We start from the raw sequence: 56,450 nt of genomic DNA on the forward strand, positions 1-56,450 counted from the left end.
TCTGCAGGAAGCCGACCGGGCCCAGGTGCGCCAGCAGGGTGTGCGACAACTGGGTCACCGCGAAGACGAACACCAGGTCGAAGAAGAGTTCGGTCATCGAGACCTTGCCGCTGTCCCGCTGGCCCCGGGAACGCAGCCACGATGGGTGCTCCATGGATGTTCCTTTCTTCGATGCCTGTTTCACGGGCACCGGCTGCCCGCCAGCCTCTTGCGGGGAATCAGCGGGGGCGCGTGCGCAGCCACCAGCCCACGGCCAACGCGACCGGTACGGCATAGATGAGCAACTGGATGGGCAACTCCTCGGAGAGCGAATAGCCATGCGAAAGGCCGGTGCGCAGATTCCACGCCACCACGCCCAGCCAGACGATCGCGAAACCGCCTGTCAGCCAGCCTCGCCTGGCCGCGGGCGCGAACTGCAGGGTCGCCGCCGCCAGTACCAGACCCACTGCGATGAGGATCAAGGTGCGCATCCGGTTTTCTCCACGTCGGGACTGCCGTCATTGCCACTGTCGCCCTGCCTCGAACCGTTTCGGGACAGGCGGTATCGAACATAACCGAAGGGTCCCGCGCGCGCCACGGGTCCCGGACAGCGGCCAGGTTCGATGACCTTCCCGGACCGCCGCGGTACCGGCTCAGTCGACGCCGCAGAACCTGGCGTAGTCGATGTAGCCCGGGAACGGCACGCCGGGCGCGCAGACCGGGCAGTGCGGGTCGGCGCGCAGGCGGGTCTCGCGAAAGCGCATGCCCAATGCGTCGAAATGCAGCAGTCGCCCCGTCAACGGCTCGCCGGTGCCCAGCAGCAGCTTGATCACTTCGGTCGCCTGGAGCAGGCCGACCACGCCCGGCAGGACGCCCAGGACGCCGGCTTCGGCGCAGTTCGGGGCGAACTCCGGCGGCGGCGGCTCGGGAAACAGGCAGCGGTAGCACGGCGCCTGACCACGATGGCGGCCCGCGTCGAACACGCTCACCTGTCCTTCGAACCGCTGCACCGCGCCATACACCAGCGGCTTGCCGAGCTTTACACAGGCATCGTTGAGCAGATAGCGCACGGGGAAGTTGTCGGCGCCGTCGAGCACGACGTCCACGCCTTCCAGCAGCCGCTCAACGTTCGCGGACGTCACCCGCTCCCGCGCGGCTTCGATGCGGGTGCCCGGATTGAGCGCGTTCAGCGTGGCCTGCGCCGAAGCGACCTTGGCCTCGCCGATGCGCGCCTCGGTATGCAGGATCTGCCGTTGCAGGTTGCTGCGATCGACGATGTCGTCATCCGCGATGCGCAGATGGCCAATACCGGCGGCCGCCAGGTAGAAACCCGCGGGCGACCCCAGACCGCCCGCGCCGATCATCAGCACGCGCGCCGCGCGCAACCGCCGCTGCCCTTCCACACCGACTTCCGGCAGCAGCAGGTGGCGTGAATAGCGGTCATAGAAGTCGGCCGCGTCGGCGTCCAGTTGCGGCTTCACCACCGGCAGGCCATCGGCGATCCACCGGCTGGTGCCGCCGGCCACCGACAGCAGGCGCGCGTAACCGGCGGCGTGCAGGGTCCTGGCCGCATCCATCGAACGGCCACCACGCTGGCAGATCAACACTACGGCACGCTGCGGATCGGGAAGATGGCGGGACGGGTCGGCTACCAGATCGGCCTTGGCCACGCCCAGTGCGCCTTCGGCCTGTCCCCCTGCCCGTTCGTGTTCCTCGCGCACGTCGATGAAGACGGCGCCCTGGGCCAGGTGCTCGCGCACCTGCGCCGGACTGATTTCACGGATGTCCATGCGCGGATTATCGCGCAGTTCGCCGCACCTGGCCTGGCCGCTGCCCGTCGGCGTCCATCAGTAAGGCAGGATTTCGACGACCTCGTCGACGGCGTATGCGCGTTCGCCTTCCGGCAGCACTATCAGGGCATCACTCTCGGCGGCACCGCGAAGGCGGTGCGAGGCATCGGCCGCGTTCGGCGTCACCCGCAGGACTCCGTCCATGCCCGGTTGCAGGCGTCCGCGCAGGAACTCATGACGGGCATGGGTCTTGCGCCAGGGAGCGGCCAGGCGCGCATGCCAGCGTTGCCGCGACTCCGTGCGGCCCTGCAGACCGTCCAGCAAGGGTAGGCCCAGCGCCAGAAAGGTCGCCAGCACGGATACCGGGTTGCCCGGCAAGGACAGGAACAAGGCACGCTCCCGTTCGCCGAACAGGACCGGCATGCCGGGCTTCATCCGCACCTTCCAGAAATGGACCGTGCCGTTGGAGATGAGGTGGTCCGGCAGGAAATCCCTCTCGCCCGCGGAAACCCCGCCACAGGTAAGGACGAGGTCGAATGCCGCCGCGGCGTCTTCCAGCTGAATGCGGATGCGCTCGGGATCATCCGGCAGTGTCGGCCAGGCGGTCGGTTCCAGGCCCTGCTGGCGCAGCAGGCCCATCAGCAGGTCCCGATTGCTGTTGTAGATGCGACCCGGCGGCAGCGGCAGGCCGGGTTCGACCAGTTCGTCGCCGGTGGTGAACACCGCGACGGTTGGACGAGGCGCCACCGTGATCTCGGCGATGCCCAGCGCCGCCAGCAGGCTCACGCGCGCGGGTGAGAGTACCTGTCCTGCTCCGAGCACGCGTTCCCCCGCCACCACATCCTCGCCGGCGCGACGGATGTCCGAACCTCGTTCCGGCAAACCGGCCAGTTCAATCCAGCCCGCAGCGTCCTCGCGCACGTCCTCCTTGATGACCACCGTATCCGCGTCTGCGGGCAAGGCCGCACCGGTGGTGAGGCGCACGCAGCAACCTGGTTCCAGCGCCACGATGGTGTCTGCACCGGCATATTGCACACCGGCAATGCGCAGGCGCGGCGGCTGGCCGGCATTCGCCAGATCGGCGTGGCGCAGCGCGAAGCCATCCATCCGACTGTTGTCGAAGGGCGGCAACGCCATCGGCGCGACGATGTCTTCCGACAACACCCGTCCTTCCGCGCGTCGCAGCGCGATGCGTTCCGCAGCGCGCACACGTCCCGCCGCCACCCTGCGGACGATCGCCAGCGCCTCATCGATCGCGATCCGGCCGGGAATCTCCGCGTGCATTCCGGAGCCGCCTACTTGTTGCGCTTCACGTGCCGGATCAACCGGCGCTTGCGGGCGACCTGGCGATCGCTGAGTTCGTTCTTCTTGCCCTCGTAAGGGTTGGCGCCCTCCTTGAACACGAAACGCACCGGCGTGCCGACCAGCTTGAAGCGCTTGCGGAAGAAATTCTCCAGGTAGCGCTTGTAGGATTCCGGCAGGACCCGCAGGCGGGTGCCGTGGACCACGAAGGTCGGCGGATTGCTGCCGCCCGGATGCACGTAGCGCAGCTTGGACACGTGGCCACGGATGCTCGGCGGCGGATTCGCCTCGTACGCCACTTCCAGCGCCTTGTTGATCTCGCTGGTGGCGAACTCGCGGGTCGCCGAGGCGTGCGCGCGATGGATGGCGCGGAACAGTTCCCGCAGGCCCGAGCCGTGCTTGGCCGAAATGCGCACCGCCTCGGCCCATTCGACGAAGCTGAGCTTGCGTGACAGCAGGGCTTCGGCCTGCTCGCGCTGGTAGGTGGTCAGGCCATCCCATTTGTTGATCGCGACCACCAATGCGCGGCCGGCGTCGAGAATCGCGCCCAGCACGCTGGCGTCCTGGTCGGTGACGCCTTCGCTGGCATCCAGCAGCAGCACCGCGACCTGGCACTGTTCGATGGCCTGCAGCGTCTTGACGACGCTGAACTTCTCCACCGCTTCGTCCACACGCGATTTGCGACGCAGGCCGGCGGTATCCACCAATCGGTACTGGCGCCCATCGCGTTCCAGATCCACGGCGATGGAATCGCGGGTGGTACCGGGGACATCGGAGGCGATCATCCGCTCCTCGCCCAGCAAGCGGTTGACCAGGGTCGACTTGCCCACGTTGGGGCGTCCGACGAACGCCACCCGCATCCGGTTGGGATCGTTGTCCAGCGTTTCGGCTTCGCCTTCCTCCGGCAAACGCTCCAGCACCTGCTCGAGCAGATCGTCGATGCCCTGCCGGTGCGCGGCGGAAATCGTCATCACGTCATCGAAGCCGTAGCGGGCGAACTCGGCCAGCGCGCCGGCTTCGTCGACGCCATCGATCTTGTTGATCACCAGCAGGGTCGGCCGTGCCGCCTTGCGCAACCAGCGCAGGATGTCGTCATCCAGCGCCGACGGGCCCTCGCGGCCATCGACGATGAACAGCACCAGGTCCGCTTCTTCGGCCGCGGCGCGCGCCTGGCGGGCGGTCGCGCCCGCCAGGCCTTCTTCCTCCCCCGCGATGCCGCCGGTGTCGACCACCACGAAGGACTGTTCGGCGTCCGGCCGGCACACACCGTAGTGGCGGTCACGTGTCACGCCCGGCTGGTCATGGACCAGGGCGTCACGGCTGCGGGTCAGCGCATTGAACAGCGTCGATTTGCCGACATTGGGACGGCCCACCAGGGCGACGAGCGGAAGCATGGATTGAACCGGAAAAGGATGGGAAGCGGTAATCGAGCCGGGGACGCCGGCCGGGCCGGTCGCGGGTCATCCCGCGCCGGAAACACGCCGGCGCCTGTCAGGCAGGTCCCGCATGATGCCGAGCCGGCCCGGAAAAGGGAACTCGGAAACGGAAAGCGGCCCGGTGCGCACTGGCCCCGGACCGCCCCTGTACAGCGTCTCTGGGCTTACTTGAGACCGAACGCGGTCAGTTCGCCTTCGACGTTCTGGATGATGAGGATGCCGTCCACCACGACCGGCTTGGCCCGGATGGCCTCTCCGCCGGCGCGCGCGCGCGCGGCTTCCTCGCCGTTGTCGACCTTCAGCCAGTGCACATAGCCGTCGAAATCGCCCACCACCGCGTAGTCGCCATGGATGGACGGGGCGGTCAGCGAGCGGCGGAGCATCTTCGGGTTGGACCAACTGGCGTTGCCGCTGTAGCGATCCAGGCCCCAGACCGTACCGCCCTGGTCCGCGACCACCACATAGCTGCTGGTCACGCCCAAGCCACCCGGGCCGCCGTTGTCGCGCTGCCACAGCGGCCGCCCACTGGGACCTTCGATGGCAACGGTTTCCTTCTTGTAGCTGGTCGCGAACAGAGTCGTGCCGTCCAGCACCGGCGGACCGTCGACGTCGGCCATGCGATCCAGCTCGCTGCGGCCATCGGCGCTGCCCACGGTCTGGGCCCATACCTGGCGTCCATCGCGCAGCGACAGGGCCGACACGGTGCCATCGTCGTTGCCGACGAACGCCATGCCCGGTCCCAGAGTCACCGGCGCATTGCCACGCACGGTCAGGCTCGGGAGTTCACTGGTCCAGAACCAGCGCCGTTCGCCGCTGGTCGCGTCGAACGCGCTCACCCGGCCATCGTTCGTCCGCACCAGTACGTAACCCTGGCCGACGGCGGGCGCCGTGATGACCTCGTTCGGCACCTTGACACGCCACTTTTCGGTGCCGTTGCTGGCATCCAGCGCGATCACGCGACCATCCAGCGTACCGATCACGACCAGACCATCACCAGCGCCGGGACCACCGGAAAAGCGCCATTCGATCTTGCGCTTGGCGGCTTTCTTGGCGAGCTTGGCAGCCTCCTTGCGGGCGCGCTTGGCGGCCTTGGTTTCTTCCTCGCCAGCCGCCGGCTCCTCGGCCACCTGATCAGGCTGGGCCGCGTCGCCGGCACGGGTCTTCTCGGGCTTGAAATGCCAGACTTCCTTGCCGGTCTGCAGATCGAAAGCGCGCACGCCGCCCTCGACCGCCGCCGCGTAGACGCGGCCATCGGCCACGACCGGTCCCTGCTGCAGGCCCAGGCGTCCTTCACCCTTGCCGGCGTTGGCGCTCCACAGCTTGGCCACTTGCAGCGACGGGGTGAAGTCGATCAGTTCCGCCGGCTCGGTCGGCTTCTCATCTTTCTTGTTGCCGCCGAACCAGCCCTTGATGGTGCTGCAGCCCGACAGGACCAGCGCCAACACGGCTACGGCCAGCAGCCGCTTGCTCATTGCATTCCCTGCCATCACGCAGACTCCCCGCTCTTCGGCGGAGTACCGCCCGCATCGGTCAGTTTCAGTTCCACCAGGCGCCGCTGCGGCGACGCCACGTCCAGGCCTGTCAGCGCCTTGGTATAGGCATCACGCGCCTCGGCCAGCTTGCCGCCGGCGACCAGCGCGTCGCCGCGGATTTCCAGACTGGTCGAATCCTTGGCGTCGGCCACCAGTTTCAGTGCGTCGTCGTGCTTGCCGGCGTCGATCAGCAGACGCGCCAGGCGTTGCTGGACGATGGCATGCAGGCCGGAGTCCGCCTGGATCGCGCGCAGGGTGGTGATAGCCGCATCCCGCTGTCCGGCTTCCACCTGGGCCTTGGCCAGTTGCAGCGCCGCCAGATCCGCATAGACGCCACCCTTGCCACCCAGCGAGGCGACCGCGGCCTCGGCCTTCTTGAGGTCGTTGGCGGCAATGCCGTCCACCGCCTTCTCGTAGCTCAGATTGGCCTGCTCGTCCTGCTGCTGGCGATTCTTCTGCCACCATTGCCAGCCAAAAATCACCGCCAGGCCCAATGCGACGCCGCCAATCAGGCCAGCACCATTGTTCCTGAGCCAACTGCGGACGCGTTCGCCCTGTTCGTGCTCGTCGAGCAGATCATCAATCGCCATGCGTACTCTTGCCCCGTCCGACCGGGGTCTTGATCTTGGTTGGACAAACCCGCGGGCGGGTCAGTCGGCGACCGGCACGAGGGAACCGTCAGAGGATACCGTAAAGCGCGCAACATTCGCGCGCCGGTAAGGCGTCAGGTCAACCGTACTACCGGCATGCTGAACCTCGACCGCCGCCGCATTGCCCAGAACTATCCGCCCCACCTGGCCTGCCTGGTAGCTACGCTGGTCACCCGCCTTGAGCAGTGCCTGTTCGACGCTGCTGCCGTCCGGGGCAACGATCTGGACCCAGCTGTCCCCCTTGAACACCAGGCTGAGTGCCGCTTCCGGCGCCCGGCTGATGGGTGGAGTCAGCGAGGCCACATACGGTGCCGCCGGTGCGCGCTCGGTCGATGCCGGTGCGATGCCGGGTGTACCGGTACTGGCGGGCTTGCTGGGCATGACGTCCAGGGAGGCCGTGGTCTGGTTGCCGTTGCCCGCCAGATGCGGACGGGTAGCCATCCAGATCGGCGTGGCGATGACCGCCGTGATCACCACGTACACGGCCCGGCGCTTGGCGCTTTCGAAGATCCGCTGCGCGCGGGGAGTGTAGCTGTGGCTGATCAGCTCGGCCGGCCGCACCGTTTCCAGATCGGCCTGCGCCAGGAACGAATCGATGTCCACCTTCAACAGCCGCGCATAGCTGCGCAACTGCCCCCGGACGAACACGGGAGCTCCCAGCTGCGACCACTGTTCCCCTTCCAGGGCCTGCAGCACCTTGAGCGGCATCTTGAGCCGGCTTCCCACGTCCTGCAGGCTGAGACCCGCCTTCTCACGCGCGTCCCGCAGGAACGCGCCGCAGCCCTGCAGGTGCTGCGTATCAATCGAGTTGGAACCCGTCATTGTTCTGCCTTTCCCCCAGTTTGAGCGTCTGAAGCGTCGGGGAACTCCGCCCGAAGTTGCTGAACATATCGACCGGCAGCGGTCCTGTCGCCGAGTCTTTCTTCGATTTGTGATGCAAGTTTTAGCACGTCGGCGGTGGCGGATGCAGCCGCCAGCCGGCGTTCGACGAACGCGCGGGCCTCGAAATAGCGCCCGGCGCGGTACTCGTTTTCGGCCATGGCGCCCAGCGCATAGGCATTGCCCGGATCGAGCGTCAGCGCCTGGCGCAGGTCGCGCTCGGCCCGCTCATGCTGGCCTGCCTGGGCGGCACAGCCTCCCGCGTTGGCCAGGGCCGCCGCCGGGGTCTCGTAGTCGGAATCCTGCAATGCACGGTCGAACCAGACCAGCGCCTCGGCCGGGAATCCGTTCGCGCACAGCCATACGCCGTAGTTGTTCTGTTCGGCTCCATGCCCGGGCACCAGTTCGGTTGCCCGCCGGTAGTGCTCACCCGCCTGTTTGGCCTGGCCATGGCGGTCCGCCAGTACAGCGAGCAGCGTCTGGACGTCGGCGGATTGGGGCGCCGCCTTCTGGGCGACCCGCACGGCGCGTTCAGCGCCATCCAGATCGTCCGATTGCAGACGCTGCGTCGCCAGCGCCAGGGCACGCTCGGCTTCCATCCGCTGCCTGACCTCGGGGCTGTCCTTGACCTGGTAGGACGGCGCGATTTCCTCGCCGTCCTTGCGCTCCATCTTCGGTTTTATGAAAGTCAGGCGGCTGCAGCCGGCCGAGACCAGCACCAGCGCCATCAGCAGCAGCCAGAGCTTATGCCGCTGCATCGCCGATGCCCTGTTCCTGCAGGTGGCGGCGGAACTCGGCCTGGCGGCGGGTCCGATCCAGGACCTGCCCCTTGAGCTGTCCGCAGGCCGCGTCGATATCGTCGCCGCGGGTCCGCCGGACCATGGTGAGCACGTGCGCGTCCAGCAACAGTTTCTGGAAAGCGCGGATGTCTTCCTCGCCCGAGCGCTCGTAGCGCGTGCCCGGGAACGGGTTGAACGGAATCAGATTGACCTTGCCCGCGTCCTTGAGCTGGGTCGCGTTGCTGAACTTGCGCATCAGCTGGGCGAGTTGGCGCGCATGTTCGGGCTGGTCGTTGACGCCCTTCATCAGCGTGTATTCGAAGGTCACCGAGTCGCGCTTCTTGTTGGCGCGCAGGTAGCGCGCGCAGGAGGCCATCAACTCCGCGATCGGATACTTCCGGTTGAGCGGCACCAACTGTTCGCGCAACGCATCATTCGGCGCATGCAGCGATACCGCGAGCGATACATCGGTCTCGGTCGAGAGCCGATCGATCATCGGCACCAGGCCGGAAGTGGAAAGCGTCACACGCTTGCTGGCCAGGCCGTAGCCCAGATCATCACGCATGATGTTCATCGCGCGCACGACGTTGTCGAAGTTGAGCAGTGGCTCACCCATGCCCATCATCACCACATTGGTGAGACGACGGTTCTGGGCGGGCACGTTGCCCAGATGGCGCGCGGTTATCCAGACCTGGCCGATGATCTCGGCGGTGGTCAGGTTGCGGTTGAAGCCCTGGGTCGCGGTCGAGCAGAACGTGCAGTTGAGACCGCAGCCCACCTGCGAGGACACGCACAGCGTGCCGCGGTTCTTGTCCGGGATGTAGACGGTTTCGACGGCATTCTTGCCGTCCACGCCCATGCCCAGCAGCCATTTGTGGGTACCGTCGGCGGAAGGCTTGTCGAACACCACGCCCGGGACGATCACCTCGGCCTGTTCCTGCAGCTTGGCGCGCAGACCCTTGCCGAGATCCGTCATCTGCTCGAAGTCGGTGACGTAGCGATGATGAATCCACTTCATCACCTGATGGGCACGGAACTTCTGCTCGCCGAGTTGCTCGACGAAGAAATGCTCCATGCCATCCCGATCGAGGTCCAGCAGATTCTGTTTCGCAGGCACGGCCGCGCCGATCGCCACCGGCTGCGCATCCGCGGCCAGCTTCAGTTCGATCGGCGCTAGCTCGTGACTGCTCATCGCCCTGATCAGCGCGAAAACACTTCGGTGGCGGCGAAGAAGTACGCGATCTCGATGTTCGCGTTCTCGACCGAATCCGAACCGTGCGCCGCGTTGGCGTCGATGGAATCGGCGAAGTCGGCGCGGATCGTGCCCGGCGCGGCTTCCTTCGGATTGGTGGCACCGAGGATCTCACGATGCTTGAGCACCGCGTTCTCGCCTTCCAGCACCTGGATGGCGACCGGGCCGGAAATCATGAATTCAACCAGCGCGTTGAAGAACGGACGCTCGCGATGCACGGCGTAGAAACCTTCGGCCTCGCGACGCGACAGGTGCTTCATCTTCGCGGCGATGATCTTGAGACCGGCCTTTTCGAAACGGGCATAGATTTCGCCGACGACGTTCTTGGCAACGGCATCGGGCTTGACGATCGACAGGGTGCGCTCCAGCGCCATGGGGATTTCTCCGTTGGGCGGGCCACTTTCGGCCCAAGGTTAACATGAAAAAACCCGCGTCGAAACACGGGCTTAGCCTGAATTGCGGAGCGAGATTCTAACGTATTGGCCGCAATTGCGCACCTGTCCAGCGGCCGGATTGCTGCAGGGCAGCATGACAACCATACGTGGGCGGATGGACAATCAAACAAGCGTTTGATTCAGCGGATTCCAAGGCCATGGGCAATACCCCCCACTTCTCCACCAAGGAACGCATCCTCGGCGCCGCCGAGGAACTGTTCGCCCAATACGGCTTCGCCGGGACCTCCCTGCGGCAGGTGACCAGCCGGGCCGACGTCAACATCGCCGCCGTCAACTATCACTTCGGATCCAAGGAAAACCTGGTCAACGAAGTCTTCCGGCGCCGCATGGACGAGATGAGCGGCCAACGGCTGGGCCAGCTCCGGACCGCGCTGGAGCAGCATCCCGGAGAGCTGGAGCCCATCCTGGCGGCCTTCGTCCAGCCCGCTCTGGCCCTGGCCCAGGACCGCCACGGTGGTGGCGCGTTCGTCCGGGTCATCGCCCGCGCCTACGCCGAGAAGAATGACGGGCTCCGCAAGTTCCTGTCGGATCACTATGGCCACGTGCTGCGCGAGTTCGGCAAGGCCATCGCTGGATGCGTGCCCGGCCTGAGCAAGGAAGAGCTGTACTGGCGGCTGGACTTCCTGTCCGGCGCGCTGACCTACGCGATGGCGGACTTCGGCCTGATCAAGCGCCCCCATGGTGTCACCGAGGCGGTGCATCGTGAACGCGCCGCCCGTGAACTCATCCGTTTCGCCGAGGCCGGCCTGCGCGCCGACCACGTCAAATAACCCCCTGACATCCAAGGATTCCCGAAATGTCCAATCCATTGCTTGTACGCAAGGCGGCCGTGCTGGGCGCCGGCGTGATGGGCGCGCAGATTGCCGCGCACCTGACCAACGCCGGCGTCGATACGGTGCTGTTCGACCTGCCCGCCAAGGAAGGCCATCCCGACGGCATCGCGCTGAAGGCCATCGCCAACCTGGGCAAGCTGAGCCCGGCCCCGCTCGCCAGCAGGGCGCTGGCGGAAGCCATCACCCCGGCGAACTATGAAACCGGGCTGGAGCAGTTGAGGGGCTGCGACCTGATCATCGAGGCCATCGCCGAGCGCATGGACTGGAAGCAGGACCTTTACAGGAAGATCGCTCCGTTCGTCGCCGACCACGCCGTGCTGGCCAGCAATACCTCCGGCCTGGGCATCAACACGCTGGCCGACGTGTTGCCGGAACAGCTCCGCCATCGCTTCTGCGGCGTGCACTTCTTCAATCCGCCGCGCTACATGCACCTGGCCGAGCTCATTCCAGCCAGAACAACCGACGCGGCGGTCCTGGAAGGCCTGGAGACTTTCCTCACCACCACCCTGGGCAAGGGTGTGGTCTATGCGAAGGACACCCCGAACTTCATCGGCAATCGCATCGGCGTGTTCTCGATCCTGGCGACCGCCCACCACACCACCGCCTTCGGCCTGGGTTTCGACGAGGTCGACGCCCTCACCGGCCCGCTGATCGGTCGCCCGAAATCCGCGACCTACCGTACATCCGACGTGGTCGGTCTGGATACGATGGCGCACGTCATCAAGACGATGGGCGATACCCTGCCCGCGGATCCCTGGCACGCCTATTTCCGCTCGCCGAAATGGCTGGATGCCCTGATCCAGAAGGGCGCACTGGGGCAGAAAACCGGCGCCGGCATCTTCCGCAAGGTCGGCAAGGACATCGTGGTGCTGGATCTGCAGAAGCAGGACTATCGCCCCGCCGACCGCGCGGCTGATCCGGAAGTGGTCGAAATCCTCAAGTTGAAGAACCCCGCGGAGAAATTCGCCAAACTGCGTGAAAGCCAGCATCCGCAGGCGCAGTTCCTGTGGGCGGTGTTCCGCGATCTGTTCCACTACAGCGCGTTCCATCTCGCCGACATCGCCGAGACCGCGCGCGACGTGGATCTTGCCATCCGTTGGGGTTATGGCTGGTCGCTTGGTCCGTTCGAAACGTGGCAGGCCGCCGGTTGGAAACAGGTGGCCCAGTGGATCGCCGACGACATCGTCGCCGGCAAGAGCATGAGCAACGCGCCATTGCCGGATTGGGTGTTCGATGGCCGCGAGGGCGTGCATGCCGCCGACGGCAGCTACAGCCCGGCGCGCAATGCCAAGCTGCCCCGCTCCGCGCTGCCGGTCTATCGTCGCCAGCGTTTCCCGGATCCCCTGTTGGGCGAATCGTTCCCGCAGGGCGAGACGGTGTTCGAGAACGATGGCGTTCGCCTGTGGACGGATGGCGACGGTGTGGGCGTGGTCAGCTTCAGGACCAAGATGAACACCGTGTCCGACGCCGTGCTGGCGGGTGTGCAGCAGGCGGTCGCGATCGCGGAGCAGAAGTTCAAGGGTCTGGTGATCTGGCAACCGAAGGAGCCGTTCTCGGCCGGCGCGGATCTGGCCGGCGCCCTGGGCGCGCTTCAGGCCGGCAAGATCGCCGAGTTCGAGGCCATGGTCGCCAACTTCCAGGCCACCAGCCAACGCATCAAGTACTCGCTGGTACCGGTCGTGGCCGCGGTGCGCGGCCTGGCGCTGGGCGGTGGCTGCGAGTTCCAGATGCACAGCGCCCGCACCGTGGCCTCGTTGGAAAGTTACATCGGCCTGGTCGAAGCCGGCGTGGGCCTGCTGCCTGCCGGTGGTGGCCTGAAGGAAATCGCGGTGCGTGCATCGCAGGCGGCCGGCCCGGGCGGCGACGTGTTCGCCGAACTCAAGCGGACCTTCGAGACGGTGGCCATGGCCAAGGTCTCGGCTTCGGCGGTCGAGGCCAAGGAACTGGGCCTCATGCGGGCGAACGACCTCGTCGTGTTCAACGCCTATGAGCAGCTGCATATCGCCAAGCAGCAGGTACTGGCGCTGGCCGAGAGTGGTTATCGCCCGCCCCTGCCGGCCCGCCGCATCCAGGTGGCCGGCGACGTCGGCATCGCGACCTTCAAGATGCTGCTGGTCAACATGCTGGAGGGCCGCTTCATCAGCGAGTACGACTACGAAATCGCCACCCGCATCGCCACCGTGCTGTGCGGCGGCGAAGTGGATCGCGGCGCCCAGGTCGACGAAGAATGGCTGCTGGCGCTGGAGCGCAAGCATTTCGTCGAACTGGCCCAGCAGGAAAAGACCCAGGCCCGCATCGCGCACATGCTGAAGACCGGCAAGCCGTTGAGGAACTGAGAATCGTGATCCGGGATTGGGGAATCGTGAAAGCGGGTCCCCTTCCCCACCCAATTCCATCATCGCCGGGAAGGCCGGGCACGGGGACATTCGCGAATCCCCAGCCCCGAACCCACACTCCCGGCACTCGGAGAAAGCCATGAAGCAAATCCAGGATGCCTACATCGTCGCCGCCACCCGCACGCCGGTCGGCAAGGCCCCCAAGGGCGTATTCCGTAACACCCGCCCCGACGACATGCTTGCGCACGTGCTCAAATCGGTCATCGCGCAGGCGCCGGGCGTGGATGTCAATCGCATCGACGACGCCATCATTGGTTGCGCGATGCCGGAAGGCGAGCAAGGCATGAACGTGGCCCGCATCGGCGTGCTGCTGGCCGGTCTGCCCAACACCATCGCCGCGCAGACCATCAATCGATTCTGCTCCTCCGGCCTGCAGGCGGTCGCGATGGCCGCCGACCAGATCCGACTCGGCAATGCCGATCTGATGCTCGCCGGCGGCACCGAATCGATGTCGATGGTGCCGATGATGGGCAACAAGGTGGCGCTGTCGCCGTCGGTGTTCAAGGACGACCACGTCGCCATCGCCTACGGCATGGGCATCACAGCGGAGAAGGTCGCCGAGGAATGGAAGGTCTCGCGCGATGAGCAGGATGCATTTGCCCTCGCCTCCCATCAGAAGGCGCTGGCGGCCATTGCCGCCGGTGAGTTCAAGAGCGAGATCTCGCCCTATGAGGTCCTGTCGCACCTGCCTGACCTGGCGGGTAACACCATCCGCCTGAAGAAGCTGCTGGTCGAGAACGACGAAGGTCCGCGTCCCGATACTTCGCTGGAGGGTCTTGGCAAGCTGCGTCCGGTGTTCCGCAATGGCCAGTTCGGCGGCAGCGTGACCGCGGGCAATTCCTCGCAGATGAGCGACGGCGCGGGCGCGGTACTGCTGGCGTCCGAACAGGCGATCAAGGACTACGGGCTGACGCCGTTGGCGCGTTTCGTCAGCTTCTCGGTCGCCGGTGTGCGCCCTGAAGTGATGGGCATCGGCCCCATCGCGGCCATTCCCAAGGCGCTGAAGCAGGCCGGCCTGAGCAAGGATCAGCTGGACTGGATCGAACTCAACGAAGCGTTCGCCGCACAGGCACTGGCGGTGATCCGCGACAGCGAGCTGGATCCCTCCAAGGTCAATCCGTTGGGCGGCGCAATCGCCCTGGGCCATCCGCTGGGCGCGACCGGCGCCGTCCGCACTGCCACCATCGTCCATGGCCTGCGTCGCCGCCAGCAGAAGTACGGCATGGTGACCATGTGCATCGGCACGGGCATGGGTGCTGCCGGCATCTTCGAATCGCTCTGACCGCAAAGCACCCACGACGGATGAAACGAAGAATGGCGCCACCTGGCGCCATTCTTTTATCCGCGTTTCCCGAGTTCTTCAGGCCAGGCGGGTCCCGTTGGGAACCGCGCGCTCCAGCGTCGTGATCACCACGCCCTCTTCGGTGGGGAAACCGGTAAGCAGGAACTCGGAGATGAAGGGGCCGACCTGCTTGGGTGGAAAGTTTATGACGCCCACTACCTGGCGGCCGACGAGACCATCCTCCGCGTAGAGCGCCCGGATCTGAGCACTGGTCTTGCGCACGCCGTGGGCGCCGAAGTCGACCCAGAGCTTCCAGGCCGGCTTGCGCGCCTCGGGAAACGGTTCAACGCGTACAACCGTTCCGGCACAGAGGCACACTTTCTCGAACTCGGCCCAGGTCAGCGTGGCGTCCACTCGTGCCCCTACTCCAGATCGGTCACGCCCAGTTCGCTCAATGCATCCTGCATCATGCTGCGGGCCGCATCGCTGAGCTTTTCGTGATCGAGCGCGTACCGGATGGTCGCTTCGATCAGGCCGATGTGGGTCCCGCAATCGAAACGGGTGCCCTGGAATCGATAGGCATGCACCGGTTTCTCCGCCAGCAGGGTCGCGATGGCATCCGTCAGCTGGATTTCCCCACCCGCGCCCGGCGTGGTCTTTTCCAGCAATTCGAAGATGCTGCCGTCCAGCACGTAGCGCCCGACCACTGCCAGGGTGCTTGGCGCCACGTCGGGCTTGGGCTTTTCGACGATGGCATTGATCCGGCCGGAACGCCCCGAAAACGCATCTGTTGCGACAATGCCGTAGCTTCCCGTCTGTTCGCGGGCCACGTCCTGCACCGCAATCATGCTGGCGCCGGTGGTCTCGGCCGCGTCAGCCATCTGCTTCAGCGCGCCCGGCCCCCGGTTCCAGATCAGATCGTCGGGAAGCAGGACCGCGAATGGCTCGTTGCCCACGATGGGTTTGGCGCACAGCACCGCGTGACCGAGCCCAAGGGCCTCGGCCTGGGTGACGAACACCGCGCGCACGCCTTCCGGCAGCACATTGCGGACCAGTTCGAGCTGTTCCTGCTTGCCTGCCCGCTCCAGCTTCTGCTCGAGTTCGTAGGCCTTGTCGAAGTAATCGGCCACCGCATGCTTGTAGCGGTTGGTGACGAAGATCAGGGTGTCGCAACCGGCTTCGATGGCTTCATCGACGGCGTACTGGATCAGCGGCCGGTCGATGATCGGCAGCATTTCCTTGGGGACGGTCTTGGTGGCGGGAAGAAAGCGGGTTCCCAGGCCTGCGACGGGAAAAACGGCCTTGCGGATGCGTCCGGTCATCGGGTCCTTCGAGCTTCTCGAGCGGGAAAGGTGACGATGTTAGCCGATGCGGGTTCAACAGATTGTTCAAGCGGCGAGAACTCGGGAACCGCGATACGCAGGACCTCCTGCATCTCGACCTCGTCGTAGCGGCCATGCGCGACCCGCAGCCGCTGCACGGCCAGTTCGATGAAATCGGCCGATACCGTGCGTGCCTCGGCCTGCATGATCTTGGAGTGGGAGGTGGGCCGATACGCCTCGTCCGCATGGAACAGGTTCTCATGCAGCTTCTCGCCCGGGCGCAGTCCCGTATACACGATCGCGATATCGCGGCCGGGCTGCTTGCCCGCCAGCCGGATCATCTGCTCGGCCAACAGCCGGATCGGCACGGGTTCGCCCATGTCCAGCGTATAGATGGAAGCATGCGCCGCGCCCGCCGCCGCCTGCAGGATCAGCTGGCTGGCCTCCGGAATCGTCATGAAGTACCGCGTCACTTCCGGATCCGTCACCGTCACCGGCCCGCCCTTGCGGATCTGCTCGCGGAACAGGGGAACGACGCTGCCGGCCGAATCCAGCACATTGCCGAAGCGGACGGTGACGAACCGGGTTCCCCCCGCATGACCATCGTCCGACGCCTGGCACACCATCTCGGCGAGCCGCTTGCTGGCGCCCAGCACATTGACCGGATCCACCGCCTTGTCGGTGGAGATCAGGACGAACGTGCCGACACCATTCCGCCGGCAGGCCTTGGCCACCATCTCGGTCGCCAGGACATTGTTGCCGACGGCTTCACGCAGGTGCTGCTCCAGCAGCGGAACCTGCTTGTAGGCCGCGGCATGGAAAACCGCATCCGGTTCGGCCAGCTTCAGCGCGTGCTCGATGACCGCGGGATCGCCGCAATTGCCAAGTACCGGCAGCAACTCCAGATCGGGGAAGGCCCGCCGCAGGTCCGCCTGGATGGTGATCAGGGCCAACTCGTCGATTTCGAGCAGCGCGATGCGCTGGGCACCGTGCCGCGCACACTGCCGGCAGAGTTCGGAACCGATCGAGCCGCCCGCGCCGGTTACCAGGACGGTCCGGGCTCCCAGCCAGCCGCGAATGAGCTTCCAGTCCGGGGTCACCGATTTCCGGCCCAGCAGATCCTCGATGGCCACTTCCTTGAGATCACCCGGCATCGCGTGCCCTTCCAGCACGTTGATCAGGCGCGGCACCATGCGGAACGGCAGCCCCGTGCTCTCGCAGATGGCGACCACCCGCTGCATGCTCGGCGCATCCAGCGAGGGCATGGCGATGACCAGCATTCGCGCCGCTGTTTCCTTGGCGACGCTGGCTGCCTGATCGAGGCTGCCCAGGACCGGGACGCCCAGCAGTTTGGAGCCGTGCAGCTTGACCGCATCGTCCAGGAAGGCAATTGGATGATAGACGCCGGTACGGCGGAGTTCGCGCACCAGCGCCTCGCCCGCCCGACCGGCGCCGAGGATGACCACGCGGGAGGCGTTTTCATGGGAACGGGAGGCCTGCAGATCCTTCCAGGCCCGGTACAGCAAGCGTGGAAGCCCCAGAAAGGCAACCAATGCAAAGGGATAGAACGCCAGGACCGCCCTCGGCAGCGAGCCGAAGCGGTTGTAGAAGAAGAGGCCGATGACGATGGCAAGGAAACCGAGGCCGCTGGCCTTCACGATGTTCCACAGGTCCGGCAGGCTGGCGAACCGCCACAGGCCGCGATAGAGGCCCATCCACCAGAACACCAGGCCCTGTCCGGCGACCACGATGGCGATTTCATTGGACCACAGGGGATAGCCGGGGGACTGCGGCAACATCGCGTAGCGCACGAAGTGCAATAACTGCCAGCACAACCAGACCATGAACAGGTCATGGGTCGCCACCAGCAGGCGCGGTAGGAATGCCGTTGTCCGGTCCCGCCAAGATTGCATGCAACTCCTCCCTGACCTTATCTATGACAATCCCTTGCGCGACCATCCCCAAAGCGCAAGTGCGAATGCATACCAGATGGCGACGATGACCAGCCCCAACCCGGTTCCGGCATTAGACAGCATCCACATTAACAAGAGCGTAACACCACTGAACAGGCCATAGAGGACTGTTACGGTGACGTGACCGTAACGACGGGCGGCGCGCTGGTAGACGTGTGAAACATGGGGCGTCCACCAGCGCTCGCCCCGCAGAATGCGCGTTGCGAGCGTGAAGCCCGCGTCTACAAGGAAGGCAGTAGGCGGCAACATGAACAACCACGGGGTGATTACCTTGTCGCCGGGAGCGAGGCTCAGCAGTGCCGCCAGCGTGAAACCCAGCGCGCCGCTTCCTACGTCTCCCAGGAAAATCCGCGCGCGCGGGAAGTTGAACGGCAGAAAACCGCAGCAGGCGGCGAACAGCCCCGCCGCCAGCCAGGACCAGGGGCCATGCAGGAAAAACGCGGCCGCCACCGCGGTCAGCATGGCCTGGCTGGCGGCCAGACCGTCGATACCGTCCATGAAGTTCCAGACATTGACCAGAACCAGAACAGCGACGACGGCCAACAGCGCCTGCCAGACCGGTGCCCCCTGACGGTACAGGGCCGCCGCGAACACCAGTGCCGACAACAGGTGAACCAGGAGGCGCCACGACGCCGGAAGCGGACGATGATCGTCCCACCAGCCCACGCCGGCGACCAGCAACAGGCCGACGCCGAACGCGACGAACAGTTCGCGCTCGGCCGGCGCGCGTACGCCCAGGACAACAGCGGCCAGCAACAGGGCCATCACGATGGCGATGCCGCCGCCGCGCGGGGTGGCGACCTGGTGACTGCGCCGGTCGCCCGGCTGATCGAGCAACTGTCGATGAATCGCGTAGCGGCGCGCCAGCCAGGTACCTGCCGCCGCCACCAGGAAGTTCAGCGACAGCCAGGGAATGAATCCGGGCATCAGACGACGGCGTAGTTCAGCAGCGGCTTGATGCTGCCCCATTCCTTGCAACTGGGGCATTGCCAGTGATGCGTGCGTGCACCGAAGCCGCAGCGGGTGCAGCGATAGCTGGGGTTGCGGACCAGCAACTGGTCGGTGATGTGCTTGAGGTCCTGCAGGGTGGCCGCGGGGTCGGCACCTTCGGCGAGCGTGAGATCGATCAGTGCGGCTTCGCCGCGCACGGATGGTCGATCCTTGAGCTGTCGGGCCAGATAGGCACGCGCGGCGGCGACGCCATCCTGCCCTTCCACAAGTTTGGTCAGTGCCAGGACCGGCGCGATACCCCGGTAGTGCTCGCTCATTTCCGACAGGAACGCCCGCGCTCCGGACAGATCGCCGACTTTCTCGTAGTTGGCGAGCAGGCCGGGCAGAACTTCGGGCAGGTAATCGGGATCATGGCGCGCGGCGCGCTCGTAGGCCCGGATCGCCGCCTCGTGGTTGCCCGCGTCCGATTCCAACCGCCCTTCCAGGATGCCTGCGCGTACGCAACCGGCATCGGCCTGATAGGCACGGGCAATGGCAGCGCGCGCCGACGAGACGTCGCTGGCGGTGCGGTACCGCTCGGCCAGTTCGCATTCGAACTGCGCGACCAGCTTGCCCATCGCTTCGCCAGTCACTTCCTCGTAGCGCATGGCATTGTCGATCGCCTTTTCCCAGTCGCGTTCCGCCTGGTAGATGCCGATCAGATGCTTCAGCGCCTGCGGGGCACGCTGGTCGATGCGGGCCAGATCGGTGAACACCGTCTCCGCGCGGTCCAGCAGGCCGGAACGCATGTAGTCCTCGCCAAGCGCCAGCAAGGCCTGCACCTTCTGCTGATCACTCAGATCAGGGCGCTGCACCAGGCCCTGATGCAGCCGGATCGCCCGGTCCACTTCGCCGCGCCGCCGGAACAGGTGACCGAGCGCGACCTGGGTCTCGAAGGTCTCCTTGTCCAGTTCGGCGATGTGCAGGAACAGCTCGATGGCCTTGTCCGGCTGTTCGTTGAGCAGGTAGTTGAGACCTCGGAAATAGGTGCTGGAGAGGCGGCTCACCTGGGTGTCGCCATGGCGCTGTCCCCCGCGCCGGCCGATGATCCAGCCGCTGAGGGCGGCCAATGGCAGGAACAGGAAGAACCAGAACCACTCGTTGAGGAATTCCATCGATCAGGGACCCGTGCCGGAAGTTGGCGTAGCGGAAGGAGCGGACGCCTGGACCTTGCTGGCCTTGCGCAGGCGCGCATACAGCGGCAGCACCATCGTCGCCATGACGATGAGACCGCCAATGAGCACGCCAGACAGCAGCGACAGAATGATCGCGACGCCGGACGAGGTCGGGATCTCGGTGAAGAGCAGTTTCAGCACGATGGGCTGGGTGTTGAGCACGCCGATCACCAGACCGGCGGCGAGGAAAATCAGTGCGACGACCAGGCGGACGGTACTCATCGGGCGACTCCCTGCGCTATGCCAATCTGCGCCTAGCTTAGCCGAGGGCATTGCCCGTGGGCAGCATCAATCGAGCCGGATGCTCACGAAGGCCATCTCCGCGTCCGGAAAGGAGCAGCGAGGCGGCGGTCAGTCCGCGCTTTCTTCCACCGGCGTGACGTCGCTGACGCGTTCGCGCAGTTCCTTGCCGGGCTTGAAGTGGGGGACATGCTTGGCCGGCAACGCGACCGAATCACCGGTCTTGGGATTGCGACCCATGCGGGGTGGCCGGTAGTGCAGCGAAAAACTGCCGAAACCGCGGATCTCGATGCGATCGCCCTGCGCCAGGGCCCCGGCCATCATCTCCAGCAGCGCCTTCACGGCCAGATCAACGTCTTCGGCCTTCAGATGCGGTTGGCGGCGGGTCAGGATTTCGATGAGTTCGGATTTGGTCATCGCGCAGGCTGTCGGGCGGGTACGTTCCGCACCGACCCGGGTGGAAACCCGGGCCGGTGCGGACACTTGTGTTGCTTACAACGGACTTGCTTGGCTTACTCGGACTTGTTGCCGTCCAGCTGCGCGCGCAGCAGCGCGCCCAGCGTGGTGGTGCCGCCCGACGCCGACTGGTACTCCTCCAGCACTTCGCGCATTTCGGCTTCGTCCTTGGCCTTGATCGACAGCTGCAGGGTACGACCCTTGCGATCCATGCCGATGAACTTGGCTTCGATCTTGTCGCCGACTTTCAGGTGCTGGCTGGCATCGTCGATGCGCTCGTTGGCGATGTCGCGGGCCGACACGTAGCCTTCGATGCCGTCGGCCAGTTCGATCACGGCGCCCTTGGCGTCGACTTCCTTCACCACGCCCTCGACCTTCGAGCCCTTCGGATGCGCCGCCATGTACTGGCCGAACGGATCCTGCTCCAGCTGCTTGACGCCCAGGCTGATGCGCTCGCGCTCCGGATCAACGGCCAGCACCACGGCTTCCAGCGTGTCGCCCTTCTTGAAGTTGCGCACGATGTCTTCGCCGGTGGTGTTCCAGCTGATGTCGGACAGGTGGACCAGGCCGTCGATGCCGCCGTCCAGGCCGATGAAGATGCCGAAGTCGGTGATCGACTTGATCTGGCCGGACACCTTGTCGTTCTTCTTGTGGGTGGCCGCGAAGGTTTCCCACGGATTGGCGGCGACCTGCTTCATGCCCAGCGAGATGCGGCGACGCTCTTCGTCCACATCCAGCACCATCACTTCGACCTCGTCGCCGACCTGCACGACCTTGGACGGGTTGACGTTCTTGTTGGTCCAGTCCATCTCGGAGACGTGCACCAGGCCTTCCACGCCCGGCTCGATCTCGACGAACGCGCCGTAATCGGTGACGTTGGAGACCTTGCCGAACACGCGGCTGTTGGCCGGATAACGGCGGGCGATGTTGTCCCACGGATCCTCGCCCAGCTGCTTCAGGCCCAGCGAGACGCGGTTGCGCTCGCGGTCGTACTTGAGCACGCGAACGTCCAGTTCCTGGCCGACTTCGACCACTTCGGACGGATGGCGCACGCGCTTCCACGCCATGTCGGTGATGTGCAGCAGGCCGTCGATGCCACCCAGGTCGACGAACGCGCCGTAGTCGGTGAGGTTCTTGACCACACCCTTCAGCACCACGCCTTCCTGCAGCTTGTCCATCAGCTGCTCGCGCTCTTCCGAATGCTCGCTCTCGACCACCGCGCGGCGGGAGACGACCACATTGTTGCGCTTGCGATCCAGCTTGATGAGCTTGAACTCCAGCTCCTTGCCTTCCAGGTAGCCCGGGTCGCGGACCGGACGGACGTCGACCAGCGAGCCCGGCAGGAACGCGCGGACGTCCTTGATGTCGACGGTGAAACCACCCTTGACCTTGCCGCTGATGCGGCCGGTGATGGTTTCGTTCTTCTCCAGCGCCTGCTCCAGCTCGTCCCACACCATGGCGCGCTTGGCCTTCTCGCGCGACAGCACGGTTTCGCCGAAGCCGTTCTCGATCGAGTCGAGGGCCACCTTCACTTCGTCGCCCACGCCCACGTCGATTTCGCCGGCATCGTTCCGGAACTGTTCGATCGGCACGATGCCTTCGGACTTCAGGCCGGCGTTGATCACCACCACGTCGTTGCGGACTTCCACGACGACGCCGGTGACGATGGCGCCCGGCTTCAGCTTGGCCAGTTGGGTCTGGCTCTGTTCAAACAGTTCGGCAAATGATTCGGTCATTGTTGATTACTCGGTTGGACACACGGACAGGTGCGCGCCTCGCGGCTCCCCCGTCCACCCTTTCGGCACGTAGGAAAAAGTGCCGTGTGTAGTTGAAGTTGAAAAACCGTCGCCCCGGTGCAAGGCACCGGAGAACGGGGCTGTTTCTGCTGGCGGATTCCGCGGCGTGCCTGACCGGGAACCATCGCGATGAAATGCGATCAGCGATCCACGATGGCCAGCACGCGCGCCACGACTTCTTCGATGCCCAGACCGGTGGTGTCGATGTGGACGGCGTCGTCGGCCGGCCGCAGGGGCGCCACCGTGCGCTGCGCGTCACGGGCGTCGCGGGCGAGAATCTCGCGTAGCAGACCGTCTAAGGTAACCGAAACCCCTTTGTCTTTCAACTGCTTATAGCGCCTTTCCGCCCGTTCCTCGGCGCTGGCGGTCAGGAACACCTTGCAAGAGGCGTCCGGGAAGATGACCGTGCCCATGTCCCGGCCGTCCGCGACCAGCCCGGGAGCTTGCCGGAATGCCCGCTGACGCTCCTTCAGCGCCGACCGGACCTCGGGAATCGCGGCGATGGCCGACGCCAGTGCCCCGGTGGTCTCCAGCCGCAGTTCCTCGGTGGCGTCCACGTCGTCGACGATGACCCGCAAGCCCTGCGGGCCATCCTGGAAGCGCACCTGCGTGTCGAACGTGCAGCGGACCAGCGCCGCGGGGTCCGAAATATCCAGATCCGCCCAGCTCGCGGCCACCCCGACCGCCCGGTACAGCGCGCCGGAATCCAGGTAGTGCCAGCCCAGGCGCTCGGCGACGATGCGGCTGACGGTGCCCTTGCCGGCGCCGGAAGGGCCATCGATGGTGAGGACGGGGATGCTTTCGGACATGGGGAATCCTGTGGTTTTCCGCCTATTATGCCGCCCCGCGCGCGCCGCTCCGCCGGCGCTTTCACCCCGGCTCCGGCAACCACTTGATACGGCTGGGGAAATGCCTTTAGAATAGCGGGCTTCGTTTCGCCCCATATTCTTTTACGCCGAGGTTTCATCATGAAGGTCCTGTCCTCCCTGAAGTCGGCGAAGGCCCGTCACCGCGACTGCAAGGTGGTCCGCCGTCGCGGTAAGGTCTTCGTGATCTGCAAGTCCAATCCGCGTTTCAAGGCGCGCCAGCGCTGAGTTCCGCATCGCGGGCGACCTTTCGGTCCAGCCTGCGTGGAGCTCCCGGAAAACCGCCTTCGGGCGGTTTTTTGTTGCGCCGCATTTGCTATAAAGGCCGCCTCTTTCCGGGGGAAACTCGCCATGAACCGTCGTGTCCTCGTCGTCCCGATGTCCGTGCTGCTGGGCCTGGCCGCCAATGCCTTCGCCGCCGATACCCTGCTGATTGATCGCGTGCAGGAAACCGCCGCCCATTCCGCCCCGGTGCGTGGATGGAACAGCACGCAGGTGCAGGCGCGCTTCGGCGAACCGCAACAGAAGCTGGAGCCGCGCGGCGGCCAGAAGCGCCAGTGGCCGGCAATCCATCGCTGGGTATACCCGGCCTTCACCGTTTACTTCGAACGTGACCGCGTGATCGACGTGGTCGCCAACCAGGCCGGTCCGGATGAAGTCGGGCCAAAGCCGCCCATCCGCTGACCCGAACATATCGATTGGTACGATGACCGACGCATTCCGCTTTCCCGCCGAGTGGGAACCCCAGTCCGCGATCCTGATTGCCTGGCCGCACGCCGAGACCGACTGGGCCGAACGCCTGGGTGATGTCGAGGAAACCTACGTGGCGCTGGTGGCGGCGATCACCCGCTTCCAGGACGTGGTGATCTGCGTCGCCGACGACGATCTGCAGATCTACGCCGAGGCGCGCCTGCGCTCGGCGCGGGTGGAGATGGACCGGGTGCGCTTCGTGCCGGCCGAGTACGACGACACCTGGTTGCGCGACTCCGGCCCGATCACCCTGCGCGACGGTGGCCGCTTCAAGCTGCTCGACTTCCGCTTCACGGGCTGGGGCGGCAAGTTCGAGGCCAGCCGCGACGATCGTCTGGTGGGCGAGCTGTCGGGCATGAACCTTTTTCACAACTATTTCGTTCAAAGTATTGATTTTGCGCTGGAAGGTGGTGCCATCGAAACGGACGGTGAAGGTACGCTGCTGACCACGTGGCAGTGCCTGCACGAGCGCCATCCACAGGCCAGCCGCGAGGAATTGACCACCCGCCTGGCCGGCTGGCTGAAGCAGGATCGGGTGTTGTGGCTGGACCACGGCTACCTGGAAGGCGACGACACCGATGCCCACATCGACACCCTCGCCCGCTTCGCGCCGGGTGAGGCCATCGTGTTCCAGGCCTGCGACGATCCGGCCGACTCGCATTTCGCCGAACTCCAGGCCATGGCGGCCGACATCGCCGCCCTGCGTACCCGCGCCGGCGAACCCTACCGCCAGTTCCCGCTCCCCTGGGCGCAGCCGGTCCTGGACAACGGTCGCCGCCTGGCCGCTTCGTACGCGAACTACCTGATCCTCAACGGCGCGGTGCTGATGCCCGCCTATGGAGATCCGGCCGATGCCAAGGCGGCGGGGGTACTGGCCGCCGCCTACCCGGACCGGGAAATCGTGCAGGTGCCCTGCCGGTCGCTGATCTGGCAGAACGGCAGCCTCCACTGCATCACCATGCAGTTGCCGCAGGGGCTGCTCTCGGCTGCCTGAGTGGCATCCCCGGAGGATCGAAACGAACGGGGGCGGATTCGCGTGAATCCGCCCCCGTTTCACATTTCGGTTCGAAACATCGCCACTAGGTCTTTGGTTGGGGCGGCATTGAACGCTTCGTTTACACATGCAGGACACCAATCACTGATAACGATCTCTTGCCCAGTGCGGAGGAGTTCACGGTGTACACACGACGCCAGTTCCTTGCTTCCACTGCCGCGGTCACCGCCGGTCTTGGCCTGGTGGCCTGCCGTGATACCGCCGAGGCCGGCATGGCCCAGAGCACGCCTGCCAAGGCTACGCCCGGGACCGAAGCCACTTCGCCCGGCCCACTCAACACCCGACTGATTCCCCGCACGCAGGAACGCATTCCCGTCATCGGCATGGGCACTTCCGGCAGCTTCGAAGTCGGCACCAGTGCCACGGAACAGGATCCACTGCGCGAGGTGCTGAAACGCTTCTTCGCCGCGGGCGCGAGCGTCATCGATACGGCGCCGACCTATGGCACCGCCGAGGATGTGCTTGGTCCGCTGCTGGCCGAACAGAATCTGCGGCCTAAGGCCTGGCTGGCGACCAAGCTCTCCGGCGTGACCGGCCGCGAAGAAGGCCTCGCCCAGTTCAACGACAGCCTGCGCCGCCTGCGGACCGACAAGGTCGAACTGCTGCAGGTCCACAACCTCGGGGATCTCAAGACGCAATTGGCGTTGGCGCGCGAGCTCAAGCAACAGGGCAAGGTGCGCTACGTCGGCGTCACCCACTACGTCGAGCGCGCGCAGGACGAACTGGCCGACATCGTCCAGGCGGAGAAACCCGACTTCCTGCAGATCAACTACTCGGTCGTTTCCCGCGGCGTGGAAAAGCGGGTACTGCCGCTGGCGCAGGATCTCGGCGTGGGCGTGATGATCAACCGGGCGTTCGAGGACGGCCGGTTGTTCGCGCAGGTGAAGGACAAGCCGCTGCCGGATTGGGCGGCCGAAGCCGGCATCACCAGTTGGGCGCAGGCGTTCCTGAAGTTCGCCTTGAGCCATCCGGCGGTGACGGTGGTGATTCCCGCCACCGGCAAGCCGGATCGACAAAGCGACAACCTTCGCGCCGGCGTCGGCGCGGATCTCGATGCCACCCAGCGCCAGTCGCTGATCGCCCAATTCACCTGAGCACCCGATGAGCGACGTTCCACCGCGCCCCAACCTGATCGCCCGCCTGTTCAACGTCGAACCCCGGGAGACCGCGGCGGTCGTCGCGGGACTGACGCTGTTCTTCCTGTTGTTCACCGGCTACTTCATGCTGCGCCCCGTGCGCGAGACGATGGGCGTGGCCGGCGGCGTGGACAACCTGCAATGGCTGTTCACCGGCACCTTCGTCGCGACCCTGGCGGCGATGCCGCTGTTCGGCTGGGTGGCGGCGCGAGTGCCGCGCCGGCATATCCTGTCGTGGACGTTCGGCTTCTTCGTGCTGAACCTGCTGGTTTTCGCCGCGCTGTTCGCCTGGCAACCGGAGAACGTCTGGATCGCGCGGACGTTCTACATCTGGCTGTCGGTGTTCAACCTGTTGACCATCTCGCTGGCCTGGAGCGTGCTGGCGGATCTGTTCGTGGTGGCGCAGGCAAAGCGCCTGTTCGCGTTGATGGCCGGTGGCGCCAGCCTGGGCGGACTGTGCGGCCCGGTGCTGGGCACGCTGTTGGTGGCTCCGCTGGGGCACGCCGGACTGGTGCTGCTGTCGGCGCTGTTCCTCGCCGGCAGCATCGCCGCCGCGACGTGGCTGCAACGCTGGCGCGACATGCATCCGCTGCCGGAACGCGACGCGCAGGCGCGTTCGCGTCCGCTTGGCGGCAATCCGTTCACCGGGGCCACCGCCGTGTTCCGCTCGCCCTATCTGCTGGGCATCGCCCTGTTCGTGCTGCTGCTGGCGAGCGTGAGCACCTTCCTCTACTTCGAACAAGCGCGGCTGGTCGCGGAGCATTTCCCGGATCGCACCCGCCAGACCCAGGTGTTCGGCCTGATCGATACCATCGTCCAGAGCCTGGCGATCCTCACCCAGGTCTTCATCACCGGCCAGATCGCGCGCCGGCTCGGCGTGGGCATCCTGCTGGTGCTGGTTCCGCTGATCACCGCGGCAGGTTTCCTGTGGCTGGCGCTGGCACCGACTTTCGCGGTGTTCGCGGTGGTCATGGTGGTGCGCCGCGCGGGTGAGTACGCACTGGTGCGGCCGGGCCGGGAAATGCTGTACACGGTGGTCGGCACGGAAGACAAGTACAAGGCCAAGAACTTCATCGACACCGTGGTCTACCGCGGCGCCGATGCCTTGAGCGGCTGGGTGAAGCGGATGCTGGATCTGGTCGCGGAGCACCCCGCGCTGGCGATGTTCATCGGCGCCGGCATCGCACTGGTCTGGGCCGGCAATGGCGCCTGGCTGGGACGCGCCCAACGGCGTCGCGAGCAGGCCGGCGGCTGACGCGGTCAGACCCGCCGTTCACCCCCGGTCGGCCCGGGGCCGTGCCATCCGCGTTACCATGCGCGTCCGTTCAACGTCGCCCCCGCCATGACCCGCAAGACCTCCCTGCCCGTCGCCCTGATCCAGGAAAAGAACCACGGCGACGCCGACGCCAACCTGTCGGTGATCGAGGAGCGCGTGGCCGAGGCCGCCCGCCGCGGCGCCCGCCTGGTGTTGCTGCAGGAGCTCCACAACGGTCCGTATTTCTGCCAGCACGAGTCGGTCGGTGAGTTCGATCTGGCCGAGCCGATTCCCGGCCCCAGCACCGAGCGCCTGGGCAGGCTGGCCCGGCAGCACGACGTGGTGCTGGTGAGTTCGCTGTTCGAACGCCGCGCCACCGGCCTGTACCACAACACCGCGGTGGTCTACGAAAAGGACGGCAGCATCGCCGGCAAGTACCGCAAGATGCATATCCCGGACGATCCGGGCTTCTACGAGAAGTTCTACTTCACCCCCGGCGACATCGGCTTCAAGCCGATCGATACTTCGGTCGGCCGCCTGGGCGTGCTGGTGTGCTGGGATCAGTGGTATCCGGAAGCCGCGCGCCTGATGGCGCTGGCCGGCGCCGAATTGCTGCTCTATCCCACCGCGATCGGTTGGGATCCGGATGATGTCCAGGAAGAGAAGAACCGCCAGCGCGACGCATGGGTGTTGAGCCACCGCGGTCACGCCGTCGCGAATGGCCTGCCGGTGCTCAGTTGCAATCGCGTCGGCCACGAGCCATCGCCGCTGGGCACCTCCGGCATCCAGTTCTGGGGCAACAGCCACGTGCTGGGTCCGCAGGGCGAATTCATTGCCGAGGCAGGCACTGACGCCACCATTCTCAATGTGGAAGTGGACATGGAGCGCAGCGAGCACGTGCGCCGGATCTGGCCGTTCCTGCGCGACCGTCGCATCGACGCCTACGACGATCTGCTCAAGCGCTACATCGACTGAGGCCCTGCACGCTTGCCCCTCCACATCCGCGACGCCAGCGAAGCCGACATCCCGGCCATCGTCGCCCTCTACGCCGACGAAGTCCGCGAACGTGTGGCGACCTACGAGTACGACGTGCCCGATGAAGCCGAGATGGCGCAGCGCATGCGCGCGGTGCAGGCGGCGGGCTATCCCTATGTCGTCGCCGAGCGCGATGGCCGCTTCGCCGGCTACGCCTACGCCAGCAGCTACCGCAGCCGCATCGGCTACCGCTGGACCGTGGAGGATACGGTCTACATCGTTCCCGAACACCAGGGCCAGGGCGTCGGCAAGGCATTGCTGCAATACCTGATCGACACCTGCGCGGCCAGGGGCTTCCGGCAGATGGTCGCGGTGATCGGCGAACCCGCCAATGGCGCTTCGGTCGCCCTGCACGAAAAGCTCGGCTTTCGCACCATCGGCGTTTTCCAGGGGCTGGGCCGCAAGCATGGCCGCTGGCTCGATACCGTTCAGATGCAACGCGCGCTCGGTGCCGGCGCCGACACCGCCCCTTCCGATGAATGATCGCATGAACGACCACACGCCCTCCGCCATGCCCGCCGCACATGATCCGCTGGCCGGCCAGCCTCACCAGATCGTCGAACGCGACGGCGTCCGCTACACCCTGCTGGGAACCGCGCACGTCTCGCGCAGCAGCGTGGACGCGGTGCGCGCCGCGGTCGCCAGTGGCGCCTATGACAGCGTGGCGGTCGAACTCGACGCCGGCCGCCTGCAATCGCTCACCGATCCCGACGCGCTAGCGAAACTGGATCTCATCAAGGTGCTGCGCGAGGGCAAGACCCATCTGTTCGCCGCCAATCTGGCGCTGGCCGCGTATCAGCGCCGCCTGGCCGAACAACTCGATGTGGAACCGGGCGCCGAACTCAAGGCCGGCGCCCTCGATGCGCGCGAGCGTGGCTTGCCCGTGCACCTGATCGACCGCGAAGTCGGGCTGACCTTCAAGCGCGCCTTGAACCGGTTGAGCTGGTGGGGTCGCGCCAAGATCAGCGCAGGCATCCTCGCAGGCATGTTCGCCGACGAAGAGGTCGGCGATGCGGAAATCGAGAAGCTGAAACAGGGCGACATGCTCGAATCAAGCTTCGGCGAATTCGCCCAGGACAACCCTGCGCTATACGAGACCGTCATCGCCGAGCGGGACCGCTACATGGCCACGCGCCTGCGCCAGGCGGGCGGCCAACAGATCACCGGCGACAAACCGCACGAGATGCTGGCGGTGGTCGGTGCCGGCCACCTGCATGGACTGGCCCGGCACCTGCGCGAGGATCACGACGAGCCGGCCGCCACCCTGGCCGAACTCGAACACATCCCCGAGAAAAGCAGCATCCCCTGGTTCACCATCCTCCTGACCACCTTCGTGCTCGGTGGCTTCGCCTGGGGCTTCTACCGGGGCGGTGTCGACGTCGGTTCGGATCTCATCGTGCAGTGGGTGCTGGCGACCGGCGTGCTCGGCGCGCTGGGGTGCGCCATCGCCGGTGGACATCCTCTGAGCATCGTCGCCGCCTTCATCGCATCCCCGCTCACCCCCCTGCATCCAGCCCTTGCGTCCGGCACGGTCAGCGCACTGGTGGAGGCGAGCCTGCGCAAACCCACCTATGCGGACTTCATGGCCCTGCGCGACGATGTACAGACGGTGCGCGGCTGGTGGCGCAACCGGGTGGCGCGCATTCTGCTCAATTTCTTCCTGACCAGTTTCGGCACCGCCATCGGCGTCTGGACCGGTGGCCTGCGCATGCTGGGCAAACTGTTCGGTTGATCGCCGCCCGGATGTCCCCACTCGGCCCGCTCACTCCCTTGTGGTTGCAGTTGCAGGCCTGGGAAGTCGAGCCGTCATTGCGCATACCCGGTGAATGGCGCCATCGCGGCGACGTGCTGGATTGCGTGGAGGCGTCGGGTTTCCAGGCGGACGCGGCACTTTCCCGGCGGGTCGAAGCCCTGCGCCATGAACTGGAAGAAATCCAGCACGATTTCTGCGCCACGCTCCGTGACGCCATTCGTGGCGGCCATGGCGCCGAAGCCATCTACGGATTGGCGGGCACGCGACAGGCCCCGGACCGCGACGACTACGACGCCCTGGACGATCTGATCGCGGAAGTGTTCGCTTCGGATGCACTCGCAACCGACATCGGCACGTTGCTTCCGGGCATGGTGTTCTACCAGCCCACGCCGGCGCGGCATCTGCTGGCACTGCTGCGCCGACTGGAACTGCACGAACACGATGTCCTGATCGATCTCGGTTCGGGATTGGGCCATCTCCCCTTGCTGACTGCCGCCCTGACGCCCGCCCATGGCCTCGGTATTGAAATCGAATCCGCCTATGCCGCCAGCGCACGGCGCAGTGCCGAAAGCCTCGCGCTGGATCGGGCGCGATTCCTCGCCGAGGATGTCCGCACCGCCGATCTGTCCACGGGCACGGTGTTCTATCTCTATTCGCCCTTCACCGGCGCGATGCTCGATGAAGTGCTCACCCTTCTGGAATGCCAGGCGCGCGCACGGCCGTTGCGGATCGCCACGCTGGGCCCCTGCACCCGGGAAGTCGCGGCCCTTCCGTGGCTGCGCACCGGCGACGCCATCCGCGGCGACACCCCGGTCCTGTTCCACAGCTGCTGAGTTCCGGCTCCGCGCGGCCGGGGCATTTCGCAATCTTGCCGACACAAATGATAATGACTATCATTTGCATGAATTATCACGAAAGCCGACGGCATGGATGGGTTCACCCGCGTTTTCGTCCGCGAGCGCCAGCGCATCGTTCACCTCGTCCGGCGCATCGTCGGCTGCGATTGCACGGCTGAAGATATCGCCCAGGACACCTATCTCCGGCTGAAGGACCGCAACCTGGACGAAGCCGACCTGAGCCTCGTCTTCCGCACGGCGCAGAATCTGGCGCTGGACCACCTGCGGTCCAGGCGGGTACGCCGCGACCATGCGCATCAGGCTGTCCACGATACCGACACCACGTCCGTATCCCCCGAGCAGGCCGCCGACAGCCGCGCGCGCCTGGATGGGCTGCTGCATACCCTGCGCGGCCTGCCGCCGCGTACCCGCCGCGTGTTCCTGATGCAACGCGTCGACGGTTGCACCTATCCGCAGATCGGCAAGGCGCTGGGCGTGTCGACCAGCACGGTTGAAAAAGAGATGATGCTGGCCATGCACCGATGCCGCGATTTCCTTCGCCGGCAGGCGCACGCCGAGTCAACCCCACCCGCTGGTGAGCGTTGCACCCTGACCTGATCCGCACACACACCTTGCTCCCAGGCACCCATGTCGGCAACCCAAGAGAGCCCCACCCCTGCCCCGTCGGACCAGGCCTTGTCCTGGTACGTGCGCCTGCACTCGGGCACCCCGATGGACGATGTCGAACAGGAGCGATTTCTCGCGTGGCTGGAGATGCCGGCACACCAGGCCGCATGGGAGGAGACGCTGCAGTTGTCGGCACAACTGGAACAACCGGCACGCAGGCTGGCGGATGAGTCCGGCCACACGTTCAACCGTTCCGCTTCCGCGGCCTTGAAGCCCTGGTGGATGGCCGGCATCGCCCTGCTTTTATCGGGCGTGGCACTGTACTACCTGTTCCACTGAGAACACGCCCTGCTCGTTGAGTGATTCCCGTTGCCGGCGCGTTGTACGTCCGCACCCCACCCGGGGCGAACGTCACGCCACTTCAGGAATCACATCATGTCCCCCACCCTCGTTCCGACCCTTCCCTTCCGCCATCCATTGGCACAGGCCGTCGCGCTGGCCTGCGCGTTGCTGCCCATGATGGCGCACGCACAGGCTTCCTCCGACGGCCCGACCACGCTGGATGCCATCGAAGTCCACGGTGAAAAAGAGAACAAGAACTCCTACACCGTCCGCGAAACCGGCAGCGCCACCAAGCTGGGCCTGTCGCTGCGCGAAACTCCGCAGTCGGTCACCGTCATCACCCGTCAACGCCTGGACGACATGGGACTGTTCAGCCTCTCGGGAGTGATGCAGCAGGTCACCGGCGTGTTCGTCCAGTACACCGACAGCGAACGCGTCAGCTACAACTCTCGCGGCTATGCGATCAACAACATCCAGGTCGACGGCATGCTCAACACCGGCGGCTACGTGAAGGCCGACGGCGATTCAGCCGTGTACGAACGCATCGAAGTGGTCCGCGGCGCCACCGGCCTGACCACCGGCGCCGGGGATCCCTCCGGCACCATCAATCTCATCCGCAAACGACCGACCTCCGAATTCGCGATGACCACCGGACTCACCGTGGGCCGCTGGAGCAACCATCGCTTCGAGACCGACATCAGCGGTCCGCTGGGCTGGAGCGGCCGCCTGCGCGGCCGGCTGGTGGCCGCCAAGCAGCAGAGCGACTCGTGGCGGGACTTCTACAGGCTCGACAAGAACGTGCTGTACGGCGTGATCGAAGCGGACCTCACGCCACGCACACTGCTGACCGCCGGCTACGACTACCAGTCGCCGGAAACCCAGGGCGCCACCTGGGGCACGGTGCCCTACTGGATGGCCGATGGCAGCCTGGCGCGGTTGCCGCGCAGCACCAACCTGTCGGCCAAGTGGAGTTCCTGGCCGCGCGAGGATCGCCAGGCCTTCGCCCGCCTGGAACAGTCCTTCGCCAACGGCTGGCTGGCCAGGCTCGCCTACACCCGCGCCGACAGCGAGACCGACGGCTACATGTTCTATGGCGGCAACGGTTTCCCGCGCGCCGATGGCAGCGGCATCACCGTCTGGAATTCCTACTTCCTCGGCAGCACGCGCAGCGACGCGCTGGAATTCAACGCGAGCGGTCCGCTGCGCCTGTTCGGCCGCGAGCACACGCTGCTGTTCGGCTACAGCACGCTGACCCAGCGCGAGTACACGCCCTACACCGAGAACGTGCTGCCCGCCGGCTACGCCAGTTGGGACGACTACCTGCGCATTCCCGACTGGCGCGCCTGGGACGGCAACGTGCCGCGCTTCGACAGCATCCGCTACGGCCACGACAGCTACCGCTCCCGGGTCAAGCAGACCGCCGGGTTCTTCGCCGCGCGGCTGAATTTCACCGACGCCCTCAAGGCCGTGGTCGGCGCGCGCTACAGCGGTTGGGAAACCGCCAGCGAGGAACGCTACAACCCCGCCGGGACCCTGGAAGCGCGTAACGGCTACAAGGTCGACGACGTGCTGACGCCGTACGCGGGCGTGCTCTACGACGTCAACGACAATCTCACCGCGTATGCCAGCTACACCAACATCTTCAAACCGCAGGAATACCGCGACAGGAACAACCGCTACCTGGACCCGATCGAAGGCAACAGCTACGAGCTGGGTCTGAAGGGCGAATTCTTCAATGGTGGCCTGAACGCCAGCGCCGCGGTGTTCCGCAGCGAGCAGGACAACCTGGCCGAGATCGACGACTCGGTGCCGCCGCGGATCATCAATGGCTCGCCGACCTACGCCTACAAGTCCACCGGCAAGGGCAACAAGGTGGAGGGGTGGGAACTGGAGATGCAGGGCCAGATCAACGAAGACTGGAACATCGCCGGCGGTTTCACCCATGCCAAGGCGGAAAACGCGGCCGGCGTGCGCATCAACACCATGCAGCCGGTGGATCTGTTCCGGCTCAACACCTACTACCGCCTGCCCGGTCGCTGGAACCGGCTGAGCGTGGGCGGCGGCGTCACCTGGCAGGGCAAGCTCAGCGGCACCGGCAATCGTCCGACGGGCGCATACAACCCGAACGGCACCCCCATCACCCAGCGTGCGCCGCTCGAGCAACCGGCCTTCCATCTGCTCAATCTGTCGGCGAGCTATCGCTTCAGCGACAACGTCACTGCCAGCCTCAACATCAACAACCTGCTGGACAAGGACTACTACAGCCGGATGGGTTTCTACAACGGCGTGCATTGGGGCGAACCACGCAACGTTACCCTGAATCTGCGGATCCGCCTGTAACCCGGAGCCGTCGCCGCTTCGCATCCGCGAGCGATTGAGGGATGCCGGATCCTGGCCCGTTATAGCGGGATGGACACCGGCGTCGACCGCGTCGGCCGCCGCCAGGGAAGGCGGTACCCGGGCGGGTGGCGATGCCGCCCGCCCATTTCCCGCTTTCGGCCCGGATTGTTTGTGAACGTTCCTTTCTTCCCGTTTCCTCGACGCCTCGCCGGAGTGATCCGGCATCCGCGCGTCGGCATCGCGTCGCGCAGCCTCGCCGCCATCCTCGGCGGCTATGCCCTGGCCGCGACCACCTCATCCTTCCTCGCGCTGGCGCTGCCCATGGATCGCGCGCAGGCCGTGCTGACCGGCATGCTGGTCGCGATCGTCGCCTGCGCCTGCGCGGCGCTGTGGGCCTTCGCGGTGCGTTCCGCCCTGCGCGCCTGGATCGGCATCGCCCTGCCCGCGTTGCTGATGGGCGCAGGCACCGTCTGGCTGGGACCCGCGGCATGAAGCAGGGCTTCCGCCAATCGATGGCCTGGCTGCATACCTGGACCGGCCTGCTGGTCGGCTGGCTGCTGCTGCTGATTTTCATGGCCGGTACCGCCAGCTACTACCGCGAGGAAATCAGCCGCTGGATGCGTCCGGAGGTGCCCGCCACCACTACCCGGGGTCCGCCGGCGGCCGAACGGGCGTTGCAATACCTGCAACGGCATGCGGCGCGAGCCGAAAGCTGGACCGTCACCCTGCCGGATGAGCGCACCGGCACCCTGCGGATGTTCTGGCGCAATCCCGAGTCCGCGACGCCCGTGGACGACGGGAAACGGCGCGGCCGTCGTGGTGGCCGCTTCGGTGACGCGACGGTGAATCCCGACACCGGCGAAGCGATCGCCGCGCGCGAAACCCGGGGTGGCGATTTCTTCTATCGCCTGCATTTCGATCTGCACTACATCCCCGTCGTTTGGGCGCGCTACGTGGTCGGTTTCTGCGCGATGTTCATGCTGGTGGCGATCATCACCGGCGTGATCACCCACAAGAAAATCTTCAAGGATTTCTTCACCTTCCGGCCCGGCAAGGGCCAGCGCTCGTGGCTGGATTTCCACAACGTGAGCGCGGTGATGGCGCTGCCCTATCACGCGATGATCACCTACACCGGCATCGTCACCCTGATGTTCATGTACCTGCCTTGGGGCGTACAGGCGGCCTATCCGGACGACGAGGATGCGTTTTTCAGCGCCGCGTTCGCCCAGTTCGGTGAACCGCGCGAAGCCGCGGGAACGCCTGCGCGGGGCACGGACATCGCACGCCTGCTCGATGCTTCGTCCCGGCATTGGCAAGGCGGCGAGCCCGGTGGCTTCACCGTTCACCATCCCGGCGATGCCCATGCGGTGGTCGACGTGTTCCAGCGGACCGGCAAGCGCCTGTCGATCGATACGCCCTCGCTGCGCTTCGATGGTGTCACCGGCGCACTGCTCGATGCCGCTCCCGCGCCGGGCGGCGCGACCCGCACCCGTGGCGTGATGTATGGCCTGCACCTGGCACGCTTCGCCGACCCGTTGCTGCGCCTGCTGTTCTTCCTGTCCGGTCTCGCCGGCTGCCTGATGGTCGCCAGCGGCGTGATCCTGTGGGCCATCAAGGAACGTCCCGGACACCTGAAGGCGGGGCGCATCGGCTTCGGCCTGCGCCTGGTGGATGCGCTGAACATCGGCGCGGTCGCGGGCCTGCCGATCGCGTTCGCGGCTTACTTCTGGGGCAATCGGCTGCTGCCGCTGGCGATCGTCGAGCGCGCGTCCGCCGAGGCGAACGTGTTTTTCGCGGCCTGGGCAGTGGCGCTGCTGGCCGCGTTCGCCTGGCCGAAACGCGCCATGTGGGCCTGGCAGCTCTATGCCGCCGCACTGCTGTTCCTGCTTCTTCCGGTGGTCAACGCGCTGACCACCTCGACGCACCTGGGTGTCTCGCTCGCGCAGCGTGACTGGGTGATGGCCGGATTTGATCTCGCCATGTTCGCGCTCGGCGCCGGCCTGGCCTGTGCCGGCCGACGGATGCAGCGCTGGCAGCCGCCCGCAAGCGCGGCCGCCAGGCGGCGGCAGAACGCCAACGTCGTGGACACCGGGCCGGCCGGAGCAGGCGCATGAGCACGCTCCTGTTCCTGCTGTTGACGGCCCTCGCCTACGCCGGTTTCGCGGCGCTGTGCCTGTCGATGGAAAAGCATCAGATGGATCTGCACGGCGCCGCACGGGCCGGCGCCGGTCGGATCCGCCGGTGGCGCTGGCTCGGCTGGAGCCTGCTGGCGCTGGCCCTGCTGGTGGCCGGCCAGGCCGAAGACTGGGCGCGCGGCCCGGTGATCTGGCTGGGTGCGATGACCGCCGCCGGTTTGTCGCTGGCGCTGGGTGTCCTGCCCTACCGGCCGCGCTGGCTGTGGGGCGTCGCCTGGCTCCTGGCCGGTTTCACGGCGCTGGCGATCCTGCACGGATGGCTGGCGTGAACGCCGGTTCTTCCCCTTGCCCCTGTTCGGAGCCGATTGATGAGCCTGCACGCGATTGAGCGCGTCACCCACGTCCACCACTGGAACGACAGCCTGTTCTCATTCCGCACCACCCGCGATCCGGGCCTGCGCTTCGAGAGCGGACACTTCGTCATGATCGGCCTCGAGGTCGAAGGCCGGCCACTGATGCGGGCCTACAGCATCGCCAGCCCGCATTGGGAAGAACATCTCGAGTTCTTCAGCATCAAGGTCCAGGACGGCCAGCTGACGTCCCGGCTGCAACATCTTCAGGTGGGCGATCCGGTGCTGGTCAGTCGCAAGCCGACGGGTACGCTGGTTCTGCACGACCTGCGTCCGGGGCGGCATCTCTACCTGCTCGGCACGGGTACCGGCCTGGCGCCCTTCATGAGCATCATCCAGGATCCGGAAACCTACGAACGCTACGAGAAAGTCATCGTGGCACATGGCGTCCGCCGCATCAGCGACCTTGCCTACTCGGATTTCATCGAGCGGAACCTGCCGGCGCATCCATTCCTGGGCGATCAGATCCGGCGGAAACTGATCTACCACCCGACGGTAACCCGCGAAGCTTTCCGCAACCATGGCCGGCTTACCGCCCAGATCGCCGATGGTCGCCTCGCGGAGACATCCGGATTGCCCGCGCTGCATCCGGCCCGCGATCGCTTCATGATCTGCGGCAGCCCGTCGATGCTTGCGGAAATCCGCGCCCTGCTGGATCAGCGCGGGTTCCAGTGCTCGCCCCGCACGGGTCATCCCGGCGACTACGTGTTCGAACGCGCCTTCGTGGAGAAGTAGACGCGCGCCGCGCGGGTGCCTGCCCCTGCGGGGGGGCCGCGAGGACTCGCCTTCGCCAACTGCTTCATTCTTCAAACAGAAAAGCCGGCTTGCGCCGGCTTTTCCGTCAACCGTGCGGTCTGCATTATTCCGTATGCAACGCAGTCAGGCTGGCGGCCGCCGGCGCATCGCCCTTGCCACGCGCACGCCGGAGCGCCCGGACCGTGCCGCTGCGCAGATCGTCGAGGATCGCGTAGATGGTCGGCAGGAACAGCAGGCTGACCACGGTCGAGAACGCCAGGCCACCGGCGATCGCGCGCGCCATCGGGAAGTATGGCGGACCATCGCCGGCCAGCTGGGTGTTGCTGATGGCGATCGGCACCATCGCCAGGATCGCGGTGCCCATCGTCATCATGATCGGGCGCAGGCGTTCGCGGCTGCCTTCCACCAATGCTTCGGTCCGGGACATGCCGCGCCGTCGCAGATTGTTGATGTGCTCGATCATCACGATGCCGTTGTTCACCACCACGCCCATCAGCACCAGGATGCCGATGAAGGCCATGATGTTGAACTCGGTTCCCGTCAGCCAGAACAGCCAGAACACGCCCAGCACCGAGAACAGCACGCCGCTCATGATCGCCGACGGGAACAGCAGCGACTCGAATACCGCCGCCATCACGACGTAGATCATGATCAGCGCGATCAGCAGGTTGAACATCATCTGCTGCATGGCTTCCTGATCTTCCTGGAAACCACCGCCATCGAAGCTGTAGGTGTAACCCGGCGGATAGGCCAACGGCTTCAGGGTGTCCTCCATCGCCTTGCGGGCATCCGGCATCGACACCTTGTCGGCCAGATTGGCCTGGATGGTCAGCGTGGTCTGACGATTGGAACGCTGCACCTCGTTCGCCGAGGGCTTGATCGCGACGTCGACCATCGCCAGTAGCGGCACCGTACGGCCATCCGGCGCGCGCACGGTGAACGATTCAAGATCCTCGGAACCGTAGTGCTCCGCGCCCGAGAAACGCACCCAGACCGGCACTTCGTTCTCGCCCCGGCGGAACTCGCGCAGCGGCGCGCCGCGCAAGGCCAATTCGACGAAGCGTCCCACTTCCTGCGCGCTGAAACCGAACGCCAGCGCGCGCTCGCGATCCACCCGCACGGCCAGTTCGCTGTTGCGATCGCCGCTGTTCACGCGTACGTCGGTCAGTTCCTTGCGCTTGGCCAGGATCGGCACCACCTCGTTGGCCAGTTCGGTCAGGGTCTGGGTGGAGTCGCCCACCAGCTGCACCGACACGCTCTGCGCCTGCTGGCCACCGCCCCCGCCGGGACCGCCCTGGTCGCCGATGCCGACATTGGCACGCGCCGACTTCGGAAGATCCTTGCGGATGGCATCGACCAGTTGCTTGCTTTCGGTGATGTCCTTGGTGTCGAGCTTGATGTTGGTGCCGCCCCAGCCCTGCTCGCTGAAGAACGAGTAGATCTGGGTGATCTTGAAGCGCTTGCGGTTGGCTTCCAGATAGGCCTCGATCTTGCCGACTTCCTGCGACATCTGCTCCTTGGTGTAGGCGCCCTTCCACTGGTAGAAGATGCGGGTCTCGCCGGCGTCCTCGCCGCCGAACATGTTGGTCTTCATCTGGGTCATCGGCAGCGCGCTGGCCGCGATGATCAGCAGGATGCCCAGCACGCTCCAGCCGCGATGGGCCAGTGTCCAGCGCAGCAGGCCGGCGTAGCGGCGCTGCATGCGCGGGATCAGGCCATCGGGCTTGCTGACCGCCGGTGGCGTCTTCAGCCGCGCGGAGATCATCGGAATCAGGCTCACCGCCACCAGCCACGACGCCAGCAGCGACACCGAGATCGTGATCGCGATCTGGGACAGGAAAATGCTCAGCATGTTGCGTTCGCCGAACATCGTCGGCACGAACACGATGCAGTGGCAGAGCGTGCCCGCGGACAGCGCGATGGCGACGTGGCGGGTGCCGACGATCGAGGCCAGCACCGGCTGGCCCGGCATCCGCTCGCGTTCCTGGTAGATGCTCTCCACCACCACCACCGCGTTGTCCACCAGCATGCCGACGGCCAGCAGCAGGCCCATCATGCTGAGGATGTTCAGGGTGACGCCGGCGAAGTACATGAAGCCCAGAGTCATCACGAAACAGATCGGAATCGCCAGGGTCACCATCAGCGTGGACGGCCAATGGCGCAGGAAGAAGAACAGCACCGCGATCGACAGCACCAGGCCGATGCCGCCGGCCTCGGCCAGGCTCAGCAGCGAGGAGGTGACGTTGTCGCCCTGGTTGTCCATCACCAGCACCTGCACGTCGTTCAACGCCGGACTCTCGCGGATGGCTTCCACTTCCTTCAGCGCCGCGCTGGAGACTTCCACCAGGTTGGCGTTGCGTTCCTTGAAGATGTCCAGGCCCACCGCCGCGCGCCCATCCAGGCGCCGGCCATAGTCCATCCGCGCCGGCTTGAGCCGGACCTCGGCGATGTCGCCCAGGCGCAGGCCGCTGTTGTTCAGCACCAGCGCGCGCAACTGCTCGAGGTCGGCCAGCTCGCCGACCGGCTGCACGCGCAGGCGACGGCCACCGTCGGTGATCTGCCCGGCCGAGACCGAGAAGTTGACCGCCTGCAGACGAGTCGTCAGCTCGTTGAGGCTGAGATTGTGCGCGGTCAGGCGATCCGGTTCGATCGCGATTTCCACTTCGTTGGCCGGGGCGCCGGACACTTCGACCCGGGCCACGCCGGGAATGCGTTCCAGCCGGCGCTTGAACTCGCGGTCGATCATGTCGTACGCGCCGGTCAGGTCGGTGGTGCTGGCCAGGCGTACGCGGAGGACCGGTTCGTCGGTGGTGGAGAATTTGAAGACGAAATAGCGCTGGAGGTCATCCGGCAGGTCGTCCCGGATGGCGTCGATGCGCTCGCGCGCCTCCGAGGCGGCGATGGCCACGTCGCGGTTCCAGTCCGAGAACTGGATGAAGATGTTGGCGCCATCCGAACGCGCGGAGCTGTCCATCCGCTTGATGCCGGTCATGGTCGAGAGGGTTTCCTCGACCGGCCGCAGCACCGTGCGCTCGACCTCTTCCGGGGTCGAGCCGGTATACGGCAACTGCACCATGATGAAAGGCGGCGACACGTCCGGGAACGCTTCCAGCGGCAGCCGGATCGCCGCGATCATGCCGATCACGAACAAGGACACGAAGAACATGACCGTCGTGACCGGCCGCTTGATGCTGAACTCGGCGACGCTCATGCGTGCTCCGCGGCGGCCTGGCCGCCTTCACCATCGATGCCTTCGACCGAAGCGCGGTTGCGACGTCCGCGCTCCAGGTAGTAGTCATCGGCGCGGCGATCCAGCAGGTTGTAGACCACCGGAATCACCAGCAGGGTCAGCAGGGTCGACACCAGCAGGCCGCCGATCACGGTGATGGCCATCGGTGAACGCACTTCCGCGCCCGGACTGCCGAACAGCGGCGCCACCGCCAGCGGCAGGAAGCCGAACAGGGTACACAGCGTGGTCATCACGATCGGCCGCAGGCGGGAACGCGCACCCTCGATCAAGGCCTCGCGCTTGGCCACTCCGGCCTCGCGCAACTGGTTCACCTTGTCGATGAGGATGATCGCGTTCTTCACCACCAGGCCGACCAGCAGGATCAGACCGATGAACACCACCACCGACACCGGAGAGCGCGTCATCAGCAGTGCCAGCACCGCGCCGACCAGGGCCAGCGGGATGGTGAACAGGATGACGAACGGGTGCAGCAACGACTCGAACTGCGAGGCCATCACCAGGTAGACCAGGAACACCGCCAACGCGAACGCGAACAGCAGCGAGCGCACGGACTCGGCCAGTTCCTCGCCCTGGCCGCCGATGTGCATGCCGATGGCCGCGCCCAGCGGTTCCTTGGCCACCATGTCGCGGACCTCGGCGACGGCGCCGCCCAGATCGATGTCGCGCAGGTTGGCCGACACGATCGCCACCCGGATCTGATCGGTGCGGTGGATCTCGCTGGGGCCGGTGGTCGACACGACGTCGGCGACCGCGTCCAGGGTCACCGGCCGGCTGCTGCCGGGGTTGACGATCAGACGGCGGATGCTCTCCACGCTGGCGCGATCGGTTTCCTGCGCGCGCACCAGCACGTCGATCTTGCGATCGCGGAAGCTGTACCGGGTCGCCACTTCACCGCGCACCTTCTTCACCACCACGTCGGCGATCTGGCGGGTGGTCAAGCCCAGCGCGCCGGCGCGTTCCTGATCGAAGCGGATCTGGATTTCCGGGAAGCCCTCCTCCACCGTCGACTTGACGTCGGCGTAGTGCGGATTGTTGCGCAGCATCGCCGCCAGCTTGCGGCCGGCCTGCTCGATCGACGCCAGATCCTGGCCGCGCAGCTCCACTTCCAGCGGGGTGGAGAAACTGAACAGTTCGGGGCGGGCGAAGTCCACCTGCACGCCGGCCTTCGAGGCCATGGTGCCGCGCAGGCGCTCGGTTTCCGCGGCCTCGATCTTCTCGCTGCCGCCACCCGCCATCACCACCGTCAGCTTGCCGATGTTTTCGCCGCTCTCGGTCGGGCTGGCATCCAGACGGGTACCGCTGCCACTGACGCCGTACAGCGCCTGCACGCCGTCGTCTTTGGCATGCTTTTCCTGCAGCTCGCGAACCAGCGCGTCGGTTTCCTTCAGCGGCGTGCCCGGCGGCAGCTTGACCGTCATCTCGAAGCGGTCCTGGGCCAGCTGCGGAATCAGATCCGCACCCAGCATCGGCACCGTCAGCAGGGTCAATCCGAACGCCGCGGCGGCGAAGCCCAGCACCAGCCAGGGCCGCGCCAGCGAGGCCGGCAACAGCCGCAGGTAGGCCCGCTCGGCGCCGTTGTACGGCTTCATCACCAGATCGCTGATCGTGCGCATGATCGGACCGACCACGGCCACCAGCCCACGCCACGCCTTCACCACGAGCCAGGCGATGCCGAAGAACACGGAACGGAACACCAGCCCGATCAGATGGCCGACGAAAGCGAACGGCCGCTGCCAGGCCGACTTCGGCTGCCAGCGCGGATGCGGTGCTTCCTCCGGAAACGCCAGCGGCGGACGTCCCTTGAGCGAGCTCAGCATCGGAATCAGCGTCATCGCCACCACCAGCGAGATCGCGATGGCAATCGCCACCGTCAGCGCCTGATCGCGGAACAGCTGCCCGGCGATGCCTTCCACGAACACCAGCGGCAGGAACACCGCCACGGTGGTCAGGGTCGACGCCACCACCGCCATGCTCACTTCGCGGGTGCCGACGATCGCCGCCTGCAGGATGCCCAGCCCGCGTTCACGTGCCTTGGCGATGCTCTCCAGCACCACGATGGAGTCGTCCACCACCAGGCCGGTCGCCAACGCCAGGCCGCCCAGCGACATCACGTTGAGGCTCAGCCCCAGTTGGCCCATGAAGAAGAAGGTGGTGACGATCGACACCGGCAGCGACAGGCTGATGACGAACGTGCTCCAGCCGTCGCGCAGGAACATGAAGATGATCAGGATCGCCAGGATGCCGCCGATGACCGCGTCCTTCTTGACGTCGGCAATCGCATGCTCGATGAACAGCGACTGGTCCTCGATGGTGGTCAGCTCGATGTCCGGCGGAACCTGCGCCTTCAATTCCTCCAGCTTCTTCTTGACCGCATCGGCGGTGGACACGGTGTTGGCGTCGCCTTCCTTGTAGATGGCCAGTTCCACCGCTTCCTTGCCGGCGAGGCGGATGATCGCCTCGCGCTCCTTGTAACCCTGGCGAATCTCGGCCACGTCCTTCAAGCGCACCGCCATGCCGCCGGCGATGGTACTGGTGTCGCCCGAGGATGCGCTTTGCACCGAGGCGGCCGCGGCCATCGCCGCCGCCGAACCGGTGGATGCCGCGATCGCCGCCATCTGCGCGGCCGCCGACTGCGCGGCGCTGCTGCCACCGTTGGTCTGCGCGGTGATCAGCATCTCGCGGATTTCATTGACCGTGGCGAACTGGTTGACCGTCCGCACCAGGTAGCGCTGCGAGCCCTCTTCCAGGCGGCCGCCTGAGATGTTGATGTTCTCCTGCTGCAGGCGCTGGATGACGTTGTCGATCGGCAGGTTGAGCTGGGCCAGCTTCTGCTGATCGATGTCCACCTGGATTTCGTCTTCCAGACCGCCGCCGACCTTGACCGCGGCAACGCCTTCGACCGGCTCCAGCTTCTTTTTCAGATCGTCGTCGGCGTAACGGCGCAGCTCGGTGAGCAGGCGCACCGCGTCGGCATCATTGGCCGGCGCGTTCTTGTTGGACAGTGCCAGGCGGACGATCGGCTCCGTGGACGGATTGAAACGCAGCAGCACCGGCGCCTTGGCCTCCAATGGCAACTGCAGCACTTCCATCTTGTCGCGGACTTCCAGGCTCGCCTGGTCCATGTCCGTGCCCCAGGCGAACTCCAGCACCACGTCGCTCTGGCCGGTACGCGAGACGGACTTGAGCTTGCGCAGGTTCTTGACCACGCCCAGCGCTTCCTCGACCGGTTCGGAAATCAGGGTCTCGATTTCCGACGGCGCGGCACCGGTGTATTCGGTGCGCACGGTCAGGGTGGGATAGCTCAGATCGGGCAGCAGGTTGACCTTCAGGCTGCCGAGGGCGATGGCGCCGAACAGCAGCATGGTGACCGTGATCATCGCGATGGTCACCCGGCGGCGGGTGGAGAACTCCACCAGGCCACCGCCCAACCGCCCCTGCGGCTGGGATTCGTTGGAGTCGGAAGGACCGCTCATTGCTTGTTACCGGCCTTGGCGGGCTCCTTCGCGGCGACCGCCTTCGGCACCGGGTCGCCGATCACCTGCACGGCGCTGCCGTCGCGCAGGGCGACCTTGCCGGCGGTGACCACACGATCACCCGGCTTCAGGCCCTCGCGCACTTCGAGCCATTCGCCGTCCACATAGCCCAGCTTCACCGGCACGCGCGCGGCCTTGCCGTCACGGACCACGAACACCGCCGGATCACCGTCGTCCAGCAGCGCGATGCGCGGCACCACCAAGGCGTCGGCGCGCTGGTCGTAGTCGATGCGGATGCGGCTGAACATGCCCGGCTGCAGGGTCTTGTCGGCGAACGCGCAGACCACCCGGAAGGTGCCGCTGCCGGCATCCACCACACTGGCGACGCGATCGACCACGCCTTCGAAGGTCTTGCCCGGCAACGCGTCGGCCTGCAACAGGACCGGCAGGCCGGCCTTGAGGGTCGCCAGCTCGCGCTCGGGCACGTTGAGCGTGGCTTCCAGCTTGGAGTTGTCGACGATGCGGAAGATCGGCGTGTTGATCTGGACGAAGTTGCCGGTCTTGATCGAACGCGACGCGATCGTGCCGGAAATCGGCGCCACCACCGTCGTATAGGAAAGCTCCAGCTTGGTCAGGTTGTACTGCGCACGCGCGTTCTCCAGATCGAATTTGATCTGGTCAACGTCGTTGGCGCTGATCATCTGCTGATCGACCAGCTGGCGGGCACGGTGGTAGTTGTTTTCCAGCTTGCGCATCTGCGCCTCGGCCTGCGCCACCGCCAGGCGCGCGCGATCCGGATCCAGCCGCACCAGCGCCTGCCCGGCGCTGATGTGCTGGCCTTCCTCGACCATCACGGCCAGCGCGACGCCGGAGGTCTTGGCGACCACCTGCGACTCGGCGCGTGGTTCCAGGGTGGTGGTGCCGGTGTAACTGGCGGCCACGGCGCGGCGGCTGGCCGCCACGGCTTCCACCGGCACGGCGTCGGCCGCCTTGGCCTCCGCCCCGTTCTTGGCCTGGGCTTCGGGCGCGGGGCCGCCGCCCTTGCAGGCTGACAGCACGAGCATGCCGCAGAGGACAGGCAGCATGGCCAGGCGCAGATGGGAGCGGCCGGATTGGGGGTGGGCTCGGGACATGGGGTGGACCGTGGTGGTGTTGTTTAGGTGTTGTATGAAGGTATATCACCCATTCAGCCGGAATCATGCGCCGAAGGTCATGGTGACGAGCATCCGTAATGGCCGCTTTTGCGGCGATGGCGCGCGCGGCGCGGCCGGTGATCGGTTGCCGCCAAGGGTGCATCGGCGATGCGGCACCGGCGTGACCGTCCGGCGGATGGCGGCATTCGTGACGTTAACGTTATACTCCGCGGAGCCAAGCGCTGCGGTTGGACGCGGCGCGCGCAAATGAGAGTCCCGGATTAACGACATGATGCGACCGCTTCCGCTCGCCGCTTGCCTTGCCTTGGCCGCTGCCCTGCCGCTGGCCCTGACCGCCCAGACCCCCACCAGCGAAGCGGCCCCCGCGCCGGCTCCCGCTGTGGCCGCGGCGGCCCCCGCTCCCGTCGCCCCTGCTGCCGCGCCGGTCACCGGCAACGCCGACAAGGGCCGGACCTTGACCTACACCTGCCAGGGTTGCCACGGCATCACCGGCTACAAGAACGCCTACCCGAACTACCACGTGCCCCGCATCGGCGGCCAGTCGGCGGAGTATCTGGTCAATGCGCTGACCGAGTACAAGAAGGGAGCCCGCAAGCACCCGACCATGCAGGCGCAGTCCGAAAGCTTCTCGGATCAGGACATCGCCGACATCGCCGCCTTCCTTTCCACGGTCAAGTAATCGCCATGCCCAACGCCAAGCACGCCCAGCGTCTAGCCATCGCCCTGCTCGCCGCCATCGCCCTGGCGGCATGTTCCAAGGTGGAAACCAACGAGACCGCCGCCGCCGACCCCGGCCACGCCAGCGGTGAGCACGGTTCCAGTTCCTCCGCCGGCCTGCCGGCGGGCCGCATCGCCGCCGGCGAGCAATTGGCCAACGCCAAGGGCAAGGCCACCGGCCAGAGCTGTATCGATTGCCACGGCGCGGAAGGCAATGCGCCCATCGACGGCACCTACCCCAAGCTGGGGGGTCAGTACGCCGATTACATCGCGCACGCGCTGCAGGCCTATCGCGCCGGCGATCGCCAGCATGCCCTGATGTCCCCGCAGGCCGCCGGCCTGAGCGATCAGGACATCTCGGACCTGGCTGCCTACTTCGGCTCGCGCGAATCCAAGCTGCGCGATCTGCACGGCGTGCACTGAAAGAGCCGCGGCAGGAAAACATCTTCGTCGGAGACGGAGCCGCAAGGCTCCGTTTCTTTTTTTGCTTGCGGCCAACGGTAGTCAGATGCGCGCGGGCCCACCCGTAACCGTGCCGCACGACGCTTCCCTCGGGCACACGCGCCGGATCCGGACGTTCGAGCTCAGGAATCGGTGGGAATCGGTGTGCGCTTGGTCGGAATCTCCGGCGGCGGGCGCGCCGACGCCGGCTGTTCGTTGAGATTGGGATCGAACAGGCCGCAGCCTCCTCCCAACTGCAGGACCGACACCACGCAGCGGAGCTTCTTGCCGGTGCCCGGAATCGGTATGACCGCCTCGCGGATGTTGCGCCGGACCCATTCGGCCAGCAGCGACTCGTTCGGAACCCAATACTTGTCGAAACTGGTCGGTTCGTAGTCGTAGGGCGCCCGTTGCAGCCAGGTGCCGGAGCTGTCGATCTTCTCGCGCGTCCATTGATCGTTTCCGCCGCCCGGCGCGCCACGGTCGGCGGTGGCCGGACCACTGCCGCCAGCGCCTGTCGGCGCGCGCACGCTGCCATCGGCGTTGAACAAGCCCGGCTTCTGTCCCGCGTTGGCTCCGCTGTCACCCGCCACGTTGCGCCGCGAGGCACCCCAGTCATCGCCGCGTTGCGGGGTCGCCCAACCACCACTGCGGTCGGTCTGTGCGGGTCCGGAACGGGTCGCACCCGGTTGCACGCCGGAGGCATTCGAAGGCGTGGCGGCCTGCGAGCCGCTACCACTGTCGCGCGAAACACTCGGAGCCGGCGTGCTCGCCGTCGCGGCGGTGCCCGTCGTGGTCGTGGTGCTCGGCGCGGCAATCTCGCGTTCGCGCACGCCCGGCGCCGGGCGTTGCAGATCCCGGATCGGCGCCACCCGGGTGGGAACCTGGGAAGTACGCACCTGCGGCAGTGGCGCGGCGATCTCGCGCTCCTGCACCAGCGGCACCGGCCGGGTCAGCTGCGGCGTGACGATGCCACGCTCGGAGTTCACGCGCGGCATGGTCGGCGTCTCCAGCACGGTGACCTCACGCTGCGGCACGCTCATCTCGCGTGGCGTGATGGTCGGCGCGGTGACCGGATCGCGCCGCAGGTTGGGTGGCGGCAACACGTAAGCACGGGTCGGTTCCGGCGTCTCGGTCACCTGGAGCGGTTGCGGTGCCTGTGGCGCGGGTTCGCTGACCTCGCGCTCGCGGACCTGCGGCGACTCGGTCGCCAGGGTCGGCGATGGCGGCACGATCTCCGGCATCCGCCGGGGCGTCGGAACCGCACTGGCTTCCTGCGAGTCGGCCTCGCCGCCCGATGCGGCCTCCGCCGGTGAAGCCGTCGCCTGCGGCGCGCCACCACCGACTTCCTCGGGCGTGCCGCGACCGACGAATTCCACCTGCACGCGACTGCTGTCACCCGCGTCGGCGGGCAGCGGCGGCAACCGCACGACCGCCACCCAGAGCAGCAGCAGCACGAACAGCAGATGCATCAGCAGAGTGGTGGAGCCCGCCAGCCAGCGCAGGCCGCGTTCCTCGCGCGGCGGCGGGTCCCAATCCTGGTAGAACAGCGAGCGCAAACCACGCCAGAACCCCAGCGTCGGGGCGATGGGTCCCGGTGGAGGCGGCGGGCGCGCCGCCAGATCCGACACGATGGCTTCGGATTTGTCGCGGCTGATGATGCCCAGGCGTTCGGGCAGTGCGCGCAGCCACAGGCCCCAGCCATACGGCAGGCCGGTATGACGCTCGAGCATCGGGGCCGCCTTGCGCGGCAACAGCGCCTGGATGATGAGTTCGGCGGCTCTCGTCACCGGCGCGGGACTGCGTCAGGCCGCGTTGCCGCGGGGAATATAGGGAGCCGCACCCGTTTCGTGATCGGTGGCGTCACGCACCGCCGTCACGCCGGGCACGCGTGCGACCAGGGTCTTCTCGATGCCCTGCTTCAGGGTCACGTCGGCCATCCCGCAGCCGTGGCAACCGCCGCCGAAGCGCAGGTAGACCACGCCATCACCGGTCACCTGCTCCACCGCCACCTTGCCCTTGTGCTGGGCCAGCTGCGGATTGATCTCGTTCTCCACCACCCAGCGCACACGCTCGACCAGCGAAGCCGAGTCGGTCGGTGCCTCGCCCTTGATCTTCGGCGCCTTGATGGTGAGCTGGGTGCTCGCACCCTGGTAGACGTAGTCGATCTCGGCACCGTCCAGCCAGGCCACGCTGGCCGCGTCCACGTACACGGTGAACCCATCGCAATCCACCGCCCACTCGTCACCGGCCAGATCACGCGGTTCGGCGAACTCCAGACGCGCATCCGCGCGCGGGGTGCCGGCGTTCATCGCACTCAGCCGGACGCCGAGCCCGGGCAGCGCCTCGCGCTCGATCAGTTTGCGGAAATGGGCCTGTGCGCTGTCGGAAATCTGGATCATGCGGGGTATTCTAGCGTTCCGGCCGGGGGTTGCCCGTCCGGATCATCGTAACGTGTGCCGGCGTTCAGCGGACCGGCCTTCCGGAGGACCCATGAACGACCTGATCCCCCTCGCCCAGGCCCATTGCGTGCCCCTGCGTGGCGGCGAACACAAGCTGGGCCAGGCCCGCATCGCCGAATTGATGCCGGAACTGCCCGGCTGGGAACTGGTCGAGGATGGCCATGCCCTGTGCAAGACCTTCGCGTTCGCCAACTACCACGAAACCATGGCGTTCGTGAACGCGCTGGCGTACATCGCGCATCGCGAGGATCACCATCCCGATTTGGGCGTACATTACAACCGCGCAGTGGTCCGCTACTCGACCCATGATGTCGGCGGACTCAGCGAAAACGACTTCATCTGCGCGGCCAAGGCCGAAGCGCTGGCCACCGGAGGACCGTGATGAAACCTCTTTTCCTGCTGGCTTCTTGCTCCCTGCTGGCGGTTGCCCTGGTGGCCTGCGGCGGTTCGGGCACGTCCGCGGCCCCGGTCGCGGCACCGACCGAACTCGCGGCGGTGCATACCCCGCCTCCGGACTATCCGATTGAACTGGCCTGCGCCGGCATCGGCGGCGTCTCCACACTGAAGGTGGTGGTCGGCATCGAAGGCATCCCGACCGAGATCGGTGTATTCAAGAGCAGCGGCCAACCGGCACTCGATGAGGCCGCCCGGAAGGCGGTGCACGGCTGGCAGTTCAAGGCCGCCACCCGCAACGGCCAGCCGGTCAGCCAGACCATCCAGGTGCCGGTGAATTTCACCCCGCCGCAGGAACGCCCGAACCAGTGTTTCGCGCTGGATTCGCAGCGCCAGGGATGAACCCGCATTGCTGAAGCTGTTGCTCGCATGGGCTTTTGCCCAGGCCCAGCCCGCCGAACTGCCGCTGCCTCCGCCACCGGAGACTCCGGCGCCCTTGCGTTACCTGCCTGTCCGCGTCGATGCGCAGGTCGCGGCCGCGGATTCGATTCCGGCGGATGCGCGTGCCGGCGACATGCAGGTGTCCATCGTCGACGGGCAGACCCTGCGGGTGGTGGTGACGGTGCGCCACGACGAACTGGAACGCGTGAACGCGGCGGATATCCGCGCATGGCGAGCCGAGGATGACCTGCAGATCGTCATTCCCCTGGTTTCCAACACCGCCACTCCGTTCGAACCCCGCTGCTGCATTGCCTATTCGCAGGCGGACCTCATGCTCACCCTGCCCGCAGGCCTGCCCACGCAGGTCACCGTGCGCGCCGAGCGTCCGCAATTGCATGTGGTCGGCGAACAGCGCCTCGTGCCGCAGCACTGAGGGCGGTTCGGGCATGGCTCAGCCAAGCCGGTTCAGCACATCCGCCAATTCCGGCGCCAGCGGCGCGTTGAGCAGATAGGGCGTCTTGCCACCGTCCAGCGCGAATTCCAGCGACGCAGCATGCAGAAACAGCCGCTTCAGCCCGGCTTGATCGCGCAGGCGCTTGTTGGCCGCAGGATCGCCGTACTTGTCGTCCCCGGCCACCGGATGGCCCAGATGCTGCGCATGCACGCGGATCTGGTGGGTGCGACCGGTCTCGATGATCACTTCGCAAAAGGAATGGCCACCGCGCCTCTCCAGCACGCGGAAATGGCTCAGGGACGCCTTTCCGGCGGGATTCACCTGGACGTGGCGCTCCCCTCCCTGGCGCAGCCCGACATGCAGCGGCGCGTCCACGCTCATCACGCCATCGGGCATCCGTCCGACCAACAGGGTCAGATAGCGCTTCTCGATGCCCCGCCCTTCGTCGCTGTCGTTCTCGCGCATCAGGGCCTGGAGCTCGGACAACGCGGAGCGTTTTTTCGCCATGATGAGCAGTCCGGACGTGTCACGGTCCAGGCGGTGCACCAGTTCCAGCGTCTGTCCGGGCCGCAGCGCGCGCATGGTCTCGATGGCGCCGTGGCTGATGCCGCTGCCGCCATGGCTGGCGACGCCCGAAGGCTTGTTGATGACCAGCAGGCGCGCGTCCTCGAACACGATCGCCGCCTCCATCCGCTGCAGGAATCCCGACGGCGGCGGTGATTTGTCTCCGACTTCGGTGAGATTGACGGGGGGAATCCGGACTTCATCACCCGCTTCCAGCTTCCTTTCCGCCTTGGCCCGACCGCCGTTCACCCGGACCTGCCCGCTCCTGACCAGCTTGTAGACAAGACTTCGCGGCGCCCCTTTCAGCTGGCCCAGCAGGAAGTTGTCCAGCCGCTGTCCTCCCCGATCTTCCGGAACCCTGACCAGGCGAACGGTGGCTTTGGTTCCTGCGGGGGGCGACGAGGCGGGGGGCGGAGCGGTCATGGTCACTATTATTCTGTTACACTCGGCGGGCGAGATAAGGGTTTGATTTCGCAGGGAGTTGTCGGCTTGGAAGCAAGCCGTGGGCCAGAAGCCCGGCTCCTCGCGATTCCGGCAGGCGCGCAGCCACCGCCCCAGGGGCGGCCATGTTAGCGGCTTGCTGGCGAACCCGGATACCGCCGGACGCGTGACGGCGCCCGTTGCTGAACATGTCCCGTGCGGCGCCACCACTGGTTGGGAAGCTGCCGCCGGCCCGTAACACATAGTAAGAAGCGCTCCCGCGGCGTGCCGTGGTGTCGTAGCGCTGGAAACCCAACCCGCCCCGCTGCGCGTGCGCAAGGGACGGAGCACCGTTCCAGAGGCGAAACGCCACGGCGTTCCGCGCGGTAGTAGCGCGCGAGGAACGCAAACAATGAAACGCATGTTGATCAATGCGACGCAGGCCGAAGAACTGCGCGTCGCCATCGTGGACGGCCAGACCCTTTACGACATCGATATCGAACAGCCGTCGAAAGAACAGAAGAAGTCCAACATCTACAAGGGCCGCATCACCCGGCTCGAACCCTCTCTCGAAGCCGCTTTCGTCGATTACGGCGCAGACCGCCACGGCTTCCTGCCACTGAAGGAAATCTCCCGCGACTATTTCCAGGCCGGGGTCGACCACAACAAGGCCGGCCTGCGCGAACTGTTGCGCGAAGGCCAGGAAGTCGTCGTCCAGGTGGACAAGGACGAGCGCGGCAACAAGGGCGCCGCCCTGACCACTTTCATCTCCCTGGCCGGCCGTTACATGGTGCTGATGCCGAATTCGCCCACCGCCGGCGGCGTGTCCCGCCGCATCGAGGGCGACGATCGTGCCGAGCTGAAGAAGGCCATGGACTCGCTGGCCATCCCCGACGACATGGGGGTGATCATCCGCACCGCCGGCGTCGGCCGCGACGCCGAGGAACTGCAGTGGGACCTGGACTACCTGCTGCAGGTCTGGAAGGCGATTGCCGAGGCTGCGCTGACCAAGCCGGCACCGTTCCTGATCTACCAGGAGTCGCGCCTGATCGTGCGCGCCCTGCGCGACTACCTGCGTGCCGACATCGGTGAAATCCTGGTCGACACCGAGGAACTGTACGAGACCGCGAACGAATTCATGCAGCAGGTGATGCCGCAGAGCCTGCGCAAGCTCAAGCATTACAAGGACGACATCCCGCTGTTCAACCGCTTCCAGATCGAATCCCAGATCGAGGGCGCGTATGAACGCAATGTCCGCCTGCCCTCCGGCGGCTCCATCGTGGTCGACCAGACCGAAGCGCTGACCGCCATCGACGTCAACTCGGCGCGCGCCACCAAGGGCGGCGACATCGAGGAAACCGCGTTCCACACCAACCTGGAAGCGGCCGAGGAAGTGGCCCGCCAGCTGCGCCTGCGCGACCTGGGCGGCCTGGTGGTCATCGACTTCATCGACATGTCGAGCAACAAGCACCAGCGCGAAGTCGAGAACCGCCTGCAGAACGCGCTGAAGTACGACCGCGCCCGCGTCCAGTTGGGCCGCATCTCGCGCTTCGGCCTGATGGAAATGAGCCGCCAGCGCCTGCGTCCGTCGCTGGGCGAGTCCAGCCAGATCGTCTGCCCGCGCTGCGACGGCCATGGCCGCATGCGCAGCGTGGAGTCGCTGTCGCTGTCCATCATCCGCGTGGCCGAAGAGCACGCGATGAAGGAGAACACCGGGCAGGTCCTGGTGCAGGCGCCGGTGGAAATCGCCAACTTCCTGCTCAACGAGAAGCGTGGCGCGCTGCGCGAGATCGAGACCCGTCACGACGCGCCGATCATCATCGTCGCCGATGAGGCGCTGCATACCCCGCACTACGAAGTCACTCGCGTCCGCGAGAACGAGCTGGGCGAGGAAACCACCAAGCCCAGCTATCAGCGCGGTACTCCTCGCAAGTTGCCTGTGCATGCGCTGACCAAGGCGCAGCTGAACATTCCGGCCGCACCCGCGGTGACCCATGTGAAGCATTCGCAGCCTGCCCCGATCCGCGAGGAACGCGAGGCGCCCGCTCCTGCTCTGGTCGCTCCCGCGCCGGCGCCCGCTCCCGTCGCGACGCCCGCGTCCGGTGGGCTGTTCGGCTGGCTCAAGCGCCTGGTCGGTGCCGAGAGCACGCCGGTCCCCGCGCCGCAACCGCGCCCACAGGACGGTCGCCAGCAGCGCAACGAACGCAATGATCGCAACGCACGCCGCGACAACCGCCAGCAACAGAACCAGGGCGGCCGTGGCGGCAACGGGCAGCAGCGGCGCGAAGAAGGCCGTGGCAAGGGCCAGCAGAACGCCGGTGGCCAGAATCAGCAGAATGCCCAGCAGAAGCCTCGCGCCGAACAGCCCCAGAAGCAGGCGCAGCAGCAGCCGAAGCAGAAGCAGCAACAACCCCAGGCCCCTCGTCAGCAGCAGGGCCAGCAGCAGAAGCCGCGTAACGAGCCTGCTCAGCAGCAGGCACAGAAGCCACAGCAGGCCCAACCGCAGGCGCCGAAGCAGGAACCGGTCGCGCCGGCGCCCGCCGAGGCCGATGTGACCAGGATCGCCGCTGTCGCGGTCAACATCGTGGAAACGCCGCGCCCCGCGCAATCGCCGGTCCCCGTCGACGCCGACACCCCGGAAAAGGCCACCGACGTCACCGCCCCGGCCGCCGTCGCCGACGAAGGCGAGACTGCCTCGGCGGACGCCGGTGAAGGCACCGGTCGCCGCCGTCGCGGCCGCCGTGGCGGTCGTCGTCGTCGTCGTGGCAATGGCGAAGGCGCGCTGTCGACCGACGAACAGGCGGGCGACGATTTCCCGGAAGCGGGTGAAGAACAGGACGTGATCGCGCATCGTTCGCAGCCGGAATTCGACTTCGATGATGAAGAGCCGTCACGGGCTGCGGCCCCGGTTCGCGCATCGGAGAACATCCGCCCTGCCTCCCCGGCAGCGGTCGCTCCGGTCGTGGAAACACCGGCACCGGCAGCACCCGTCGCGGACAAGCCTGTCCCGACGGCGGCAGTCGCGGTGACGACTCCCGAACCGGTCGCGGCATCGCCGGAAGTCATTGCCGAAGCCCGGACCGAGGTCGCCGCCGTGGCGGAGAGCGCGCTGGCGCGAGCCGACATCGCCGACACCGTGAAGCAGGAAGCCCGGATCGGTAGCGAAGCGGTCCAGACCGCGCAGCAGGACATGGTGGAAACCGCGGTGCCCGCCATCGCTGCGAACGGTCCCGGGGACGTGTCCTCCTCCGCTCCGGCGGAGACCGCGGCGATGACGGTGCCGGTTGCCGACGCGGATGAGGCGGTGGCCGAACAGGAAGCGGTCACGGGCGAATCCACGACGGCCATCCCGGCCGCCAAGCCGGCGGCGCCCGCCGCGCCGGCACGTGGAACCACCGGTTCGCTGTTCTTCGCGCTGGATGCCGACACGCCGCCTTCGGTGACACGAGGCCTGTTCGAACCGGTCGCCGCGCCCAAGCCGACCGCATCGGAAGCTTCCGCGGACGTTGCGCACAACGACGACGACAAGCCCGCGGATCCGGACCATCCGGAAAGCGAACGCAGCGCCTGAACCCGGGCGTGCATGCGTGACAGGAAACCGGCTGGTGACAGCCGGTTTTCTTTTGTCCGCAAACAAGCAACGCGTAGGTCGGCCAGACGCTCGCCGGCCCGGAACGACTACAGCGCGCGTGCCGGGTCCAGCAAGCCGTACTGCGCCGCCAGACGCGCCAGCGCGATGTTGTCGCTGACACCCGCCTTCTCGAACAGGCGCGTCTTGTGGGTGTTGACGGTCTTGGCGCTGAGGCTCAACCGCTTGGCGATCTCTTCCTGGCGCAGGCCCTGGATCAGCAGCATGGCGACCTCCAGTTCACGCGGCGACAGCGCATCGAAGGGTGAACCATCTCCGGTTACGTTGAGCAGCGCCAGATTCTGGGCGACGCTGCTGCCCAGATAACGCTTGCCGCGCGCCACGTCACGCACCGCCCGGATCAGTTCCTGCGCGTCGCCTCCCTTGCCCAGATAACCGGACGCGCCGGCTTCCAGCAGGCGCTTGGGCAGCGGGCCGTCTTCCAGCACCGATACGATGATCACCCGGGTGTCCTGATCGCCGCGCACGACGCGCTCGGTCACCTCGAGCCCGCTGTAGCCGGGCAAATGAAGATCGCACAGCACCACATCGGGCTTGAGTTTGCGGATCAGCGGCAGGGCTTGCTCACCGCTTTCCGCTTCGCCCACTACTTCCAGATCGGTTTCCTGCGCGAGGATCATCCGCATGCCGGTACGCACCAGCGCGTGATCGTCGATCAGGAATACTCGAATCGTCATGCCACTTCCCCTTCCGAGCCTTGGCTCAACACCGAGCCTATTCCCGGAATGCGGCCGTCGCAACTCACATTCTAGTCCTCCACCCGCATACGGCCGATCTCCCACAGGTCATGGATGGCTTGGCTCCGGGCTCGTGCATACTCGGCATCCAACTTCCCGGGGGAACATTCAATGACATCGAAAACAACACTGCGCCCTCTCTGGGCCGGCCTGTTGCTGCTGGTTGCCCTGCCAGCCCTGGCTGCCGATGGCGGTGGCGCGGTGAGCTGGAAAGACCAGGTGGCACGCATCAGTGAGGGAGCCGACACCAGCGCGCGCGGGGAAGCCATCACCCGACGCCTCGACGCCCTGGGCCTGGCATGGCGCGAGGAAGCCTTCGAACAAAAGGACAAGCAGGGACGCAACCTGTTTGTGGATCTGGGTGGACCGGACGGCGCGCCATTGCTGCTGATCGGCGCCCACTATGACCGGGTCGCGGTCGGCCACGGCGCGACCGACAACGCGTCAGGTTCCGCCGCGGTGCTGGAACTGGCGGAGCGCCTC

Annotated in this window: 53 protein-coding genes (2 of these 53 cut by a window edge); 26 read left to right on the top strand and 27 right to left on the bottom strand. The window is 66.3% G+C overall.

Translation table 11 applies throughout. The features are described 5' to 3' along the window. The 11 genes from AC3DEZ_RS12970 to ndk form a co-directional block, all read right to left on the bottom strand. A protein-coding gene (locus AC3DEZ_RS12970) for a low temperature requirement protein A (RefSeq protein ID WP_488388587.1) crosses the window boundary here: on the bottom strand, positions 1 to 154 show its start. The gene continues 1,040 nt to the left of window position 1, outside the view; only the first 154 of its 1,194 coding nucleotides appear in the window; the start codon lies at positions 152 to 154; its stop codon lies beyond the left edge, outside the window. Positions 155 to 218: 64 nt separating this feature from the next. Beyond that, positions 219 to 470, bottom strand: coding sequence for a hypothetical protein (locus tag AC3DEZ_RS12975; protein ID WP_488388588.1), 252 nt, complete (start codon positions 468 to 470; stop codon positions 219 to 221). 162 nt (positions 471 to 632) lie between these two features. Beyond that, positions 633 to 1,769: a molybdopterin-synthase adenylyltransferase MoeB gene (gene moeB / locus AC3DEZ_RS12980; protein WP_488388589.1), complete on the bottom strand. Its 1,137-nt coding sequence runs from the start codon at positions 1,767 to 1,769 to the stop codon at positions 633 to 635. A 57-nt stretch (positions 1,770 to 1,826) separates the two neighbouring features. Next, positions 1,827 to 3,053, bottom strand: a complete 1,227-nt coding sequence (locus tag AC3DEZ_RS12985; protein ID WP_488388590.1) for a molybdopterin molybdotransferase MoeA — start codon at positions 3,051 to 3,053, stop codon at positions 1,827 to 1,829. Between the two features lie 11 nt (positions 3,054 to 3,064). Beyond that, positions 3,065 to 4,465 (bottom strand): ribosome biogenesis GTPase Der, encoded by a 1,401-nt coding sequence (der, locus tag AC3DEZ_RS12990; RefSeq protein ID WP_447102335.1) that lies wholly within the window; start codon positions 4,463 to 4,465, stop codon positions 3,065 to 3,067. A gap of 206 nt (positions 4,466 to 4,671) precedes the next feature. After that, positions 4,672 to 5,994 (bottom strand): outer membrane protein assembly factor BamB, encoded by a 1,323-nt coding sequence (bamB, locus tag AC3DEZ_RS12995; protein ID WP_488388591.1) that lies wholly within the window; start codon positions 5,992 to 5,994, stop codon positions 4,672 to 4,674. Next, positions 5,994 to 6,629, bottom strand: coding sequence for a YfgM family protein (locus AC3DEZ_RS13000; RefSeq protein WP_447102337.1), 636 nt, complete (start codon positions 6,627 to 6,629; stop codon positions 5,994 to 5,996). The genes bamB and AC3DEZ_RS13000 overlap by 1 nt, the downstream gene beginning before the upstream one ends. A 60-nt stretch (positions 6,630 to 6,689) precedes the next feature. Further along, entirely contained in the window at positions 6,690 to 7,511 is an 822-nt protein-coding gene (locus AC3DEZ_RS13005; protein ID WP_488388592.1) for a helix-turn-helix domain-containing protein, read from the bottom strand. Further along, a complete protein-coding gene (pilW, locus tag AC3DEZ_RS13010; RefSeq protein ID WP_488388593.1) occupies positions 7,508 to 8,326 on the bottom strand; it encodes a type IV pilus biogenesis/stability protein PilW in 819 nt (272 codons plus the stop codon). Before pilW ends, AC3DEZ_RS13005 begins: the two co-directional genes overlap by 4 nt. Beyond that, complete coding sequence (gene rlmN, locus AC3DEZ_RS13015; RefSeq protein WP_488388594.1) at positions 8,313 to 9,539, bottom strand: dual-specificity RNA methyltransferase RlmN; 1,227 nt, start codon at positions 9,537 to 9,539, stop codon at positions 8,313 to 8,315. The genes pilW and rlmN overlap by 14 nt, the downstream gene beginning before the upstream one ends. Before the next feature lie 8 nt (positions 9,540 to 9,547). Continuing rightward, on the bottom strand, positions 9,548 to 9,973 hold the full coding sequence (ndk, locus tag AC3DEZ_RS13020; RefSeq protein WP_488388595.1) for a nucleoside-diphosphate kinase: 426 nt from the start codon (positions 9,971 to 9,973) through the stop codon (positions 9,548 to 9,550). A gap of 218 nt (positions 9,974 to 10,191) precedes the next feature. Between ndk and AC3DEZ_RS13025 the strand changes: the two genes are divergently transcribed. The 3 genes from AC3DEZ_RS13025 to AC3DEZ_RS13035 all read left to right on the top strand — a co-directional run bounded on the left by AC3DEZ_RS13025 (position 10,192) and on the right by AC3DEZ_RS13035 (position 14,565). Further along, entirely contained in the window at positions 10,192 to 10,824 is a 633-nt protein-coding gene (locus AC3DEZ_RS13025) for a TetR/AcrR family transcriptional regulator (RefSeq protein ID WP_488388596.1), read from the top strand. A 26-nt stretch (positions 10,825 to 10,850) separates the two neighbouring features. Beyond that, a complete protein-coding gene (locus tag AC3DEZ_RS13030) occupies positions 10,851 to 13,223 on the top strand; it encodes a 3-hydroxyacyl-CoA dehydrogenase/enoyl-CoA hydratase family protein (protein WP_488388597.1) in 2,373 nt (790 codons plus the stop codon). Between the two features lie 139 nt (positions 13,224 to 13,362). Next, on the top strand, positions 13,363 to 14,565 hold the full coding sequence (locus AC3DEZ_RS13035; protein ID WP_447102343.1) for an acetyl-CoA C-acyltransferase: 1,203 nt from the start codon (positions 13,363 to 13,365) through the stop codon (positions 14,563 to 14,565). A 78-nt stretch (positions 14,566 to 14,643) separates the two neighbouring features. On the opposite strand, the gene AC3DEZ_RS13040 is transcribed toward AC3DEZ_RS13035, so the two are convergent. From AC3DEZ_RS13040 to cmk, 9 genes are all read right to left on the bottom strand, one after another. Continuing rightward, a complete protein-coding gene (locus AC3DEZ_RS13040; RefSeq protein ID WP_488388598.1) occupies positions 14,644 to 14,979 on the bottom strand; it encodes a tRNA-binding protein in 336 nt (111 codons plus the stop codon). Between the two features lie 8 nt (positions 14,980 to 14,987). Further along, positions 14,988 to 15,887: a UTP--glucose-1-phosphate uridylyltransferase GalU gene (gene galU / locus AC3DEZ_RS13045; RefSeq protein ID WP_488388599.1), complete on the bottom strand. Its 900-nt coding sequence runs from the start codon at positions 15,885 to 15,887 to the stop codon at positions 14,988 to 14,990. Continuing rightward, positions 15,884 to 17,800: a polysaccharide biosynthesis protein gene (locus AC3DEZ_RS13050; RefSeq protein WP_447102346.1), complete on the bottom strand. Its 1,917-nt coding sequence runs from the start codon at positions 17,798 to 17,800 to the stop codon at positions 15,884 to 15,886. The genes galU and AC3DEZ_RS13050 overlap by 4 nt, the downstream gene beginning before the upstream one ends. 21 nt (positions 17,801 to 17,821) lie before the next feature. Continuing rightward, a complete protein-coding gene (locus AC3DEZ_RS13055; RefSeq protein WP_488388600.1) occupies positions 17,822 to 18,787 on the bottom strand; it encodes an MraY family glycosyltransferase in 966 nt (321 codons plus the stop codon). Then, entirely contained in the window at positions 18,787 to 19,965 is a 1,179-nt protein-coding gene (lapB, locus tag AC3DEZ_RS13060; RefSeq protein WP_488388601.1) for a lipopolysaccharide assembly protein LapB, read from the bottom strand. The genes AC3DEZ_RS13055 and lapB overlap by 1 nt, the downstream gene beginning before the upstream one ends. A 3-nt stretch (positions 19,966 to 19,968) precedes the next feature. Then, entirely contained in the window at positions 19,969 to 20,247 is a 279-nt protein-coding gene (locus AC3DEZ_RS13065) for a LapA family protein (RefSeq protein ID WP_488388602.1), read from the bottom strand. A gap of 129 nt (positions 20,248 to 20,376) precedes the next feature. After that, a complete protein-coding gene (locus AC3DEZ_RS13070) occupies positions 20,377 to 20,682 on the bottom strand; it encodes an integration host factor subunit beta (protein ID WP_141452670.1) in 306 nt (101 codons plus the stop codon). 95 nt (positions 20,683 to 20,777) lie between these two features. Next, complete coding sequence (gene rpsA / locus AC3DEZ_RS13075; protein ID WP_183636756.1) at positions 20,778 to 22,457, bottom strand: 30S ribosomal protein S1; 1,680 nt, start codon at positions 22,455 to 22,457, stop codon at positions 20,778 to 20,780. 200 nt (positions 22,458 to 22,657) lie between these two features. Further along, complete coding sequence (cmk, locus tag AC3DEZ_RS13080) at positions 22,658 to 23,326, bottom strand: (d)CMP kinase (RefSeq protein WP_488388603.1); 669 nt, start codon at positions 23,324 to 23,326, stop codon at positions 22,658 to 22,660. Positions 23,327 to 23,485: 159 nt separating this feature from the next. Here cmk and ykgO point away from each other — a divergent pair, with 159 nt between their 5' ends. The 16 genes from ykgO to AC3DEZ_RS13160 all read left to right on the top strand — a co-directional run bounded on the left by ykgO (position 23,486) and on the right by AC3DEZ_RS13160 (position 37,791). Further along, a complete protein-coding gene (ykgO, locus tag AC3DEZ_RS13085; protein WP_010342887.1) occupies positions 23,486 to 23,611 on the top strand; it encodes a type B 50S ribosomal protein L36 in 126 nt (41 codons plus the stop codon). Between the two features lie 123 nt (positions 23,612 to 23,734). Then, on the top strand, positions 23,735 to 24,067 hold the full coding sequence (locus tag AC3DEZ_RS13090) for a hypothetical protein (RefSeq protein WP_488388604.1): 333 nt from the start codon (positions 23,735 to 23,737) through the stop codon (positions 24,065 to 24,067). A gap of 22 nt (positions 24,068 to 24,089) precedes the next feature. Next, positions 24,090 to 25,127 (top strand): agmatine deiminase family protein, encoded by a 1,038-nt coding sequence (locus tag AC3DEZ_RS13095; RefSeq protein WP_488388605.1) that lies wholly within the window; start codon positions 24,090 to 24,092, stop codon positions 25,125 to 25,127. A 182-nt stretch (positions 25,128 to 25,309) separates the two neighbouring features. After that, a complete protein-coding gene (locus AC3DEZ_RS13100) occupies positions 25,310 to 26,281 on the top strand; it encodes an aldo/keto reductase (protein ID WP_488388606.1) in 972 nt (323 codons plus the stop codon). A 7-nt stretch (positions 26,282 to 26,288) separates the two neighbouring features. Then, entirely contained in the window at positions 26,289 to 27,578 is a 1,290-nt protein-coding gene (locus tag AC3DEZ_RS13105; protein WP_488388607.1) for an NTP/NDP exchange transporter, read from the top strand. 87 nt (positions 27,579 to 27,665) lie between these two features. Further along, positions 27,666 to 28,553, top strand: coding sequence for a carbon-nitrogen hydrolase (locus tag AC3DEZ_RS13110; RefSeq protein ID WP_488388608.1), 888 nt, complete (start codon positions 27,666 to 27,668; stop codon positions 28,551 to 28,553). Positions 28,554 to 28,565: 12 nt separating this feature from the next. Further along, complete coding sequence (locus AC3DEZ_RS13115; RefSeq protein ID WP_488388609.1) at positions 28,566 to 29,096, top strand: GNAT family N-acetyltransferase; 531 nt, start codon at positions 28,566 to 28,568, stop codon at positions 29,094 to 29,096. Between the two features lie 4 nt (positions 29,097 to 29,100). Next, entirely contained in the window at positions 29,101 to 30,345 is a 1,245-nt protein-coding gene (locus tag AC3DEZ_RS13120) for a TraB/GumN family protein (RefSeq protein ID WP_488388610.1), read from the top strand. Positions 30,346 to 30,356: 11 nt separating this feature from the next. Beyond that, the gene (locus tag AC3DEZ_RS13125) at positions 30,357 to 31,199 is read left to right on the top strand and encodes a hypothetical protein (protein ID WP_488388611.1); all 843 of its coding nucleotides are present in this window, start codon (positions 30,357 to 30,359) and stop codon (positions 31,197 to 31,199) included. 93 nt (positions 31,200 to 31,292) lie between these two features. Then, the gene (locus AC3DEZ_RS13130) at positions 31,293 to 31,820 is read left to right on the top strand and encodes an RNA polymerase sigma factor (RefSeq protein WP_488388612.1); all 528 of its coding nucleotides are present in this window, start codon (positions 31,293 to 31,295) and stop codon (positions 31,818 to 31,820) included. Between the two features lie 30 nt (positions 31,821 to 31,850). Beyond that, positions 31,851 to 32,168, top strand: a complete 318-nt coding sequence (locus AC3DEZ_RS13135; protein ID WP_488388613.1) for a FecR/PupR family sigma factor regulator — start codon at positions 31,851 to 31,853, stop codon at positions 32,166 to 32,168. A gap of 96 nt (positions 32,169 to 32,264) precedes the next feature. Beyond that, on the top strand, positions 32,265 to 34,511 hold the full coding sequence (locus AC3DEZ_RS13140; RefSeq protein WP_488388614.1) for a TonB-dependent siderophore receptor: 2,247 nt from the start codon (positions 32,265 to 32,267) through the stop codon (positions 34,509 to 34,511). A 171-nt stretch (positions 34,512 to 34,682) separates the two neighbouring features. Continuing rightward, positions 34,683 to 35,003 carry a DUF3649 domain-containing protein gene (locus AC3DEZ_RS13145; protein WP_488388615.1) on the top strand — a complete coding sequence of 107 codons (321 nt, stop codon included), beginning with the start codon at positions 34,683 to 34,685 and terminating at the stop codon, positions 35,001 to 35,003. Continuing rightward, the gene (locus tag AC3DEZ_RS13150) at positions 35,000 to 36,625 is read left to right on the top strand and encodes a PepSY-associated TM helix domain-containing protein (RefSeq protein WP_488388616.1); all 1,626 of its coding nucleotides are present in this window, start codon (positions 35,000 to 35,002) and stop codon (positions 36,623 to 36,625) included. Before AC3DEZ_RS13145 ends, AC3DEZ_RS13150 begins: the two co-directional genes overlap by 4 nt. Continuing rightward, positions 36,622 to 36,975: a DUF3325 domain-containing protein gene (locus tag AC3DEZ_RS13155; protein ID WP_488388617.1), complete on the top strand. Its 354-nt coding sequence runs from the start codon at positions 36,622 to 36,624 to the stop codon at positions 36,973 to 36,975. Before AC3DEZ_RS13150 ends, AC3DEZ_RS13155 begins: the two co-directional genes overlap by 4 nt. Positions 36,976 to 37,014: 39 nt before the next feature. Beyond that, positions 37,015 to 37,791 (top strand): ferredoxin--NADP reductase, encoded by a 777-nt coding sequence (locus AC3DEZ_RS13160; protein ID WP_488388618.1) that lies wholly within the window; start codon positions 37,015 to 37,017, stop codon positions 37,789 to 37,791. 124 nt (positions 37,792 to 37,915) lie between these two features. On the opposite strand, the gene AC3DEZ_RS13165 is transcribed toward AC3DEZ_RS13160, so the two are convergent. Genes AC3DEZ_RS13165 through AC3DEZ_RS13175 form a run of 3 tightly spaced genes read right to left on the bottom strand, consistent with a single transcriptional unit; the run spans position 37,916 to position 45,668 of the window. Further along, entirely contained in the window at positions 37,916 to 41,023 is a 3,108-nt protein-coding gene (locus tag AC3DEZ_RS13165) for an efflux RND transporter permease subunit (RefSeq protein ID WP_488388619.1), read from the bottom strand. After that, positions 41,020 to 44,535: an efflux RND transporter permease subunit gene (locus AC3DEZ_RS13170; protein ID WP_488388620.1), complete on the bottom strand. Its 3,516-nt coding sequence runs from the start codon at positions 44,533 to 44,535 to the stop codon at positions 41,020 to 41,022. Before AC3DEZ_RS13170 ends, AC3DEZ_RS13165 begins: the two co-directional genes overlap by 4 nt. Then, the gene (locus tag AC3DEZ_RS13175) at positions 44,532 to 45,668 is read right to left on the bottom strand and encodes an efflux RND transporter periplasmic adaptor subunit (RefSeq protein ID WP_488388621.1); all 1,137 of its coding nucleotides are present in this window, start codon (positions 45,666 to 45,668) and stop codon (positions 44,532 to 44,534) included. Before AC3DEZ_RS13175 ends, AC3DEZ_RS13170 begins: the two co-directional genes overlap by 4 nt. Positions 45,669 to 45,960: 292 nt before the next feature. Between AC3DEZ_RS13175 and AC3DEZ_RS13180 the strand changes: the two genes are divergently transcribed. Then, positions 45,961 to 46,368, top strand: a complete 408-nt coding sequence (locus AC3DEZ_RS13180) for a c-type cytochrome (RefSeq protein WP_488388695.1) — start codon at positions 45,961 to 45,963, stop codon at positions 46,366 to 46,368. Positions 46,369 to 46,373: 5 nt separating this feature from the next. Then, positions 46,374 to 46,829, top strand: a complete 456-nt coding sequence (locus AC3DEZ_RS13185) for a c-type cytochrome (RefSeq protein ID WP_488388622.1) — start codon at positions 46,374 to 46,376, stop codon at positions 46,827 to 46,829. 161 nt (positions 46,830 to 46,990) lie between these two features. Here AC3DEZ_RS13185 and AC3DEZ_RS13190 read toward each other — a convergent pair whose 3' ends face one another. Both AC3DEZ_RS13190 and AC3DEZ_RS13195 read right to left on the bottom strand, forming a co-directional pair. Next, positions 46,991 to 48,637 carry a hypothetical protein gene (locus tag AC3DEZ_RS13190; protein ID WP_488388623.1) on the bottom strand — a complete coding sequence of 549 codons (1,647 nt, stop codon included), beginning with the start codon at positions 48,635 to 48,637 and terminating at the stop codon, positions 46,991 to 46,993. Positions 48,638 to 48,652: 15 nt separating this feature from the next. Beyond that, positions 48,653 to 49,249, bottom strand: coding sequence for an NfuA family Fe-S biogenesis protein (locus tag AC3DEZ_RS13195; protein ID WP_488388624.1), 597 nt, complete (start codon positions 49,247 to 49,249; stop codon positions 48,653 to 48,655). 91 nt (positions 49,250 to 49,340) lie between these two features. Here AC3DEZ_RS13195 and AC3DEZ_RS13200 point away from each other — a divergent pair, with 91 nt between their 5' ends. From AC3DEZ_RS13200 to AC3DEZ_RS13210, 3 genes are read left to right on the top strand one after another with little or no spacing between them, the layout of a single operon-like run. Next, positions 49,341 to 49,691, top strand: a complete 351-nt coding sequence (locus AC3DEZ_RS13200; protein ID WP_488388625.1) for a 4a-hydroxytetrahydrobiopterin dehydratase — start codon at positions 49,341 to 49,343, stop codon at positions 49,689 to 49,691. Continuing rightward, a complete protein-coding gene (locus AC3DEZ_RS13205) occupies positions 49,691 to 50,104 on the top strand; it encodes an energy transducer TonB (protein WP_488388626.1) in 414 nt (137 codons plus the stop codon). Before AC3DEZ_RS13200 ends, AC3DEZ_RS13205 begins: the two co-directional genes overlap by 1 nt. A 7-nt stretch (positions 50,105 to 50,111) precedes the next feature. Further along, entirely contained in the window at positions 50,112 to 50,576 is a 465-nt protein-coding gene (locus AC3DEZ_RS13210) for a hypothetical protein (protein WP_488388627.1), read from the top strand. An 18-nt stretch (positions 50,577 to 50,594) separates the two neighbouring features. On the opposite strand, the gene AC3DEZ_RS13215 is transcribed toward AC3DEZ_RS13210, so the two are convergent. Continuing rightward, positions 50,595 to 51,584 (bottom strand): RluA family pseudouridine synthase, encoded by a 990-nt coding sequence (locus AC3DEZ_RS13215; RefSeq protein ID WP_488388628.1) that lies wholly within the window; start codon positions 51,582 to 51,584, stop codon positions 50,595 to 50,597. 409 nt (positions 51,585 to 51,993) lie between these two features. On the opposite strand from AC3DEZ_RS13215, the gene rne reads away from it, so the two are divergent. Then, positions 51,994 to 55,152, top strand: a complete 3,159-nt coding sequence (rne, locus tag AC3DEZ_RS13220; protein WP_488388629.1) for a ribonuclease E — start codon at positions 51,994 to 51,996, stop codon at positions 55,150 to 55,152. 107 nt (positions 55,153 to 55,259) lie between these two features. On the opposite strand, the gene AC3DEZ_RS13225 is transcribed toward rne, so the two are convergent. Beyond that, the gene (locus tag AC3DEZ_RS13225) at positions 55,260 to 55,907 is read right to left on the bottom strand and encodes a response regulator (RefSeq protein WP_488388630.1); all 648 of its coding nucleotides are present in this window, start codon (positions 55,905 to 55,907) and stop codon (positions 55,260 to 55,262) included. Between the two features lie 171 nt (positions 55,908 to 56,078). On the opposite strand from AC3DEZ_RS13225, the gene AC3DEZ_RS13230 reads away from it, so the two are divergent. After that, positions 56,079 to 56,450 carry the start of a M28 family metallopeptidase gene (locus AC3DEZ_RS13230; RefSeq protein ID WP_488388631.1) on the top strand. The gene runs 501 nt beyond the window's last position, so 372 of the gene's 873 nt are visible here — the first part of the coding sequence; it begins with the start codon at positions 56,079 to 56,081; its stop codon lies off the right edge, out of view.

The sequence above is a fragment of the Pseudoxanthomonas sp. 134C1 genome, assembly GCF_057773065.1.

What these genes read in the sequence shown, in the direction of transcription:
- AC3DEZ_RS12975 (WP_488388588.1), bottom strand. Translation starts at nt 470, where the DNA reads ATGCGCACCTTGATCCTCATCGCAGTGGGTCTGGTACTGGCGGCGGCG.
- moeB (WP_488388589.1), bottom strand. Translation starts at nt 1,769, where the DNA reads ATGGACATCCGTGAAATCAGTCCGGCGCAGGTGCGCGAGCACCTGGCC.
- AC3DEZ_RS12985 (WP_488388590.1), bottom strand. Translation starts at nt 3,053, where the DNA reads ATGCACGCGGAGATTCCCGGCCGGATCGCGATCGATGAGGCGCTGGCG.
- der (WP_447102335.1), bottom strand. Translation starts at nt 4,465, where the DNA reads ATGCTTCCGCTCGTCGCCCTGGTGGGCCGTCCCAATGTCGGCAAATCG.
- bamB (WP_488388591.1), bottom strand. Translation starts at nt 5,994, where the DNA reads ATGGCAGGGAATGCAATGAGCAAGCGGCTGCTGGCCGTAGCCGTGTTG.
- AC3DEZ_RS13000 (WP_447102337.1), bottom strand. Translation starts at nt 6,629, where the DNA reads ATGGCGATTGATGATCTGCTCGACGAGCACGAACAGGGCGAACGCGTC.
- AC3DEZ_RS13005 (WP_488388592.1), bottom strand. Translation starts at nt 7,511, where the DNA reads ATGACGGGTTCCAACTCGATTGATACGCAGCACCTGCAGGGCTGCGGC.
- pilW (WP_488388593.1), bottom strand. Translation starts at nt 8,326, where the DNA reads ATGCAGCGGCATAAGCTCTGGCTGCTGCTGATGGCGCTGGTGCTGGTC.
- rlmN (WP_488388594.1), bottom strand. Translation starts at nt 9,539, where the DNA reads ATGAGCAGTCACGAGCTAGCGCCGATCGAACTGAAGCTGGCCGCGGAT.
- ndk (WP_488388595.1), bottom strand. Translation starts at nt 9,973, where the DNA reads ATGGCGCTGGAGCGCACCCTGTCGATCGTCAAGCCCGATGCCGTTGCC.
- AC3DEZ_RS13025 (WP_488388596.1), top strand. Translation starts at nt 10,192, where the DNA reads ATGGGCAATACCCCCCACTTCTCCACCAAGGAACGCATCCTCGGCGCC.
- AC3DEZ_RS13030 (WP_488388597.1), top strand. Translation starts at nt 10,851, where the DNA reads ATGTCCAATCCATTGCTTGTACGCAAGGCGGCCGTGCTGGGCGCCGGC.
- AC3DEZ_RS13035 (WP_447102343.1), top strand. Translation starts at nt 13,363, where the DNA reads ATGAAGCAAATCCAGGATGCCTACATCGTCGCCGCCACCCGCACGCCG.
- galU (WP_488388599.1), bottom strand. Translation starts at nt 15,887, where the DNA reads ATGACCGGACGCATCCGCAAGGCCGTTTTTCCCGTCGCAGGCCTGGGA.
- AC3DEZ_RS13050 (WP_447102346.1), bottom strand. Translation starts at nt 17,800, where the DNA reads ATGCAATCTTGGCGGGACCGGACAACGGCATTCCTACCGCGCCTGCTG.
- AC3DEZ_RS13055 (WP_488388600.1), bottom strand. Translation starts at nt 18,787, where the DNA reads ATGCCCGGATTCATTCCCTGGCTGTCGCTGAACTTCCTGGTGGCGGCG.
- lapB (WP_488388601.1), bottom strand. Translation starts at nt 19,965, where the DNA reads ATGGAATTCCTCAACGAGTGGTTCTGGTTCTTCCTGTTCCTGCCATTG.
- AC3DEZ_RS13065 (WP_488388602.1), bottom strand. Translation starts at nt 20,247, where the DNA reads ATGAGTACCGTCCGCCTGGTCGTCGCACTGATTTTCCTCGCCGCCGGT.
- AC3DEZ_RS13070 (WP_141452670.1), bottom strand. Translation starts at nt 20,682, where the DNA reads ATGACCAAATCCGAACTCATCGAAATCCTGACCCGCCGCCAACCGCAT.
- rpsA (WP_183636756.1), bottom strand. Translation starts at nt 22,457, where the DNA reads ATGACCGAATCATTTGCCGAACTGTTTGAACAGAGCCAGACCCAACTG.
- cmk (WP_488388603.1), bottom strand. Translation starts at nt 23,326, where the DNA reads ATGTCCGAAAGCATCCCCGTCCTCACCATCGATGGCCCTTCCGGCGCC.
- ykgO (WP_010342887.1), top strand. Translation starts at nt 23,486, where the DNA reads ATGAAGGTCCTGTCCTCCCTGAAGTCGGCGAAGGCCCGTCACCGCGAC.
- AC3DEZ_RS13090 (WP_488388604.1), top strand. Translation starts at nt 23,735, where the DNA reads ATGAACCGTCGTGTCCTCGTCGTCCCGATGTCCGTGCTGCTGGGCCTG.
- AC3DEZ_RS13095 (WP_488388605.1), top strand. Translation starts at nt 24,090, where the DNA reads ATGACCGACGCATTCCGCTTTCCCGCCGAGTGGGAACCCCAGTCCGCG.
- AC3DEZ_RS13105 (WP_488388607.1), top strand. Translation starts at nt 26,289, where the DNA reads ATGAGCGACGTTCCACCGCGCCCCAACCTGATCGCCCGCCTGTTCAAC.
- AC3DEZ_RS13110 (WP_488388608.1), top strand. Translation starts at nt 27,666, where the DNA reads ATGACCCGCAAGACCTCCCTGCCCGTCGCCCTGATCCAGGAAAAGAAC.
- AC3DEZ_RS13120 (WP_488388610.1), top strand. Translation starts at nt 29,101, where the DNA reads ATGAACGACCACACGCCCTCCGCCATGCCCGCCGCACATGATCCGCTG.
- AC3DEZ_RS13125 (WP_488388611.1), top strand. Translation starts at nt 30,357, where the DNA reads ATGTCCCCACTCGGCCCGCTCACTCCCTTGTGGTTGCAGTTGCAGGCC.
- AC3DEZ_RS13130 (WP_488388612.1), top strand. Translation starts at nt 31,293, where the DNA reads ATGGATGGGTTCACCCGCGTTTTCGTCCGCGAGCGCCAGCGCATCGTT.
- AC3DEZ_RS13135 (WP_488388613.1), top strand. Translation starts at nt 31,851, where the DNA reads ATGTCGGCAACCCAAGAGAGCCCCACCCCTGCCCCGTCGGACCAGGCC.
- AC3DEZ_RS13140 (WP_488388614.1), top strand. Translation starts at nt 32,265, where the DNA reads ATGTCCCCCACCCTCGTTCCGACCCTTCCCTTCCGCCATCCATTGGCA.
- AC3DEZ_RS13150 (WP_488388616.1), top strand. Translation starts at nt 35,000, where the DNA reads ATGAAGCAGGGCTTCCGCCAATCGATGGCCTGGCTGCATACCTGGACC.
- AC3DEZ_RS13155 (WP_488388617.1), top strand. Translation starts at nt 36,622, where the DNA reads ATGAGCACGCTCCTGTTCCTGCTGTTGACGGCCCTCGCCTACGCCGGT.
- AC3DEZ_RS13160 (WP_488388618.1), top strand. Translation starts at nt 37,015, where the DNA reads ATGAGCCTGCACGCGATTGAGCGCGTCACCCACGTCCACCACTGGAAC.
- AC3DEZ_RS13165 (WP_488388619.1), bottom strand. Translation starts at nt 41,023, where the DNA reads ATGAGCGTCGCCGAGTTCAGCATCAAGCGGCCGGTCACGACGGTCATG.
- AC3DEZ_RS13170 (WP_488388620.1), bottom strand. Translation starts at nt 44,535, where the DNA reads ATGAGCGGTCCTTCCGACTCCAACGAATCCCAGCCGCAGGGGCGGTTG.
- AC3DEZ_RS13175 (WP_488388621.1), bottom strand. Translation starts at nt 45,668, where the DNA reads ATGTCCCGAGCCCACCCCCAATCCGGCCGCTCCCATCTGCGCCTGGCC.
- AC3DEZ_RS13180 (WP_488388695.1), top strand. Translation starts at nt 45,961, where the DNA reads ATGCGACCGCTTCCGCTCGCCGCTTGCCTTGCCTTGGCCGCTGCCCTG.
- AC3DEZ_RS13185 (WP_488388622.1), top strand. Translation starts at nt 46,374, where the DNA reads ATGCCCAACGCCAAGCACGCCCAGCGTCTAGCCATCGCCCTGCTCGCC.
- AC3DEZ_RS13195 (WP_488388624.1), bottom strand. Translation starts at nt 49,249, where the DNA reads ATGATCCAGATTTCCGACAGCGCACAGGCCCATTTCCGCAAACTGATC.
- AC3DEZ_RS13200 (WP_488388625.1), top strand. Translation starts at nt 49,341, where the DNA reads ATGAACGACCTGATCCCCCTCGCCCAGGCCCATTGCGTGCCCCTGCGT.
- AC3DEZ_RS13205 (WP_488388626.1), top strand. Translation starts at nt 49,691, where the DNA reads ATGAAACCTCTTTTCCTGCTGGCTTCTTGCTCCCTGCTGGCGGTTGCC.
- AC3DEZ_RS13215 (WP_488388628.1), bottom strand. Translation starts at nt 51,584, where the DNA reads ATGACCGCTCCGCCCCCCGCCTCGTCGCCCCCCGCAGGAACCAAAGCC.
- rne (WP_488388629.1), top strand. Translation starts at nt 51,994, where the DNA reads ATGAAACGCATGTTGATCAATGCGACGCAGGCCGAAGAACTGCGCGTC.
- AC3DEZ_RS13225 (WP_488388630.1), bottom strand. Translation starts at nt 55,907, where the DNA reads ATGACGATTCGAGTATTCCTGATCGACGATCACGCGCTGGTGCGTACC.